At 67.4% G+C, this 55,861-nt stretch carries 50 protein-coding genes and 1 pseudogene (1 of these 51 cut by a window edge); 18 read left to right on the top strand and 33 right to left on the bottom strand.

Annotation, left to right across the window (positions count from 1 at the left end; all coding sequences use genetic code 11):
- Positions 1-659: 659 nt before the first annotated feature.
- Positions 660-986, top strand: coding sequence for a DUF1484 family protein (locus I6H87_RS24165; protein ID WP_011616992.1), 327 nt, complete (start codon positions 660-662; stop codon positions 984-986).
- Between the two features lie 211 nt (positions 987-1,197).
- Here I6H87_RS24165 and I6H87_RS24160 read toward each other — a convergent pair whose 3' ends face one another.
- The 3 genes from I6H87_RS24160 to I6H87_RS24150 form a co-directional block, all read right to left on the bottom strand.
- Positions 1,198-3,378 (bottom strand): phosphocholine-specific phospholipase C, encoded by a 2,181-nt coding sequence (locus I6H87_RS24160; RefSeq protein WP_011616991.1) that lies wholly within the window; start codon positions 3,376-3,378, stop codon positions 1,198-1,200.
- Between the two features lie 49 nt (positions 3,379-3,427).
- A complete protein-coding gene (locus tag I6H87_RS24155) occupies positions 3,428-3,613 on the bottom strand; it encodes a hypothetical protein (protein ID WP_010812410.1) in 186 nt (61 codons plus the stop codon).
- Between the two features lie 228 nt (positions 3,614-3,841).
- Positions 3,842-4,801, bottom strand: a complete 960-nt coding sequence (locus tag I6H87_RS24150; protein WP_231881499.1) for a MurR/RpiR family transcriptional regulator — start codon at positions 4,799-4,801, stop codon at positions 3,842-3,844.
- A 289-nt stretch (positions 4,802-5,090) separates the two neighbouring features.
- Here I6H87_RS24150 and I6H87_RS24145 point away from each other — a divergent pair, with 289 nt between their 5' ends.
- Positions 5,091-5,573 (top strand): hypothetical protein, encoded by a 483-nt coding sequence (locus tag I6H87_RS24145; RefSeq protein WP_010812408.1) that lies wholly within the window; start codon positions 5,091-5,093, stop codon positions 5,571-5,573.
- Positions 5,574-5,591: 18 nt separating this feature from the next.
- Here I6H87_RS24145 and I6H87_RS24140 read toward each other — a convergent pair whose 3' ends face one another.
- The 5 genes from I6H87_RS24140 to imuA form a co-directional block, all read right to left on the bottom strand.
- Positions 5,592-6,245, bottom strand: coding sequence for a YajG family lipoprotein (locus I6H87_RS24140; protein ID WP_010812407.1), 654 nt, complete (start codon positions 6,243-6,245; stop codon positions 5,592-5,594).
- Between the two features lie 11 nt (positions 6,246-6,256).
- Positions 6,257-7,210 carry a 5'/3'-nucleotidase SurE gene (locus I6H87_RS24135; protein WP_011616989.1) on the bottom strand — a complete coding sequence of 318 codons (954 nt, stop codon included), beginning with the start codon at positions 7,208-7,210 and terminating at the stop codon, positions 6,257-6,259.
- Between the two features lie 285 nt (positions 7,211-7,495).
- Entirely contained in the window at positions 7,496-10,906 is a 3,411-nt protein-coding gene (locus I6H87_RS24130; RefSeq protein ID WP_010812405.1) for an error-prone DNA polymerase, read from the bottom strand.
- Entirely contained in the window at positions 10,903-12,474 is a 1,572-nt protein-coding gene (locus tag I6H87_RS24125; protein ID WP_041688058.1) for a Y-family DNA polymerase, read from the bottom strand. Before I6H87_RS24125 ends, I6H87_RS24130 begins: the two co-directional genes overlap by 4 nt.
- Positions 12,407-13,285 (bottom strand): translesion DNA synthesis-associated protein ImuA, encoded by an 879-nt coding sequence (gene imuA, locus I6H87_RS24120; protein ID WP_011616987.1) that lies wholly within the window; start codon positions 13,283-13,285, stop codon positions 12,407-12,409. The genes I6H87_RS24125 and imuA overlap by 68 nt, the downstream gene beginning before the upstream one ends.
- A 343-nt stretch (positions 13,286-13,628) precedes the next feature.
- Between imuA and I6H87_RS24115 the strand changes: the two genes are divergently transcribed.
- Both I6H87_RS24115 and I6H87_RS24110 read left to right on the top strand, forming a co-directional pair.
- Complete coding sequence (locus I6H87_RS24115) at positions 13,629-13,889, top strand: helix-turn-helix domain-containing protein (protein ID WP_010809785.1); 261 nt, start codon at positions 13,629-13,631, stop codon at positions 13,887-13,889.
- Positions 13,886-15,205: a type II toxin-antitoxin system HipA family toxin gene (locus tag I6H87_RS24110; RefSeq protein WP_010809784.1), complete on the top strand. Its 1,320-nt coding sequence runs from the start codon at positions 13,886-13,888 to the stop codon at positions 15,203-15,205. The genes I6H87_RS24115 and I6H87_RS24110 overlap by 4 nt, the downstream gene beginning before the upstream one ends.
- A gap of 18 nt (positions 15,206-15,223) precedes the next feature.
- Here the strand turns inward: I6H87_RS24110 and I6H87_RS24105 are convergent, their stop codons facing one another.
- Positions 15,224-16,132, bottom strand: coding sequence for a substrate-binding periplasmic protein (locus I6H87_RS24105; protein WP_011616985.1), 909 nt, complete (start codon positions 16,130-16,132; stop codon positions 15,224-15,226).
- Between the two features lie 82 nt (positions 16,133-16,214).
- Positions 16,215-16,694, bottom strand: coding sequence for a cytochrome c-550 PedF (gene pedF, locus I6H87_RS24100; protein WP_010809782.1), 480 nt, complete (start codon positions 16,692-16,694; stop codon positions 16,215-16,217).
- A gap of 276 nt (positions 16,695-16,970) precedes the next feature.
- Here pedF and I6H87_RS24095 point away from each other — a divergent pair, with 276 nt between their 5' ends.
- Positions 16,971-18,959, top strand: coding sequence for a sigma-54-dependent Fis family transcriptional regulator (locus I6H87_RS24095; protein ID WP_011616983.1), 1,989 nt, complete (start codon positions 16,971-16,973; stop codon positions 18,957-18,959).
- A gap of 30 nt (positions 18,960-18,989) precedes the next feature.
- Here I6H87_RS24095 and I6H87_RS24090 read toward each other — a convergent pair whose 3' ends face one another.
- On the bottom strand, positions 18,990-19,952 hold the full coding sequence (locus tag I6H87_RS24090) for an MBL fold metallo-hydrolase (RefSeq protein ID WP_011616982.1): 963 nt from the start codon (positions 19,950-19,952) through the stop codon (positions 18,990-18,992).
- Entirely contained in the window at positions 19,952-20,911 is a 960-nt protein-coding gene (locus I6H87_RS24085; protein ID WP_010809779.1) for an alpha/beta fold hydrolase, read from the bottom strand. The genes I6H87_RS24090 and I6H87_RS24085 overlap by 1 nt, the downstream gene beginning before the upstream one ends.
- Positions 20,912-21,003: 92 nt before the next feature.
- On the opposite strand from I6H87_RS24085, the gene pqqA reads away from it, so the two are divergent.
- The 5 genes from pqqA (at position 21,004) to pqqE (ending at position 24,234) form a co-directional block, all read left to right on the top strand.
- On the top strand, positions 21,004-21,078 hold the full coding sequence (gene pqqA, locus I6H87_RS24080) for a pyrroloquinoline quinone precursor peptide PqqA (RefSeq protein WP_010809778.1): 75 nt from the start codon (positions 21,004-21,006) through the stop codon (positions 21,076-21,078).
- A 139-nt stretch (positions 21,079-21,217) separates the two neighbouring features.
- The gene (pqqB, locus tag I6H87_RS24075; RefSeq protein WP_011616980.1) at positions 21,218-22,135 is read left to right on the top strand and encodes a pyrroloquinoline quinone biosynthesis protein PqqB; all 918 of its coding nucleotides are present in this window, start codon (positions 21,218-21,220) and stop codon (positions 22,133-22,135) included.
- Positions 22,132-22,842, top strand: a complete 711-nt coding sequence (gene pqqC / locus I6H87_RS24070; RefSeq protein WP_011616979.1) for a pyrroloquinoline-quinone synthase PqqC — start codon at positions 22,132-22,134, stop codon at positions 22,840-22,842. The genes pqqB and pqqC overlap by 4 nt, the downstream gene beginning before the upstream one ends.
- The gene (pqqD, locus tag I6H87_RS24065) at positions 22,839-23,111 is read left to right on the top strand and encodes a pyrroloquinoline quinone biosynthesis peptide chaperone PqqD (RefSeq protein ID WP_010809775.1); all 273 of its coding nucleotides are present in this window, start codon (positions 22,839-22,841) and stop codon (positions 23,109-23,111) included. The genes pqqC and pqqD overlap by 4 nt, the downstream gene beginning before the upstream one ends.
- Positions 23,083-24,234 carry a pyrroloquinoline quinone biosynthesis protein PqqE gene (pqqE, locus tag I6H87_RS24060; protein WP_010809774.1) on the top strand — a complete coding sequence of 384 codons (1,152 nt, stop codon included), beginning with the start codon at positions 23,083-23,085 and terminating at the stop codon, positions 24,232-24,234. The genes pqqD and pqqE overlap by 29 nt, the downstream gene beginning before the upstream one ends.
- Before the next feature lie 80 nt (positions 24,235-24,314).
- Here pqqE and I6H87_RS24055 read toward each other — a convergent pair whose 3' ends face one another.
- From I6H87_RS24055 to I6H87_RS24015, 9 genes are all read right to left on the bottom strand, one after another.
- Positions 24,315-24,638, bottom strand: a complete 324-nt coding sequence (locus tag I6H87_RS24055; RefSeq protein ID WP_010809773.1) for a c-type cytochrome — start codon at positions 24,636-24,638, stop codon at positions 24,315-24,317.
- Positions 24,639-24,734: 96 nt separating this feature from the next.
- Positions 24,735-26,477 carry a PQQ-dependent methanol/ethanol family dehydrogenase gene (locus I6H87_RS24050; protein ID WP_010809772.1) on the bottom strand — a complete coding sequence of 581 codons (1,743 nt, stop codon included), beginning with the start codon at positions 26,475-26,477 and terminating at the stop codon, positions 24,735-24,737.
- A gap of 201 nt (positions 26,478-26,678) precedes the next feature.
- Entirely contained in the window at positions 26,679-27,650 is a 972-nt protein-coding gene (locus I6H87_RS24045) for a quinoprotein relay system zinc metallohydrolase 1 (RefSeq protein WP_011616977.1), read from the bottom strand.
- Positions 27,647-28,426, bottom strand: coding sequence for a quinoprotein dehydrogenase-associated SoxYZ-like carrier (locus I6H87_RS24040; protein WP_011616976.1), 780 nt, complete (start codon positions 28,424-28,426; stop codon positions 27,647-27,649). The genes I6H87_RS24045 and I6H87_RS24040 overlap by 4 nt, the downstream gene beginning before the upstream one ends.
- Positions 28,427-28,443: 17 nt before the next feature.
- Positions 28,444-29,256 (bottom strand): ABC transporter permease, encoded by an 813-nt coding sequence (locus tag I6H87_RS24035; protein ID WP_010809769.1) that lies wholly within the window; start codon positions 29,254-29,256, stop codon positions 28,444-28,446.
- A 7-nt stretch (positions 29,257-29,263) separates the two neighbouring features.
- Entirely contained in the window at positions 29,264-30,469 is a 1,206-nt protein-coding gene (locus tag I6H87_RS24030) for a type 1 periplasmic-binding domain-containing protein (RefSeq protein ID WP_011616974.1), read from the bottom strand.
- Positions 30,462-31,490 (bottom strand): PQQ-dependent catabolism-associated beta-propeller protein, encoded by a 1,029-nt coding sequence (locus I6H87_RS24025; RefSeq protein WP_011616973.1) that lies wholly within the window; start codon positions 31,488-31,490, stop codon positions 30,462-30,464. The genes I6H87_RS24030 and I6H87_RS24025 overlap by 8 nt, the downstream gene beginning before the upstream one ends.
- A complete protein-coding gene (locus I6H87_RS24020) occupies positions 31,487-32,263 on the bottom strand; it encodes an ABC transporter ATP-binding protein (RefSeq protein ID WP_011616972.1) in 777 nt (258 codons plus the stop codon). The genes I6H87_RS24025 and I6H87_RS24020 overlap by 4 nt, the downstream gene beginning before the upstream one ends.
- The gene (locus I6H87_RS24015; RefSeq protein ID WP_010809765.1) at positions 32,263-33,258 is read right to left on the bottom strand and encodes a tripartite tricarboxylate transporter substrate binding protein; all 996 of its coding nucleotides are present in this window, start codon (positions 33,256-33,258) and stop codon (positions 32,263-32,265) included. Before I6H87_RS24015 ends, I6H87_RS24020 begins: the two co-directional genes overlap by 1 nt.
- Positions 33,259-33,634: 376 nt before the next feature.
- On the opposite strand from I6H87_RS24015, the gene I6H87_RS24010 reads away from it, so the two are divergent.
- The 3 genes from I6H87_RS24010 (at position 33,635) to I6H87_RS24000 (ending at position 38,294) form a co-directional block, all read left to right on the top strand.
- The gene (locus I6H87_RS24010) at positions 33,635-36,076 is read left to right on the top strand and encodes a TonB-dependent receptor (RefSeq protein WP_011616970.1); all 2,442 of its coding nucleotides are present in this window, start codon (positions 33,635-33,637) and stop codon (positions 36,074-36,076) included.
- A gap of 226 nt (positions 36,077-36,302) precedes the next feature.
- Positions 36,303-37,847: a methyl-accepting chemotaxis protein gene (locus I6H87_RS24005; RefSeq protein WP_011616969.1), complete on the top strand. Its 1,545-nt coding sequence runs from the start codon at positions 36,303-36,305 to the stop codon at positions 37,845-37,847.
- A 114-nt stretch (positions 37,848-37,961) separates the two neighbouring features.
- Positions 37,962-38,294, top strand: coding sequence for a hypothetical protein (locus tag I6H87_RS24000; protein WP_011616968.1), 333 nt, complete (start codon positions 37,962-37,964; stop codon positions 38,292-38,294).
- 37 nt (positions 38,295-38,331) lie between these two features.
- Here I6H87_RS24000 and I6H87_RS23995 read toward each other — a convergent pair whose 3' ends face one another.
- Together I6H87_RS23995 and I6H87_RS23990 are read right to left on the bottom strand one after the other, a co-directional pair.
- Positions 38,332-39,207: a GntR family transcriptional regulator gene (locus I6H87_RS23995; protein WP_231881498.1), complete on the bottom strand. Its 876-nt coding sequence runs from the start codon at positions 39,205-39,207 to the stop codon at positions 38,332-38,334.
- Between the two features lie 77 nt (positions 39,208-39,284).
- Entirely contained in the window at positions 39,285-40,310 is a 1,026-nt protein-coding gene (locus I6H87_RS23990) for an AraC family transcriptional regulator (RefSeq protein WP_011616967.1), read from the bottom strand.
- Between the two features lie 128 nt (positions 40,311-40,438).
- Between I6H87_RS23990 and I6H87_RS23985 the strand changes: the two genes are divergently transcribed.
- Positions 40,439-41,350: a TauD/TfdA dioxygenase family protein gene (locus I6H87_RS23985; protein ID WP_010809760.1), complete on the top strand. Its 912-nt coding sequence runs from the start codon at positions 40,439-40,441 to the stop codon at positions 41,348-41,350.
- Positions 41,351-41,428: 78 nt separating this feature from the next.
- Here the strand turns inward: I6H87_RS23985 and I6H87_RS23980 are convergent, their stop codons facing one another.
- From I6H87_RS23980 to cyoA, 9 genes are all read right to left on the bottom strand, one after another.
- Positions 41,429-42,424, bottom strand: a complete 996-nt coding sequence (locus I6H87_RS23980) for a Bug family tripartite tricarboxylate transporter substrate binding protein (RefSeq protein WP_011616966.1) — start codon at positions 42,422-42,424, stop codon at positions 41,429-41,431.
- 259 nt (positions 42,425-42,683) lie between these two features.
- Entirely contained in the window at positions 42,684-43,745 is a 1,062-nt protein-coding gene (locus tag I6H87_RS23975) for a beta-keto acid cleavage family enzyme (RefSeq protein ID WP_011616965.1), read from the bottom strand.
- A 69-nt stretch (positions 43,746-43,814) separates the two neighbouring features.
- Complete coding sequence (locus tag I6H87_RS23970; protein ID WP_011616964.1) at positions 43,815-44,795, bottom strand: quinone oxidoreductase family protein; 981 nt, start codon at positions 44,793-44,795, stop codon at positions 43,815-43,817.
- Positions 44,796-45,085: 290 nt separating this feature from the next.
- Positions 45,086-46,078 carry a Bug family tripartite tricarboxylate transporter substrate binding protein gene (locus I6H87_RS23965; RefSeq protein ID WP_010809756.1) on the bottom strand — a complete coding sequence of 331 codons (993 nt, stop codon included), beginning with the start codon at positions 46,076-46,078 and terminating at the stop codon, positions 45,086-45,088.
- Between the two features lie 174 nt (positions 46,079-46,252).
- The gene (locus tag I6H87_RS23960) at positions 46,253-47,239 is read right to left on the bottom strand and encodes a hypothetical protein (protein WP_011616963.1); all 987 of its coding nucleotides are present in this window, start codon (positions 47,237-47,239) and stop codon (positions 46,253-46,255) included.
- Positions 47,240-47,298: 59 nt separating this feature from the next.
- On the bottom strand, positions 47,299-47,724 hold the full coding sequence (gene cyoD / locus I6H87_RS23955) for a cytochrome o ubiquinol oxidase subunit IV (protein ID WP_010809754.1): 426 nt from the start codon (positions 47,722-47,724) through the stop codon (positions 47,299-47,301).
- The gene (cyoC, locus tag I6H87_RS23950) at positions 47,721-48,377 is read right to left on the bottom strand and encodes a cytochrome o ubiquinol oxidase subunit III (RefSeq protein ID WP_010809753.1); all 657 of its coding nucleotides are present in this window, start codon (positions 48,375-48,377) and stop codon (positions 47,721-47,723) included. The genes cyoD and cyoC overlap by 4 nt, the downstream gene beginning before the upstream one ends.
- Complete coding sequence (cyoB, locus tag I6H87_RS23945; RefSeq protein ID WP_011616962.1) at positions 48,370-50,373, bottom strand: cytochrome o ubiquinol oxidase subunit I; 2,004 nt, start codon at positions 50,371-50,373, stop codon at positions 48,370-48,372. The genes cyoC and cyoB overlap by 8 nt, the downstream gene beginning before the upstream one ends.
- Positions 50,374-50,454: 81 nt before the next feature.
- Positions 50,455-51,504, bottom strand: coding sequence for a ubiquinol oxidase subunit II (gene cyoA / locus I6H87_RS23940; RefSeq protein ID WP_011616961.1), 1,050 nt, complete (start codon positions 51,502-51,504; stop codon positions 50,455-50,457).
- Between the two features lie 177 nt (positions 51,505-51,681).
- Between cyoA and I6H87_RS23935 the strand changes: the two genes are divergently transcribed.
- The 4 genes and pseudogenes from I6H87_RS23935 to I6H87_RS34495 all read left to right on the top strand — a co-directional run.
- Positions 51,682-53,001: an MFS transporter gene (locus I6H87_RS23935; protein ID WP_011616960.1), complete on the top strand. Its 1,320-nt coding sequence runs from the start codon at positions 51,682-51,684 to the stop codon at positions 52,999-53,001.
- A gap of 183 nt (positions 53,002-53,184) precedes the next feature.
- Positions 53,185-54,093: a DMT family transporter gene (locus I6H87_RS23930; protein WP_010809749.1), complete on the top strand. Its 909-nt coding sequence runs from the start codon at positions 53,185-53,187 to the stop codon at positions 54,091-54,093.
- Positions 54,094-54,444: 351 nt separating this feature from the next.
- Positions 54,445-55,005 (top strand): cysteine peptidase family C39 domain-containing protein, encoded by a 561-nt coding sequence (locus I6H87_RS23925; protein WP_011616959.1) that lies wholly within the window; start codon positions 54,445-54,447, stop codon positions 55,003-55,005.
- Between the two features lie 6 nt (positions 55,006-55,011).
- Positions 55,012-55,107: pseudogene (locus tag I6H87_RS34495) on the top strand (IS5/IS1182 family transposase); the annotation flags it as partial.
- Positions 55,108-55,345: 238 nt separating this feature from the next.
- On the opposite strand, the gene I6H87_RS23920 reads toward I6H87_RS34495, so the two are convergent.
- Positions 55,346-55,861 carry the 3' portion of a hypothetical protein gene (locus I6H87_RS23920; RefSeq protein WP_037024008.1) on the bottom strand. Its footprint extends 732 nt past the window's final position, so 516 of the gene's 1,248 nt are visible here — the last part of the coding sequence; the start codon falls outside the window, past its right edge; its stop codon occupies positions 55,346-55,348.

The following is a 55,861-nucleotide window of genomic DNA, read 5'->3' as shown; positions in this document are numbered from 1 at the left end:
CGGGCTTCGCGGCCAGCAGCAAGCGCAGCGGGATGGGCAGCGACAACACCCACTGCCGCCCCGGCACGTGTGGGATGACGTGATCGACAAGGTATGCTGCGGTCTATGACATCCGACGAGCACCGCCTGAGGTGCAAAACCGTCGGCGCTTGCAGTTGGAGGCCAGCAGCTTTTCTTGCCCGCATTCGCCGCAGCGCATGCATCAGGAGCCCGTGCGCCAGGCTCGAGGAAGGCGTCGAACTCGTCCTTGATGACCCGGGAAGTTCAATGCGGCCTCGGTGTGGGTGATGAGGCTGGTCGCCTAGCCCGGGAAACATCTCGCATCAACGTCCCTTGTTTGAGCAGAACAGTCGCTCGAGCGGCAGCGCCACCGCGATGGGAAGGACGGCTTATGGCCGACAAGCGACCTCCGCCAGAACACGGGTTCGGTAACGTTCCGGACAAACTTGCAGTCGCCCTCTGACCTGCATACCTGGCCAGTATGTCAAAATTCGTTTCCAATCGGCCAGCTTCGTTGACCGGTCATGTGCGAGCGTTTGATTCCTCGCGGCGGGCCAGCCCTCCTTGCTCCAGGGGAGTCATACTGACTAACCCGGCCCTGTGCTCGCCCCCCGGTTAGCAGCAGACTGCGAGCCTCCATCACTCACTTGGAGGTAATCATGCAAAGCAACACCCCGGCTCCCCAAGAGCCCACCCTCGCCCAAAAGCAAGCCCAACTAGCCGAGAACCTGGCCAAAATCGACCGCGCCCAGGCTCGTCACCACGCAAAGCCGCCCCCCCCGCCCAGCAAGGCCGTCCCCCTGGAGGACCACATCCTTGAAGTCACCGACGACATCCTGCGTGTCAGCGTCGGTCTTCAGTCCTTCCTGACCTTGCTGGACCTGCAGAGCGACACCATCCCCCAGGGCATCGGCCTCCACGCCCTGCTCTTGCCGCTCAAGCAGCAACTGGACGAGAGCGCCAACCGCCTGCAGGCGCTGGTCTGACGAGGGAGCGCTGCTGTCCCGCGCACGGATGAGCAGCGCTGAAAAGCAAACGGCGCGAGCCAGTTGGTCTCGCGCCGTTTGCATCTTCCCGATGGTCGAGCGGTGCAAGCCGCAGATCCGCATCGAGATCGGGAGCTTCGAGGCGATGTGCCATCACCGCACAAAGCTGCGGTCCGGCACGCATTCCGGCCGGACCGCGGCGACCAGACACTCAGCCCAGCCCGGTTGCCATCGCCGGGTCCGTCACGCCATGCTGGCCGGTCTCCAGGCGACCGGCGAAGCGGCGTTCGAATCCGCTTTCGGCTTCCGTGACCGTGAAGTCGTACCAGTTGCCGCTCTCCTGCAGCGGCCAGTGGTGCTCCACCTCGGCGCCGGCCGTGATATGGAGTTGCCACGGACCGTCGTTACGATAAGCATTGGGCGTCACCACCAGCGTCAGCGGCTTGCCGCCACCGTTGACTGCGCCCTTGCCGTCGTTGCGCGCCGACAGGTAGACGCTGCCCTTGCCCAGGTCGTAGCAGACGCGGACCTCAGGGGCATCGGCCATGGCGTCCGCGGGCAACTGGCCCTTGAACATGCGCACGAAGCCGTTAGGCCCGTAGACCGCCAGGTCATAGCGTCCGTTGTCCGTGGCGCGCGCATCCCATTCATCGTCCAGCATCTTGCCGGGCTCGACCGTGTAGCGGCGCGGAATCTGGTCCAGATGGAGCCGGTCGTAGACATGGAAGACCGCGCCCTGCTCCCCCGTATTGCTGAAGATCAGCTTCAGCTTGCCGATGGTGGGCTCGGCCAGCGCACTCGCATGGAGGACATAGGGCAGCGCGCGCGAATACTTGGTGCCAGTCTCCTGGAACAGCGACGCCGACACGGCCGGTGCCGCCGCCTTGGGTTTCGCCAGCTGTTCCGCGATCACCTGCTTGTAGTTGCTGGTATCCGGCAGCGTCGGAAACACCTGGTCATTCGGCGTCCTGAAATCGAAGACCGAAGTCAGGTCGCCGGCCACCGCGCGGTGCCACGGGCTGATCGCGGGCACCGTGATGCCGAAGCGCTGTTCCAGGAAGCGCCCCATCGAGGTGTGGTCGAACACCTGCGAGTTGATCCAGCCGCCGCGCGTCCACGGCGAGATCACATACATCGGCACGCGCGGGCCGAGCCCGTACGGGCGCAGGCGGATGGTCTCGCCGCTGGTGGTGGTGCCGTCGAGCGCCGTATTGCCGGCGGTGTCGAAGTATTCGCCGGTGACGTCGACGGTCGACTTGCCGTGCAGGACGCCATTGGCGTCGTAGGACGGCACCGCGGCCGGCGGCATATGGTCGAAGAAGCCGTCATTCTCATCGAAGGTGATGAAGAACACGGTCTTGCTCCAGACCTCCGGGTTGGCGGTCAGCGCCGTCAGCACCGTGTTGATGAAGTCCGCGCCTTCGGTTGCGCTCGACGGGCCGCCCGGATGTTCGGACTGCGCCGGCGTCGGCAGGATCCAGCTCACGGCCGGCAGCGTGTCGTCCCGCACATGCGCGGCCAGCTGCTCGATGGTCCAGCTGCTCATGCCGTTGTCATAGAGCGGATTGCCCGGCTGCGCTTCACGGAAGCTCTTGAAGGCGAGCCCGCCATGCAGCAGGCCGCCCCAGTTGGCGTTGGGGTTCTGGTAGATGCGCCAGCTCACGCCCTTTGCCTGCAGCAGTTCCGGCAGCGTGGCCCACTGGAAGGCGGAACCCTTGTAGGTGTAGCCCGGCGTGGGCAGCTTGCCGCTCACGCTGCAGCGCAGGTTATTGACCTCCGCATCGTCAAGCGTGCAGTTGCGCCCCGCCTCGCGCAGCGCGGGGTTGTAGTTGGAGCCCGACATGAAAGTGATGCGGTTCGGGTCGGTGCCGCCGGCGTGGCTGCAGTGGTAGGCGTCGCAAAGCGTGAAGGCCTCGGCCAGCGCGTACTGGAACGGAATGTCTTCACGACGGTAGTAGCCCATCGAATGGTCGTTCTTGTACTTGGCCCAGAAGCCGAAACGGCCCTGGTTCCACGCATTCTGCGCATCCATGAAGCTGTGCGGCGTGCCGGAGACGCGCAGCGCGTTGACGGTCGCGCTGTCGAGGTGGAACGGCGTGATCTCGCGCGCGCCGTTCGATTCGAACCACACCGGCTTGCCTGACGGCACCGGCACCGGGAAGCGGTCGCCGAAGCCACGCACGCCGCGCATGGCGCCGAAGTAATGGTCCAGGGCGCGGTTTTCCTGCATCAGGATCACCACGTGCTGCACGTCCTGGATCGTGCCGGTATTGACCGCAGCGGGAACGGCGAGTGCGCGCGCGATGCTGGGCGGCAGCATCGACAGAACCGAAGCAGCGGCAGCGCTTCTGACGGCGCCGGAGAGGAAGGTGCGTCGATCGATTTTGGTCATGATCGGGGGAATGGTAGGAGCGGACGATAGAGGAAGGGTCGCGGGTGTGTCAGGGTGCGCAGTGCATGCCCTGCTTCGACGCTGCCGCGTCGCCGGCTGGTGCCGCCTGCATGGTTGCCTTGACGGCCTGGGGAGCGAGGGTGCTGCCATCTTCGCCACCACCGCATGCGGTGAGCGCCAGGGACAAAAGCGCCGCGAGCAGCGCGGCGCGGCCAGACCACAACGGGTTGTTCATGAGGACTCCTTATGTTCGAGGGCCAGGGGGAAGGGACTGACGCGACTCGAAGCGTAGGGGCCCGATGTGACATCCAAATGAATATTGCTCAATACAATTGTTTTTATATTTGAATTATCCTCATTTTCTGGCCGTGGCACGGCACCCGCCCCCGTCACTGACGGGAGCAAGGCTGGACGACAACTGCAGCAGGAATATGTCAGGATGCCGGCGCGGGCCGGCCGAGGCTCAATATCGCTTGAGCGACAGGACGTCGAACGTACGCCGCAGCGTTTCAACGGAGGTGTCGTAGTCCGTCAGCGCGAGGCAGGCGATCAGCACATCGATGATCGCCAGTTGCGCCAGGCGGCTGGTCATCGCCTCGGTCCGGAAGCGGGTCTCGCGCGCCATCGTGAACAGCACGACGTCGGCGAAGGCCTGGATCGGCGACTTGCCGAAATTGGTGATGCAGATGGTGCTGGCACCGCTCTCCCGGGCCAGCCGCGTGGCCGTCACGGTTTCATGCGTGCTGCCCGAATGCGAGATGGTCAGCGTGGCAACCCTGGGGCCCGCGAGCGATGCGCTGATGGCCTGGATATGCGAATCCACCACCGCCTTCACGTTGAGCCCGATGCGCAGCATGCGGTACTGCGCATCCTCGGCGATCGGCGCCGCGCTGCCAATGCCATAGATCTCGATGCGTTCGGCCGCCCTGAGCAATGCGACCGCGCGCTCGATCGCGGCCACGTCGAGCACGGCGCTGGTGTCATGCAGCGTCTGGACGTTGCTCTGGAAGATCTTGCGCATGACCGCCGGGCAGGTGTCGCCGGGCTCGAGGTCTTCGTGGATGATCTGGACCCCCTGCACCAGTTCCTGCGCCAGCAGGATCTTCAGTTGCTGGAAGCCCGTCGCGCCCAGGCTCTTGCAGAAGCCGACCACGCTGCCCTCGCTCGCATTGGTGCGCTCGGCCACTTCGCTGACCGACATATGGATCACGGTCTGCGGATACCGGGTCACGAAATCGGCAATGCGCTGCCCGGCCGGCCCCAGCGAGTCCCGCATGCTGTGGATGCGCGCGAGCATCGCCGACGTGGTGGGCGACGGCGGCGCTGGCTCGGCGGTCTGCGCGGGCTCCGTTCTGGCCGATGACGCCTGCGACGACGATTTCCGGGCCGGCGCCGCGCCCGCGCCGCGGCGACCCTTTACCATGGGCCCCGCCCGCCCACGGACTGACGGTACGGCGCGAAGCCAGGGTGGCAAGACGGAATCGGCATCAATCGACCTGCAAAGTGGATAGTGAATTCAGTGTTCCGGATGAAACCGGCAAGGCACGGCACGATGATAACCGCTTGCGTTGACGGTCCGTTTTTCCGTTGCCCTGCTCGCCCTGCGGCCGCTCAAGTCCCGGCCACAAACTGCCGATATCCGCAAGGAACCGGCGCATTCCGTAGTGCACGTTGCCAAGGGCCGGCAGACCAGGAGAAGTACGACCGTGACGATGATCGAGCCGACTGCCGCGAACGCAGCGGCAGCCGTTTCCATTGACAACCCGGCAGTCACGCCGGCCGTAGCCGCCAGCGAGACCGCCGGCGACACCGCCGGTATCCGGGCGCGGCCCGCATCCAGCACCGAGATCCATATCTCGGCACCGGGGCAGGCCCTGGCCGGTGGCGGACAGGCGCCCGCGGTGCGCGACAACAGCGACGTCGACAACAGCGGCCTGCCCGACCAGGCCAAGGATGCGATCAAGCGCCTGCGCGAACTGCGCGCGCAACTGGAGCGCAAGCTGCAAGAGCTGGAGGCAGTGAAGAATGCGGCCACCGGGACCCCGGACCAGAAGCGCATCCGCATCGCGGCCCTGCAACAGGAAATCGCTGGCCTGGGCGCAGCCATCAACAGCACCACCGCGACCCTGAACCAGGCTATCCGCAAGCTCTCCGCCGAGCAGAAACTGGTGGCGGGCAGCCTGGCGATGAACTAGCGCGCCAGGCAGCGACGGTCAGTCTCGATACGCCCACAAGTCGACCACGCGGCCGCCATCGTCCGCAATGAGGCGGAAGGCGGCAGGCTGGTAGTCGGTGTCGATGGCCAGGACGCCGGTGGCGCTGGCGGGCACCATGCCGCAGGCCGACGCGGCAAGCTTCAGGCTCAGCGTATTCGGCATGGCGTGCGCGGCGACCGTCCCGGAGAGCTGGCACCCCGAAGCGCCGGGCGCGATCTTGCCGTCCGCCGTGACCGTGAAGCTTGCGCTGGCGCCCGAGGGCAGCACGACCGTGTACGAGCCTGCCACGCTGCCGGGTTCCACGCTCGCCGCCGGCACGGGATCCTGGCGCAGCAGCCTGACGCTGGCAGCAGCGTCCGCGCCCGGGGCGGCTACCCAGCTGCCACCCTTGTCGCGGCGGTAGATGATGGTGGCCTTGTCTTCGGCACCGGCTAGCGCCAGGTAGCGGCTGCCGTCCGCGCCAGCGTAGTACTTGCCGACCGTGGGGCTGTCGGCGTCGCCAACGCTGACGACGTACGCGCCGGGCTCCAGATCCGTGACCGACAAGCTCGCGGTGGCGGGCGGCGTGGTGTTGTCAGGCGCGTCGTTGCCGCCGCAACCGGCCAGCGCCAGCGCGGCCATCAGGGGGAACAGGGGAATGAGGCGTTTCATCGGGACATGCCTCACTGGCCGAACAGTTCACCCAGGCGCAGGCGCAGCCATTGCTGGCCCGCGGGACGCTGGTCGAAGCCGATCTGCATGGCGGTGACAGCCACCTTGGTCTTGTAGACGACGGACTCATCCTCGCCTTGTGCGGCGGTCGGCGTGCCGCTGCCGGCGCCGATGCCCAGCCCATACGGCGCCGTGCCGTTGAACTTCAGCGCATACGCATCGAAGGTGCCGTGCCGCGAGAACGCGAAGGGCGTGGCGGCCGACGGCGCGTTCGGGAAGTTGACGTTCAGCGCCAGCCCTGCGGGCAGCAGCGGACCGCCGTTGGCCTTGGCACGCAGCGTGTTGACCAGCTTGATGGACAACTGCGCCACCACGCCGGACACCGGGCTTGCCAGGCCCGCATTGTCGACCGAGTCCGTACCCGCGCTCAGGGCGATGGACGGGATACCGCGCGATGCGGCGAACTGCGCATTGCTGACGGTGCCCGAGCTGTTGACGATACGGCCGACGTTCTGCCCTTCGTTGGGCCCGGACAGCACCAGGTCGGGGGCCTTGCCCCAGCGCGCCGGAGCCAGCACGTCCAGCCCGTACATGGTCGCCATCACCGGCGTGCCATGGGCGTAGTTGTAATCGCCGTTGGTGTAGCCCGGCTTCGTGAAGGGGCCCACCGCCGGCTCGCCGGTGGCCGCCGCACCGTTGTGGCAGCCGCCTTCGGCCTCGATCTGGGTCTTGTCGTTGTCGGGCACGATGACCGTGGTGCTGTACATCACGATGCCGGCGCCGCGGCCACTCTGGCCGGTGCAGGGCACGCTGACGATGACGTTGTGGCCTGCGCCCTTGAGGGCGTCGTACAGCGCCTTCAGGTTGCTGGTCAGGCCATCGTCGTTGGTCAGCAGGATGTTCAGGGCGAAGGCAGGGCTCGCCGTGGCGGCCAGCAAGGCCGCGGCGATCAGTCGGGTTTTCATGGCGGTGGTGTCGAGGCGGTTCAGGAGTGCGGGCAAAGCGCGCCCACGGTGCAGACAAGGCAATTCCGGGCAGCCCGATCAGGCTGGCTGGCGCACGCGCCGGCAGCGCCAGGTGTGGGGGCGCGGGCCGGGCGCAGCGCCCTGTGGTGTCCGGTAGTGGACGGACGCTACGTTACCCGCGCTTCGTTACAGTTGCGTGAACAACAAAGCGGTGCCTGGCGATGAATCAGGCGTGCAAGTAAACCGCTCCAGGCACAGGCATGACCTGGCTTCTGGCCGTGCGTCTCAATGAAAATCCCGGCTCCCCACCATCAACCGCCCCAGCATCGGGCTTAAATCCACCAGCTCCTTGGCCACCAGGTGGCGCACGTCGCCCTGGCGCTGCCAGGTGCCGACCACGCCCAGCAGCGTGGCGCTCAGCACCTCCTTGCGCTGGCGCTCGACCAGGTCGGGCCACAGGATCAGGTTGACGGAGCCGGTCTCGTCCTCGATGGTGGCGAAGATGGTGCCGCTGGCGGTGGATGGGCGCTGGCGCACGGTGACGATGCCGCAGGCGCGCACGCGGCGGCCGTTGGCGCAGCGCGCGAGCTGGCTGGCGGTGGCAAAGCGCATCGCCGTCAGCTTGCGCCGCAGCAACGCCAGCGGGTGCGACTTGAGCGACAGGCCCAGGCTGGCATAGTCCGCCGTCACGTCTTCGCCGAGCCGGGGCTCGGGCAGCGCCAGCGCGGCTTCGGCGGGCGGCGCTTCGTACAGCAGGTCGCGGTGCGCGGCATGCGCGGCGGCGGCGCGCGCCTGCCAGCGGGCCTGGCGGCGGTTGCCGGCCAGCGGCGCCAGTGCGTCGGCGGCGGCCAGCACGTCGATGTCGTGCCGGTCCAGGCTGGCGCGCAGTGCCAGGTCTTCGACGCTGTCGAACGGACGCTGGGCGCGCGCGGCCTCGATGCGCAGCGCGGCCGCTTCGCGCATGCCCTTGACGCGGCCCAGGCCCAGGCGCACGCGCGGATGCTGCGGCCTGGTGCGGGCCTGCGCGTCGGCGACATCGGCCTCCACCGGCTCCAGCGTGCTGTCCCAGCGGCTGATGGTCACATCCACCGGCAGCACCTGCACGCCATTGCGGCTGGCGTCCTGCACCAGTTGCGACGGTGAATAGAACCCCATCGGCTGGCTGTTCAGCAGCGCGCACAGGAAGGCGGCCGGATGATGGCACTTGAGCCAGGCGCTGATATAGACCAGCTTGGCAAAGCTGGCCGCGTGGCTCTCGGGGAAGCCATACTCGCCAAACCCCTCGATCTGCTTGCAGATCGCCAGCGCGAAGGATTCCGGGTAGCCGTTGCCGGTCAGCGCGCGCACCAGCGCATCCTGGTGCTGGCGCAGGTCGCCGCGCCGCCGCCACGCCGCCATCGACCGGCGCAGCTGGTCGGCCTGTCCCGGTGAAAAGCCGGCCGCGTCGATGGCCAACTGCATCACCTGCTCCTGGAAGATGGGCACACCCAGCGTGCGGCCCAATACCTTTTCGATGACCGGGTTGAAGTAAGTGGGCGGCTTGCCGGTGCGGCGGAAGGCCTCGCGCCGCTTCAGGTAGGGATGCACCATGCCGCCCTGGATCGGGCCGGGCCGCACGATGGCGACCTCCACCACCAGGTCGTAGTACTGGCGCGGCTGCAGCCGCGGCAGCATCGATTGCTGCGCGCGCGATTCGATCTGGAATACGCCGATGGTCTCGGCCTTGCAGATCATGTTGTAGGTGTCCGGGTCTTCCTTGGGGATGTCTTCCATCCGCGTCGGCAATGCGGCGCGCGCCGGGTCCGGGTTGGGGATCATCTCCAGCGCGCGCCGGATCGCCGACAGCATGCCCAGCGCCAGCACATCGACCTTGAGCAGGCCCAGCGACTCCAGGTCGTCCTTGTCCCACTGGATCACGCTGCGGTCGGCCATGGCCGCGTTCTCGATCGGCACCAGCCGCGACAGCTTGTGCTGCGCGATCACGAAACCGCCCACATGCTGCGACAGGTGGCGCGGAAAGCCGCGCAGCTGCGCGGTCAGGCTGGCCCACTGCTGCACCGCCGGCGATTCGGGATCGAGCCCGTAGCGGGCGATCTTCTCGACAAAGCCGCGGCCGCCGTCCCACCAGGCCTGGCCCTTGACCACCTGCTCCACCACGCTGGCGTCGATGCCCAGCGCGCGGCCCACGTCGCGCAATGCGCTGCGCGAGCGGTAGGTGATCAGCGACGCCGCCAGCGCTGCGCGGTGGCGGCCGTATTTCCTGTAGATGTACTGGATCACCTCTTCGCGCCGCTGGTGCTCGAAGTCCACGTCGATATCGGGCGGCTCATCGCGCTCGCGCGACAGGAAGCGGCCGAACAGCAGGTTGGCCTGCTCGGGACTGACCTCGGTCACATACAGGCAGAAGCACACCAGTGAATTGGCGGCCGAGCCGCGGCCCTGGCACAGGATGCCCTCCCCGCGCGCAAAGCGCACGATGTCGTGCACGGTCAGGAAGAAGGGTTCGTAGTGCTTTTCTTCGATCAACTGCAGTTCTTCTTCGAGCTGTTTCTCCCACTCCGGCTTCAGGCCGTTGGGGAAGCGTTCACGCTTGCCGCGCGTGACCTCCTTGCGCAGGTAGGAGATCGGCGTCTCGCCGGCCGGCACCAGTTCCTCGGGATATTCATAGCGCAGCATCCCCAGCGAGAAATCGCACGACTCTGCGATCTTCAGCGTCTGCGCCAGCGCCTCGCGCGGGTACAGGCGCGACAGCACCTGGCGCATGCGCAGGTGCTGCTCGGCATTGGGCGCCAGCGCCATGCCGCATTCGGCCAGCGGCTGGCCCAGCCGGATCGCGGCCAGCACATCGGACAGCGGCTTGCGCGAGCGCACGTGCATGGTGACCGCGCCGGCCGCCGCCAGCGGCACGCCGGTCTGTGCCGATACCGCTTCCAGGCGCGCGCGATGCAGTGCATCGGCATGGCCCTGCAACTGCTCCAGCGCGATCCAGGCGCGCTCGCCGAAGACCGCGCGGCACCACTCGGCCTGCTCTCGCAGCAGTTCAGGATCGGCGCAATAGTCGGGCAGCAGCAGCGCCACGCAGCCGGGCACGCCGCGCAGGTGCGCTTCATCAGCAGCGGGCGCGGCCAGGTCTTCGGGATGCAGCCGGTAGCTGCCCTTCTGCGCGCGCCGCCGGCCCAGCGTGATCAGCTCGCTCAGGTTGCCGAAGCCCTCGCGGTGCTGCGCGATCAGCACCAGCCGCAGCGGCGGGCGCGCCGAGCCATCGGCCGGGGTCAGGCTGAAGCGGCTGCCGATCAGCAGCGAGAAGGCATCGGCGGCGCGGGCCAGCGCCTGCAGCCGCTGGTGGCGGCTGGCGTGGGCATGGGGATCGTCAGCGCCGGCGTCAGGCTCTTCGTCATGGTCCAGCAGCGGCTCATCCACGCCCTCTTCGCCGCGTGCCGCGCTGCGCGCCACTGCATCGTGCAGGCGCTTGCGCAGCGTCTCGATGGCATCGTGCGCGCGCGCGGTGCCGGCCACCGAGCATTCATCGGTCAGCGCCAGCCCGCTGTAGCCCAGGCCGAAGGCGCGCTCGATCAGCTCGCCCGGGTGCGAGGCGCCGGTCAGGAAGGTGAAGTTGGAGATGCAGTGCAGCTCCACGTAATCCGGCAGCGCCGGCAGCAAACCCGGCAGCGAGGCAGGCAAGAACAGCGCGCTCATGCGAACAACCCGTGCAGGAACCAGCGGTACTCGCCGCCATCGTCCTGCGCCGCATGGCCCGGACGTTCGCGGAAGATCCAGCAGCGCAGGCCGTCGGCGCGCTCGGCGATAAAGTAGTCGCGCGTGGCCAGCGCGCCGTCCCACCAGCCGGCCTCGATGCGCTCAGGGCGGCTCAGCAGCGCCAGCGGGCCGCCGTGGCAGGGCCGGTGGCGCTGCACCGGCAGCGGCAGCGGTTGCGGCAGCAGCCACAGCGGGCGCTCCGGCTGCGGATCCGGCAGGCTGGCGGCCTTGTTGCCGCCGGGCTCGTCGACCGGGCACCAGCGGTTGGCGCGCTCGGGCCGGTGGTCGGCCAGCGGCCGCGGCTGCAGCACGTTGTCACGGCCCAGCCGCGCCATCAGCGTATCGAGCAGGCGGCCCAGGTCTTCCGGCGTGCCGCCGGGCTCGGGGAACAGCGCATCGCTGTGCGGCACGCATGCGGCCATCGCCTCAACGCGCAGCGCCAGGCCGGTCACCGGGGCGTGGAAATTGAGCTTGTCGAGCTTCTCGCGCAGCAGCCGCGACAGGTGCGCGGGGTCGCGGCTGGGCTGGGCCAGGCCCACCGGCACCTCGGTGCCGTCGGTGTCAACGCCGCGCCGGTAGCGCTCATGCTCCAGCACCAGCACGCAGCGCGTGACGCCGGCCTGCTGCACCGCCAGCCAGCCCGCCAGCGCCAGCAGCAGGCGCTGCGCGCCGGCCAGCACGCCCTCGGCGGATTCGATGCGGCCCGGCAGGTCCATGCGCTGCGCAAACGCGGGCGGCGCCACAAACCAGGCAAAGCGCGCCGGCGTGTCGCCATAAGCCTGGTCCAGCCGCGCCAGCAGCGCCGGGCCCAGCCGGCGCGTCAGGCCCGCGCGCGGCAGGCGCCGCACCTCGCCCAGCGTGCGGCAGCCGATGCCGTCCAGCCAGGCCGGATCGGCCAGCGCATGCAGCGCCTCCACCGGCAGGCGGTCCAGCAGCCGGTGCAGGCGTGCCATGCCCACCGCGCGGCGCCCGGGCCGCACCACGCCGCGCCGCGTGCGCCGCAGCGGCTGGCGCGCCAGCCACGCGGCGCCGTGCGCGGTCGGGCCTGAGCCCACCTGGGCAAAGGTGCCAAGCTGGCGCACGCAGGCACGCACCGCGCGGCACAGCGCGCGGTGGCCGCCAAACAGGCGCAGGCTGGCGGTGACGTCCAGCATCACCGTGGCCGACTCCGGTTCCTCGTCGACGGTCACGCCCGGCGTGAAATGCAGCAGCGCCAGCGCCACCGCCTCCATCAACGAAGCTTCCGCGGCCAGGTCGCGCTCCAGCTGCACGATGTCGGCCGACAGCGCCTGCACGCCGCCGCGGCGCATGCCGTAGCGCACGCCGAGCTGCATCGCCGGGCCGTTGGCCAGCACCACCTGCTCGCGCGCCATCACCGCCACCGGCAGCGCATGGTGCAGCGTGGCGGTGGCGGCAGGCGGGCTCACGGCGGGCGCCAGCTCAGGCCAGCTGGGCTGCAGGGCGTCCAGGGGCAGGCGCGGCAGGTGCACCGCGATCCAGTACGGCATCGGAAGAAGATGGAGAAGACGATTCAGACAAGGCAGGTGCTCCTGCCGGGACAGGCCAGGCGGCTGCGCGCGTGGCCGCTGCCATCCCGTCCAGGCGCAGCAGCAGCGGCGTGTCCCGCACCGGCCCGCGCCGCTTGTGGAAGGTGATCGACAGCACATTGCCGGGCAGCGGCGCCAGCAGCAGCCGCAGCACCGCCGGCGACGACTCGCGCAGCGCCGTGGCCGGGCGCAGCGCCCATGCCACCGCGTCGCCGGCCTGCGCCAGCACCTGCAGGCGGCGCAGCGCCTCGGGGCGGGCCGCGGGCAGCCAGACCAGCACGCCGCCAAAGGCCTGGCTGCGCAGCACCTGCTCGGCCGCCCACAGCATGTCGGCCTGCTGCGCGGCCTTGCCGGCGCCGGCCGGGGGACGCATCCAGTAGAGCTGGCGCGCCGGCAGGCCGGCCGCGGCCAGCCCCATCGCATTGGGCAGGTAAGGCGGCGCCACCAGCGCAATACGGCGCCCGGCCCCGGCCAGCGCGCCCAGCGCCGGCAGCAGCAGGCGCAGCTCGCCCGCTCCACCCTGCGCCGTCAGCAGCTCCGTCAGCCCGCCCGCCGGCCAGCCGCCGCCGGGCAGCTCGGCCGACAGCGCGTCATATCCGGTCGGGCATACCGCCGCACCGCCGGCACGGCCCAGCTGGCCGGCCCGCCACAGCCCGGGATAACGCTGCTCGAGCGCCGACAGCGCCTGCTGGCGCGAGACCGGGGGCGCCGGCGCAGGGAAAAGAAGGCCCTCCGCCGCCATGGGCGGGGCTGCGTGCGATTGCGCAGTCATGTGGAGTTGGCGTCGCTCGCCGGGGATGGCGAGGAACTAGTAGATTTACGATAACTGTATATTTATACAGTATCGGGTGCCAGCGCAAGGGGTAGCGGCAAGGGGTGGCCTGGGGGACACCGGGGAAGTGAGACGGGCGGGCGGCGGCCCGTCTTCATTTGCTCCACCCGGTTTCATTCCGGACGGCGGTCCGCAATAGAAAATAATTCGATAGCATTACTTTATTGAATAGAGGCTACTATCGAATGATACGCGCCTGGCTATCGGCGCGCCGATGTATCATACTAAGGCATGCATATATCAATGAAATAATGCTATGTCATTAGTTTCTCAGTGCCGCGACATGCGTGAAGCCAGAGGCAAGACCCTGACCGAGATCGGGCGGGTGCTGGGCATGGCAAGCCAGAACCTGTCGGCGATCCTGCTGGGGAAGAAGGACAGCCGCGCATCCACCCTCGAAGCCCTGGCGGCCGCCCTGGACGCAGAATGGGTCCTGGTGCCCAACGAGCGGGCACAGGAAGTCAGGCAAGTCCTGGAAGGCAAAGGCAGCGGGCCCGACCGCAGCGCCCGCAGCGCAGTCGACATCTTCCTGGACCAGGAATGAGCTACGAACTGCATCCGCGCTTTCTTGAGGTCCGGCTGTACGACCAGTTATGCGGCTACCTGTGCGAGGCCAGCGGCAATGTCCGGTTCGTGCCATCCGAAGCCTTCCGGGGCGACACGCGCCGCCCCACGCTGAGCCTGTCGATCAGCGTCCCGACCGAGGCCGGCCGCAAGGCCACCGCCGAGGTGCTGGACAACCCCTTCCATCCTGCCGTCTACAGCACGGGCCATGAACTGCCGCCCTACTTTGCCGGCCTGCTGCCCGAGGGCGAACTGCGCAAGCGGCTCGAGGCAACGCGGAGCAATCCCGATGACAAGGATGATTTCGGCATCCTGGCATCGGCCGGCAATGATCTCCCGGGGGCCGTCGTCATCGTGCCGGCGGACATCGGCGCGTTGCCGGAGTATGCGCGGACGTATGGCGTGACCGGCGGCGCGGACAACCTGGAAATTGCCGTGGTGGAGGGCGCCACCCAGGGCGCGGCCTCGGTGTCCGGCGTGCAGAACAAGCTGGCCCTGTCGACGGTGCTGCAGGACAAGCGCTACACTCTGCCAGCCAAGGGCAGGCTGTCCGACATCATCGCCAAGCTTCCTGCCAGGAACGATGATTCGCAGGTGTTCAACGAATCGATCTCGATGCAGCTCGCGGCTGCCGCCGGCGTCCATGTCGCGCCGACAAGAGTACTGCCCGTCTCGACCATCGAGGTCGAGGGACTGGTTGAATCGCTGGGCGAAAACCTGCACTACCTTGCGGTGGACAGGTTTGACCGCACCCCGGCCGGGCGTGTGCACGCCGAAGACGGCTGCCAGATGCTGGGCAGGATGCCAGCGAAGAAGTACGCCGGCATCGAGAGCTACATTCAGCTCGTTGCCGCCCTGTATCGCCTGAGCCCGAGCGGGGTCGAGCATGCGCGGCAGTTCTTCCTGCGCCAGGCGGTCAACACGCTGATCGGCAACAGCGATGCGCACCTGAAGAACTTCTCGGTGACCTATCACAACGGGGTCCTGCCAGAACTGTCACCGGCGTACGACATCGTCTGCGTGGCCGCGCTTCCCGGCTTTGCGACCTATGGCCAGAACGTTGCCATCGACAGGCGGCAGCGTGAAGAAACCCTGGCAACGTACGAGACCATCGCGGAGAAGGCCGGCGTCCCGCGGCGCATTGCGACCGCCGCCGTCAAGGAAGCCGTCGCGCTGGCGCATGCCAACTGGCCGCGCATGCTGGACGACCTGGACGCGCCGCAGGCGATCCGCAATATCGTTGCCGAGCGCCTGCAGACGCTGCCGCTTGCACGGGCCGCCAGGCCGGCCAGGTGAGGCGCCCGCCAGCCACCCTCACGGCGCCTGCATCGACACCCCGTAGCCGGCAAAGATGCGCGCCAGTTCGCCATTGCTGCGCAGCGCGCTCAACGCCTTTTCCAGCGCTTCGGCCAGTTCCCGCTCGCCTGCCTTGACCGCCATGCCGACGGCCCACCCGCGCTGCGGCAGCAGCGGCGCGCTGGGTTCCGTCGCGGCAAAGCGCGCCCCGGATTGCCCCGCGGCCTTGAGCGCGCTCTCGTATTGGGCGCGCGTCACCATCGCCGCCGCGATCTCGCCGGAGAACAGCGCGCGCAATGCCGCGTCGGCTTCGGGGTAGATCCTGACCTTGTCGCGCAAGGCGCCGCCCGCGCCGGACAGCAGCGCATTGGCCCCGGCCGAACCGGCTGCGGCGCCGGTCGGCTGCCCGGCCAGGTCTTCCAGGCCGCGCACCGCCGGCACGCGCTCGCGGTCCTGCACCAGCACGAAGGTCTCGCGGTAGTACGGCGCGAAGATCAGCGCCTTGTCGTTCTCGCGCATGAAGGCGCGGTCGACCGGCACGTGCAGCATTACGTCGGCCGGTCCGTAACCAAGGTAATGGCCGCGCCAGACCATGGCACGCAAGTCGTCAGCCATGCTTTCATCGGCATCGAACGGCATCAGCGCCACCGACAGGCCCAGCTCCTTGCCCAGTGCCCTGGCCAGGGCCACGTCGATGCCCGCGGCCTGACTGCCCGCGATCGCGGAGAACGGCGGCAAGCCTTTGTAGACCGCCACCTTGAGGGTGCCGGTCTGGCGGATCCTGGCCAGGTCGGCCTGGGCCGGTTGCGCGCAGAAGAGCGCGGCGGCAGCCAGCATGGCGCCGCACAGCCAGCGCACGGCGCCGGCCGGCGCCGCCGGCATGGGGGACACGGAATGCCTGGGGCCGCGGACAGGGCTGGCGGGCATGGGATGGCTCCTGGAAGATGCGTTGACCCGGCACTGCGGGCCGGGGCTGGACAACGTGAAGGACTGCCGGCGCAACCGCCTCTTACTCGTGGCGCGACTCCAGGTAGGTCTTGATGGCCCACACCGCCTCCTGGCTCAGCACGCCGTCGAACGGCGGCATGTAGACGCGGCCGTCGCGCGTGCGGCCCTTGCGCACGGTGGTGGTGTAGAACTGCGAGATCTCGCTCATGCATGCCTGCTTCTTCTTTGCATCCGCCAGCGAGACGCAGTCGCCGTCCAGCTTGCGCAGGTCCGGCGCGATGCCCCCTGACACCGCTTCCAGGCCATGGCAGCGCGCGCAGTTCTGGTTATAGGCCGAGCTGCCGATCCGCAGAGCCTCCTTGTGCGCATCACCGCTACGGTAGGGATTGTCCGGGCGCCATTCGTCGCCCAGTTGTGGTAACGCTTTGGTATCGACGGCCTGGGGCGTGACGTCGCCATGGGCCAGCACGGAGCCGGCCGGGAGGGCGGTCAGGGACGCGCAAAGCGCGAGCAAGGCAAGCAGGCGGCGCTGCGTTTTCATGGATGTCTCCTACAGTGGACGGGTCTTGGTTGTTTGCCCTGTTTCCGCAAGAGCCATACCAGCCAGCCGGACCAGGCCCGGAGGCGCCTGAAAGCAGGCTTCGCCGCGCCGCCATCGTTGTCTGAAACGCAGCATCGCGGCACGGGTGTCCCGGATTGCCACACCCTGGCAAGTGTTTTGCTTCATGACGCAACACTGTCGACCATGCGCCCGGCGAAGGCGCCGACAGCGACCCGCGCAAAGACCGCGGGCGGACTTTCCACAGGAGACAGAGAAATGACCTTCCAGCCGGAACCGGCCCGCCCCGCGGCGGGCGCCCCGGGTGACACAGGGCAGCCCGAGCGCGACCAACTGATTGCCCAGGCCCACCAGCGTTCCGAGTCCTATGGCCTGCGTCCCTATGAATCGCCCGACTTCTGCCCGGTGCTGCAGAGCGAGCTGAAAACGCGGATCGAGCGTAGCCAGTCGCTGTTCGCCTATGCGCTGCCGGTGATGGAAACGCTCTACGACCAGATCGTGAATACGCAGAGCATGGTCATCCTGACCGACGCCGATGGCCTGATCCTGCACTCGATGGGCGATGACGACTTTCTGGCCCGGGCCAACCAGGTCGCGCTGCGCCCGGGCGCGGAGTGGTCGGAAGCGCGCCGCGGCACCAACGCCATCGGCACGGCCCTGGCCGAGAACCGGGCCACGCTGGTACACGGCGCCGACCACTTCCTGGAGGCCAACCAGTTCCTGACCTGCTCGTGCATGACCATCCTCGACCCTTACGGCAAGACCGTGGGGGCGCTGGATGTGACCGGCGACCAGCGCGGTTTCCACAAGCACACCATGGCGCTGGTGCGGATGTCGGCGCAGATGATCGAGAACCAGCTGTTCGGCAACGCCTTCCGTGACATGGTGTGCATCCGCTTCCATTCGCGCGCGGAGTTCCTGGGCACGCTGGTCGAGGGCATCGTCTCCTTCACGCCCGGCGGGCGCTTCCTGTCAGCCAACCGCAGCGGGCAGTTCCAGCTTGGCCTGTCCAATGGCGCCCTGCATGCGCACACCTTCTCCTCGCTGTTCGGGCTGTCGATGTCGCAGCTGTTCGACGCGGTGCGCGCGGCTCATGCGGGCATCGTCCAGCTGCACCTGCCGAGCGGCGTCAAGGTCAGCGCCCGGGTCGAATGGAAGTCACCCGCCGCATCGCTGCCGGGCAACACCGATGCCGGCCAAGCAGTCCAGCCTGGCACGGCCGCCGCACCGCGCAGCCTGGCCGCAGGCCCCGCCCGCTCACCCGGGCTGGACGACCTGGACACGGGCGACGCGCAGATCCGCGCGGTCATCGGCAAGCTGCGCAAGGTCATCGGCAAGGATATTCCGGTGATGGTGCTGGGCGAGACCGGTACCGGCAAGGAACTGATGGCGCGCGCCATCCACGCCGACAGCCCGCGCCATGCCGGGCCCTTCATTGCCGTGAACTGCGCCTCCATCCCGGAAACCCTGATCGAGTCCGAGCTGTTCGGCTATGAAGAAGGCGCCTTCACCGGCGCCCGCAAGAAGGGCGGCATCGGCAAGATGCTGCTGGCCAACGGCGGCACGCTGTTCCTGGACGAGATCGGGGACATGCCGCTGCATCTGCAAGGACGGCTGCTGCGCGCGCTGCAGGAACGCGCGGTGTCGCCGCTGGGCAGCAGCAAGGTCATCCATGTCGACGTCTCGGTGGTATGCGCCACCAACCGCAACCTGCGTGACCTGGTCGCCAACGGCCAGTTCCGCGAAGACCTCTACTACCGCCTCAACGGGCTGGTGGTGCGGCTGCCGGCCCTGCGCGAGCGCGGCGACCTCGACGCGGTGGCCGCCAGGCTGCTGCGCCAGGACCAGGCGGGCGTGCAACCCGGCGAGCCGCCCCGCATCCGCGAGTCGGTGATGGAGATGTTCCGCCGCTACCACTGGCCGGGCAATATCCGCCAGCTGTGCAACCTGCTGCGCACCGCGCGGCTGATGGCCGAAGGCGAAGCTGAGATCACCGAGGACCACCTGCCCGACGACTTCCTCGATGACCTGCGCGAGCGCCAGGGGCATGCGGCGGTGCCCGCGGCCCATATGTTGCCGGGCGCGCAGCCCACGCGGCTGGCCGATGTCGAGGCCATGGCCATTGTCGCCACGGTCAAGGCGCACAACGGGAACATCTCTGCGGCGGCCAAGGCGCTGGGGATCTCGCGCAATACGGTCTACCGGAAAATGGAAGAGGCCCGCGGGCTGCCCCACCAGGCCGGCTGATTCGGGCCACGCACCAGGGCAGCCCCGCGCTCAGGCCAGCGGCTCGCCCTGCATCCACAGGTCTTCCAGCTCGCGCCAGGCGCGCTGCACGTTCAGCGGGTGGCGCGACTGGAAATGGCGCCAGTGCCGGAACGGCACCGCCGCCACGGCGTCATTGGCGCGCGAGGCATCGCTGCCCGCGGCCAGCGCGGCGCCGATTCCGTGCGCCAGCGCATCCAGGTAAGCCAGCGTCGGCGCCAGCGTCTGGGCGGGCGTGCCCGCCGCGGTGCCCACCACCGTGCGCGCCGGCAGCTCCTGCAGCCGCCGCAGCGCACGGCGCCACCCCTGCAGCGAGGCCTCGTGCATCTCCGGCACGCGCTCGCGGTAAGCCAGGCCACCCGCACACAGCAGCTGCAGCCGCGGCGCGTACAGCACCGTATCCGAGGCACTGTGCGCATTCGCATAAACCTGCACCTGCCAGGCGGTAGCGCCGGTGTGCAGCCAGCCATCGGGCTGCAGCGCGGGCTCCGGCAAGACTATCGCGGCGCCGCGCATGGTACCGCTGCCGAGCAGCGTCGCCATGCGGGCCAGGCAGGCCGCGCAGCGTTGCCGCATCAGCGCAGCCGTGGCGGCGGAGGCCAGGAACACGGGCCGGGGCCGCAGCCGTGCGAACGCGGCATTGGCCAGCACGTTCTCCGGGTGGGCATGCGTGTTGACCACCCAACGCACGGGCTGCGGCGTCAGCGCCCGGATGGCGCCGAGCAGCGCACCGCCCCACGCCGCCTGCGGCCCGGGGTCCACCACCAGCACGCCCGCACCGCTCAGGTGGACCAGGGTCGGCACCACTTCGGCGGCGTTGGCGCGCGCCACTTCGGCATTGCCGGCGCGGGCCACGTACACGCCTGGCTGCAGCCGCTCCAGCGTGACCCGCGTGCCGGCAGCGGCCGCCGGGCGCCAGCCGTTCATGGCCAGCGCAAGCGTGGCGCCAAGAAAGCCGCGCCGCGTCGTGGGCATCACCGCTGCCAGCCCGCGGCGCGGATCGCGGCCACCAGGGCGTCGCGCATGGCCCCTGCCGCCAGGTGTCCGCCGTCCACCCAGGCCAGCCTTGCGCCCGGCATGGCGGCCTGCAGGCGCAGCGCGTTGGCGGGACGGCAGACCTTGTCGGCGCGGCCATGCAGCAGCGTCACCGGCAGGCCATGCGCGCCGATGACCCGCGCCGCGCTGAGCAGGGCCGGCTTGCCCAGTCCGGCCCGGTTGCGCAGGTAGTGCGCCTGGATCCGGTATTTGTTCACCGCGGCCATGCGCTCAGGCCGCCGCTGCCGGCGCGAATGCGACGCAGGGGAAAGACCCAACCACGCCTGTTCGCTCGCCTGCCACGCCGCGGCAGTGTCCCGTTTTTGAACAGGCGTACCACTTTGCAACAGCCGTGACACAGTGAGCAGCCGCGCGCGCGCATCGGGCAAGCGCTCGCCCCATGCCTTGACGCAATGCAGCATGCGGCGGCCCCCATGGCGCGGTGAAAACAGCGCGAGCACATCGTCGCGGCCGGTCAGGAAGGAGCCGCGCAGGACCAGCGCCGCCACGGCGTGCGGGCATTGCGCCGCGTACGCCAGGGCAAGTGCTGCACCCCATGATCCGCCCACCACGCCCCAGCGCTCGATGCCCAGCGCGCGGCGCAGCTGCTCCAGGTCGGCCAGCAGCGCGCCCACGGTATTGCGGCGCAGGCAGCCGGCCGGCCTGGAGCGGCCGGCGCCGCGCTGGTCCGGCATCACCACGCGGTGCCGCCGCGGGTCGAACCACTGCGCCATGGCGGCAGAGCAGCCGCTGCCCGGCCCGCCATGCAGCACCAGCCACGGCTCGCCGTCCGCGGCGCCGGCCAGCCGCACATGCACGCGCTGGGCATCGGGCGTACGCAGGTGGAAGGTGGTGGCCGCGTCGGAAAAGCCGGCAGAAATCGTTGATGCGTCGGGCATGGATGTTGCCTTGAAGGGATGCGGCAGTCGGGCGGCAGCCAGGCGCCGCTGCACAACGATATTCACTAACCATGCCACCCAAGGAGAGAGACATGCGCTGGACCACCCCCGCCTACACCGAGCTGCGGCTTGGCTTTGAAATCACGATGTACATCGCCAACCGCTGAGGGTGCCGCGGTGCCGCGGCGCCTGCGACCGGCGCTGCGCCGACAGGCAAGCCGCGGACCGCAAGCACAACCAACGCAGGCAGACGCCAGGCCTGGCGCCTGCCCCGTGAAGCATGACCCAACACCAAGCGCTCACGCCATGACAAGCATCCGGGTACTGGGGTCGGCCGCCGGCGGCGGCTTTCCGCAGTGGAACTGCAACTGCCACAACTGCGACGGCGTGCGCCGCGGCACGGTGCGCGCCACGCCGCGCACGCAATCCTCGATCGCGCTGACGGGCGACGGGCCTGATGCCATCCTGGTCAATGCCTCGCCCGATATCCTGCAGCAGCTGCGCCAGGCACCCGCGCTGCAGCCCGCGCGCGCGCCGCGCGACACCGCCATCGCCGCGGTCGTGCTGATGGATGCGCAGATCGACCACGTCACCGGCCTGCTGATGCTGCGCGAACACCGCGAGGCGCTGCCGCTCTATGCCACCGCCGCCGTGCTGGACGACCTGGGCGCCGCCTTCCCGCTGACGCGCATCCTGTCGCACTACTGCGGACTGCGGACGCATGCCCTGCCCTGCGACGGCACCGCGTTTTCAGTCCCGCCGCTGGACGGCCTGACACTGACGGCGATACCGCTGGAGAGCAAGGCCCCGCCCTACTCGCCCAACCGCCACGCGCCGCGCGCGGGCGACAACATCGGCCTGCGCATCGAAGACCGCCGCAGCGGCCGCAGCGCCTTCTATGCGCCCGGCCTGGGCCGCATCGACGACCACGTCTTTGCCGAGCTGCACAGCGCCGACATCGTGCTGGTCGACGGCACCTTCTGGCGCGACGACGAGATGCAGGCGCCTGGCTTCTCGGGCAAGAGCGCCGCCGACATGGGCCACCTGGCCCTGTCGGGACCCGGCGGCATGATCGAGGTCCTGGAGCGGCTGCCCGCCAGCCGCAAGATTCTTATCCATATCAACAATACCAACCCGGTGCTGGTGGAAGACTCGCCCGAGCGCGCAGAGCTGGCGCGGCATGGCATCGAGGTGGCGTACGACGGCATGGAAATCGCCCTATGACAACTGCCATCCTCCCCATCCCCCCCATCGCCTGGACCGAGGCCGAGTTCGAGGCCCGCCTGCGCGCCATGGAAAGCGGCTACCACATCCACCATCCCTTCAACCAGCGCATGGCGGCAGGCCAGTGTTCGCCCGCGCAGATCCGCGCATGGGTGGCCAACCGCTTCTACTATCAGGACAACATCCCGCTGAAGGACGCCGCCATCCTGTCCAATTGCCCCGAGCGCGACACCCGCCGCGAGTGGGTGGTGCGCATCCTTGACCACGACGGCACCGACACCCAGCCCGGCGGCATCGAGGCCTGGCTGCGCCTGGGCCAGGCGGTGGGCCTGGAGCGCGAAGCACTGCTGAGCCACCGGCACGTGCTGCCCGGGGTGCGCTTTGCCGTCGATGCCTACGTCAACTTTGCGCGCCGCGCACCGTGGCAGGAAGCCGTGTGCTCGTCGCTGACGGAGATGTTCGCGCCCGCAATCCACAAGGAACGCCTGGCCGGCTGGCCCACGCATTACCCGTGGATCGAGGCCGCCGGGCTGGACTACTTCCGCTCTCGCATTCCGCTCGCGCAGCGCGACGTGGACCATGGCCTGCGCGTGACGCTGGGCCATTTCCGCAGCGCGGCGCAACAGCAGCGCGCCCTCGACATCCTGCAGTTCAAGCTCGACGTGCTCTGGTCGATGCTCGACGCCATCCAGCAAGCCAACCCATGACAGCCAGCACGCAAGACCTCGCCAGACCGACCCTGCACCGGACCTTTCGCCTGCAATGGGAAGCCTCCCAGCAAAGCTGGGTGCTGCTGTACCCGGAAGGCATGGTCACCCTCAACGACAGCGCCGCCGCGATCCTGCAGCGCTGCGACGGCAGCCACACGCTGGACATGCTGATCGACGACCTGCAGGCCGCGTTTGGCGTGCAGGGAATCGCCCCGGAGGTACATGCCTTTGTCAAACATGCGATCGAACGCGGCTGGCTGGTCTGAGGCCGCGCCCGGCCCGCCGCTGTGGCTGCTGGCCGAGCTGACCTACCGCTGCCCGCTGCATTGCGCCTTCTGCTCCAACCCGGTGGACTATGCCCGGCATACGGCCGAGCTGAGCACCGTGCAATGGTGCGACGTGTTCAGCCAGGCGCGGGCGCTGGGCGCGGTGCAGCTCGGGCTGTCCGGCGGCGAACCACTGCTGCGCAAGGACCTTGAAGTACTGGTCAGGCATGCGCATGGCCTGGGCTTCTACACCAACCTCATCACCTCGGGCGTGGGCCTGACCGACGCCCGCCTTGCCGCCCTGCGCGACGCCGGCCTGGACCATATCCAGCTGTCGTTCCAGGACTCCACCCGCGAGCTCAACGACTTCCTGTCCAGCACCCGCACCTTCGACCTGAAGCAGCGCGTGGCGCGCATGATCAAGGCGCACGGCTATCCGATGGTGATGAACTGCGTGCTGCACCGGCATAACCTGCCGCATGTCGGCACCATCATCGAGATGGCCCTGCAGATGGGCGCCGAATACCTGGAACTGGCCAACACGCAGTACTACGGCTGGGCCTGGGAGAACCGGCTGGCGCTGCTGCCCACCCATGAGCAGCTGCGCGAGGCCGAGGCCGTGGTCCGGCAGTACCGCGCGCGCATCGGCAGGCAATGCCAGATCCTGTTCGTCGTGCCTGATTACTTCGAGGCGCGGCCCAAGAAGTGCATGAACGGCTGGGGCACCACCTTCCTTGGCGTGGCGCCGGACGGCACCGCGCTGCCCTGCCACGCGGCGCGCATGCTGCCGGGCCTGGCGCTGCCCAATGTCGCCACGCAGGGGCTGCGCGAGATCTGGACCGAAAGCGATGCCTTCCGCCGTTTCCGCGGCACGCAGTGGATGCAGGAACCCTGCCGTTCCTGCGACCAGCGCGAGCAGGACTACGGCGGCTGCCGCTGCCAGGCGTTCCTGGTCACCGGCGACGCCACCGCCACGGACCCGGTGTGCGAGCGCTCCGGCGCGCACGACAAGGTCAGCGAGATCGTGCTGCAGGGCCGGCTGGCCGTGGCGCAGGCACGCGAGCAAGCGATGGTATTTCGCAGCGATGGCAACTCGCTGCGGCTGAGCAGCGGCCAGCGCTAAGAAAGGAAAAACCCCGGCATGGCAGGCGCCAGCCGGGGTTCCTTGCCGGCATGCCGGCATCGTCAAGACAGTCGCCGGCCTCAGCTGGCACTCAACACCCACTCCGCCAGTTTCTTCGCATCGTCCTCAGCAAGGCTGCCATGCGGCGGCATCGGAATCCGCCCCCACGCGCCCTTGCCGCCTTCGCGGATCTTCTTTGCCAGCCGCTCCGCCGCCTGGCTGTCGCCCTTGTACTTGGCAGCCACCTCGGCAAACCCCGGGCCCACCAGCTTTGACTGCATGCCATGGCAGGAAAAGCAGCCGCTCTTGTCGGCCAGGGCCTGCATGTCGGCGGCCGTGCCGGCCAGCGCCGCGCCCGGCAGCAGCGCCGAAGCCACCGCCAGCGCCATCCATTCCTTCTTCATACCTGAGTCCCGTTTCATCCTGTTGCACCCGCGCCCGGCGCCCGCATCGCACCCATGATGCGATGCGGGCGCCTGGCAGTGTCATCTCCCGCCAGCTCAGCTCTTGTGCAGCTTGAACACCCACACCGAGCCGCCCTGCTCCAGGAAGTTCACGCGCTTGGCCACCTCGCCGCCCCACAGCGGCACCGCGCCGCCCCAGCCGGACACCACCGCCACGTACTGCTCGCCGTTCTCTTCCCAGGTGACCGGGGGCGCCACCACGCCGCTGCCGGTCTGGAACTGCCACAGCTCCTTGCCGGTCCTGGCGTCGGCCGCCTTCAGGTAGCCTTCCGGCGTGCCCCAGAACACCAGCCCGCCGGCGGTGGTCATCACCCCGCCCCACAGCGGCGCGCTGTTCTTGACCTCCCACATGATCTTGCCGCTCTTGGGGTTGATGGCCCGCAGCGTGCCGATATAGTCCTCGTTCAGCGGACGGATGGTGAAACCCGCGCCCAGGAAGGCAGCGCCCTTCTTGTAGCTGATGGGCTCGTTCCAGATATCCATGCCCCACTCGTTGGCGGGCACGTAGAACAGGCCGGTCTGCGGGCTGTAGGCCATCGGCTGCTGGTTCTTGCCGCCAAGGAAGCCCGGCGCGGCAAACACGGACTTGCCCTTCTTCTCGTCGCTGCCGGCGGCGGGGTCGCCGGGGCGGCCTTCGGCGATGTAGTTGGGGCGGCCGCTCTTCAGGTCGATGCCGGTGGCCCAGGTGATCTTCCTGACGAAGGGGAAGGCGTTGACCAGCTTGCCGCTGGCCGCGTCGTTGACGTAGAAGAAGCCATTGCGGTCGGCCTTGCCGCCCATGCGCTTGCCGTCCAGGTCGAAGGTCACGAACTCATTGACGCCATCGAAATCCCAGCCGTCGTTCGGGGTGTTCTGGTAGTGCCAGGCGATCTTGCCGGTGGCGGGATCCAGCGCCACCGTCGAGGCCGAGTAGAGGTTGTCGCCCTTGCGGATATGGCTGTTCCACGGCCCCGGATTGCCGGTGCCGAAGTACACCAGCCCGGTGGCCGGATCGTAGGTGCCGCCCAGCCAGGTGGCGGCGCCGCCGGTCTTCCAGGTCTCGCCCGGCCAGCTTGCGTTGGCGGTGCCGGTCACGCCGTTCTCGGTCTTGTTGCCGTCCTTGTCGTACTTGTAGCCCATATGGCCTTCGACCACCGGCCGCGACCACACCAGCTGCCCGGTCTTGGCATCGCGTGCGTCGACCCGGCCCACCACGCCGAACTCGCCGCCCGAGATGCCGGTCAGCACCATGCCCTTGACGATCATGGGCGCCGCCGTGTACGAATAGCCGGCGGCGTAGTCCTCCAGCTTCTCCTTCCACACCACCTTGCCGGTCTTCTGGTCCAGCGCCACCAGCTGCGCATCGAGCGTGCCGAAGATCACCAGGTTGTCGTAGAGTGCCGCACCGCGGTTCACCACGTCGCAGCACGGCATGATGCCTTCGGGCAGCCGGTGCTCATACTTCCAGAGCTTGCGCCCGGTCTTCAGGTCCAGCGCATAGATGCGCGAATACGAGGCCGTCACGAACATCTTGCCGTCATGGATCAGCGGCTGCGATTCCTGCCCGCGCTGCTTCTCGCCGCCAAACGAGAACGACCACGCCGGCACCAGCTGCCCGACGTTCTTCGTATTGATGCGCGACAGCGTGGAATAGCGCTGGCCTTGCGGGCCCATGCCCCACGACAACACATCGCCGGGGCTCTTTGCGTCGTTCTCGATCATGGCATCGGTCACAGCCGCCTGCGCGGCCAGACTGGCCGCGGCAGCCGCAACCGCCATCACTACTCGTAACGTCCTCATTGCCATCTCCTCTCTTGTTTTGGGTTTCCCAGGTGCGCCACTGCGCCACCCACCAGACACGCCTTTGGCAATTCCCATGCCAGTCGCATCCCCGCACCAGCACGCCGGTTGCGGCCCGGTTGCGTGATGACGGCCGTGCCAGCGCGCAACACTGCGTTGCAGTTGCTCCAGAACTGAACAGCCCGCCTCGGCTGGCCAGCGTCAGTGGCCAAGCGCGGCTTCCTCACGCGCAGGGTAGAGATGGCCGACGTTGCGCAGGTACTCCGCGGGCATCGCGGCCCAGTGCGCGTAGGGCTGCGGCACCGGCATCGCCATGACCTCGGCCAGGTCCCGCCCCTGCGCCGCGGCCTCGCGCAGGCGCGTGTCCAGCCATTGCAGGTAGCCGCGCGTCTGCGCGATGGCCTCAGCGCCGCCGCCGGCCGCAGGCACTGGCCCGTGGCTGGGGACCAGCACGCGCGCCCCGCTGTCGGCCAGCAGCGCCTGCAGCCGGCCCAGGCTGGCCAGCCAGCGGCCGATATCCGCGTGCGGCGTGGTCGGAATGCGTTGCCGGAACACCAGCCCGCCGGCAAAGACCACGCCCGCGCTGTGGTCCAGCACCACCAGGTCGTCGCCGGTATGGCCGTCCAGGCGCACCATCTCCAGCGTATGGCGCCCGATCGTGAGCCGGCCCGGCGCCAGCGCGTGCGCAGCCGGCACGGGCTCGGTGCCGCGCATCCAGTCGCCGCACAGGCGGTAGAGGTTGTCGGCATAAGCGGCGCCCTCGCGCCGCGCCCCGTCGATGGTGCCGGCCAGGGCGCTGCCGCCCACATCGGCATAGGCCTGGTTGCCGAAGAAATAGTCGGGATGCAGGTTCAGGTTCAGCACCAGCCGCACCGGGGCGGCCGTGACCGATGCAATCGCCTTGCGCTGCTGCTCGCCATACAGCCGCGACGGGCCGGTGTTGATAACCACTATGCCGTCGCCGGTGTCGATGAACGCCGTATTGATGATGTTGCAGCCGTTGCCGGGCGCGAAGTCGGCATTGGCGCCTTCCAGCAGCCACACGCCCGCGGCGATCTCGCGCGGGGCCAGGCGATAGTCAGGAGGCTGCAGCGCAGCCTGCTGGGCGAATGCCGGCGGCACGGGCTGGCCCGCCAGGCATAGCAGCAACCACAGTAGCAATCGCCGCTTCATGGTGACACCCGCGCCGCGATGCGGTTGCCGTTGTTGTCGTGGCCGGCCACCGTCATGCCCGGCGGCACGGCATCGCGCAGGTCGAAGGAGAAGATCGGATTCTCGGCAACCGGCTCATGCAGCGTCAGGCGCAGCAGCGGCTGCCGGGCCGCGTCGGCAAGAACCAGGGTCTCGATGTGGAACGCCGGGATGCCCGCTGCCAGTCCGGTATCCATCGGATGCATCACGCGCAGCCGCACGCGTGCCGCGGCCCCGCCGAAGCCCGGGAACACGCGCGCGTCCACGCGATTGAGCGTGCGGCTCCAGCTGCCGTCGCGGCGGGTGGCGCCGGGCACCGTACAGCCCCCGCCGCCGGCATTGACCAGCACGCTGCCGACATGCCAGGTGCCATCGCGCGTGCGCGCCGCCACCCGCACCGGCGAAGCCTGTTCCAGCTTGAAGCGGAACGACAGCGACGGGCGCACCCGCAGCGGTTCGAACGCCAGCACCTCGCGGATCGGGTTGCGGTCGACCGCCACCACGATGCGATCCACTTCGCCCAGCGCCGAGGCATCGAAGGCGATCGGCACGCGCATGGGGTCTTCCGCAAACGCCGGCCCGGTCACCCTGACGCGGCTGTCGAACACCACCGGGCCAGACTGCAGCAGCTCCTTGTGGATCCAGGCCCATTGCGGCGACTGCAGCGGATCGCTGTGCGCGATGACGGCGCCCGCTGCCCCGGCAGCCGCTACCGCCGCACTGGCCAGGCCCAGTGCGGCCGCCATCAGCAGGAGCATGCCCCACGTCCGCCGCCTCATGCCTGCTGCCCCCGGCGCGCCATGCCGCGCTGCGGGTCGTAGCCCTGCAGCGCCAGCGCGAAGAACACCACCGCGCTGCCCGCCACCACCGCCAGGCTCAGCGGCGCCACCTGCCCGTACAGCGCAAAGCGGATCGCCTCGACCGCGTGGGTGAACGGATTGAAGCGGGCCAGCTGGTACACCAGCTCCGCGCCCGACTCCTGCAGCTTCCACAGTGGATACAGCGCCGAGCTGATGAAGAACATCGGGAAGATCACGAAGTTCATGGTGCCGGCAAAGTTCTCGAGCTGGCGCACATGAACCGACAGCAGCAGGCCCAGCGCACCCAGCATCAGCGCGGCCAGCGCCATGGCGCCCGTCGCCGCCAGCAGGTGCAGGGACTCGAAGCGGATGCCGAAGGCCATCGCCACCAGCAGGAACGCGGCCATCTGCAGCAGCGACAGCACCGTACCCGCCGCCAGCTTGCAAGCCAGCAGCCAGCCCCGCGGCAGCGGCGCGGTCAGCAGCAGCCGCATCACGCCCATCTCGCGGTCGTACACCATGGCCAGCGACGACTGCATGCCGTTGAACAGCGCGATCATGCCCAGCAGTCCGGGCGCCACGTAGACCTTGTATTCGATGTAGGTGTCGTAGGGCGGCGCAATGGCGACGCCCAGCGCGTTCTGGAAGCCCGCGGCAAACACCAGCAGCCACAGCAGCGGGCGCACCAGCGACGACAGCAGGCGCCCGGGCTGGCGCAGGTACTTGCGCAGCTCGCGCCCGCAAACCGCGCGCAGCGCGCGCCAGCGATGGATCAGGATGGAGGCCATGGGTGCGCTACGCGGATGGGGCCCGGCACGCCGTGTCGGCTTCATCGGCGCCCAGGGTGTCGAGGTTGTTCTTCGGATGCAACACGCCTTCCACCGGGGCCATGCCGGCCACGCCGTCGGGGTGGGCCAGCAACACCGGCTGGCGCAGCTGGCGGTCCCAGCGGCGGAACGACAGCGGCGGCCCCTTGAAGCCGTCCACCACCACCTGCCCGGCGGCAAGCGCCTGCGCCTGTCCGGCAAACCCGGCCCCGGGCAGGCGCGCCACGCTCTCGGCAATGGCCTTGACCGCCACCCAGGCAGCCCAGTCGTAGCCGGTCATCGGACGGCCCGCCGCGCGCATGAAGCGCCGGTTGAGCTGCGGCCCGCCATTGCGCTCCCAGGCCCAGTGCCACGCCTGCGCGCCCAGCCCGCCGGCGCCCACCACCGGGCGCGGCAGCAGCGTGGCGTAGGGCACGCCGCGGGCGAACTCGCCGTCGGCATCGGCCACCACCACCACGTCATAGTCCACGCCGCCGGTCAGCAGGCCGAGGTTGGCCTGGTCGCGCTCACGCGGGTCGTTGGACAGCCGGAAGGCGCGCTGCGCCGACCAGGCAATGCCAAAGCGCCGCGCCGACGCCACCAGCGCGTCGCGCTGCGCCGCATCGGCCGCGGACGGGCCGCTCAGCAGCAGGGCGCGGCGCCATTTGCGCAGTGCCAGGTACTGCATCAGCGCATCCGCGCGCATGCGCAGGCTGGGCAGCGTGTGCAGCAGCACCGGCGCGCAGCCGGCGCCGCGCAACGCGTCGTCGTCGGCCGACACGTTGAACAACAAGGCCTCGCCCGGCTTGACCGCGCCCGTGGCCGCCCTGACCGATGCCGGCGGCAGGTCCAGCAGGATATAGCGCGTGCCCTGCCGCGCCAGCGCCGCGACCAGCGGGGCCACCTCGGCTTCAGTGCGGGCTTCCTGTGCTTCCAGCCTGAGCGACTGGCCCGCGGCCCCGAGCGCCACGCGCGCTTCGGCGGCCGCCACCTGGGCGCCGTCGAGCGCACGGCCCTGCGGCTGGCCGGGATAGCGCTGCGCCAGGCGCCGGGGCGCATAGCGCGCGTCGTCGGCCTGCGACACGACCGCCACGCGCACCTCGGCAGCGTGCACCGCGGCAGGCAGCCACCCCAGCGCCACGGCGCCCAGCCCGGCACGCCACCACTGCCACCACGCACGCGAGCGCTCAGTCATCGATCGCCACCGAATGCGGCACCCGGCCCGCCTTGAGCGTGGCCACCGCCTTGCGGCTGGCGGTGGCCACCACGCTGACATCGTCGGACAGGCCGTTGGCGACATACAGCCGCGCGTTGTCGCGGCTCAGCGCCAGCCCCCATGCGCGGCGGCCGACCAGCACATAGTCCTGCACCCGGCGCGACGCCACCTCGACCACCGCGACATGGTTGGCGCGGCCGAGCCCGATATAGGCGCGCGTGCCGTCGCCGCTGGCCGCCATGCCCACCGGGGTCACGTCCTCGGCGCGAAAGCCCCGCGGCGCGAAGGCGATGGTCTGGGCCACCTCGAAGGTATCGGTACGGATCACGCTGACGCTGGCCGAGAGCTCGTTGGATACCCACAGCTCCTTGCCGTCGCGCACCAGCAGCAGCCGCCGCGGCCGGTTGCCGACCTGGATATTGCGGATCACCTTGCGCGAGGCCACGTCGATGACATGGACCAGGTTGGCCACCTCCGAGGTCACGTACACATGCCTGCCGTCGGCGCTGACCTTGACGCCCTCCGGCTCCTCGCCCACCCTGACCGCGAACACGCGCTTGCCCGACGCCGTGTCGTAGGCCGACAGCAGCCCGTCCTCTTCATTCGAGACATAGAGCGTGCGGCCGTCCTGGCTGAGATCGAACAACTCCGGATCATCCCCCACCGGCAGCGATGCCACGGTCTTGCGGCTGGCCACGTCGACCACATCCACCCGGTTGTCGTCGCTGCAGGCCACGTACAGGCGCGTCCGGTCGGGCGACAGTTGCAGGTGGCGCGGGCGCTTGCACTGCCGCCATACCGCGACCAGCTGCCGGCTGCGGGCATCGAAGACGGCGAGGGCATCGTCCTTCTCGCTCGAGACAAAGACCTGGTTGCCAGCCTGGCCGGCGGGTCGCGCGGCCCCGCCCTGCGCGCCTTCGGCCAGGCCGGCGGCAACCAGCAGCGTCGTGACCAGCAGCAAGGCGCCGGCAAACCAGCGGGGAGATGGCATCTTGTTCATGCGGGTACGCGCCTCGCGGCCGGGTCAGTGACAGGGGCCCGCGGCGTCATGGCCAGGAAAGCGCCCTCCAGGGTGTCGCACGCAGCGGCGCCGCGCAGTGCGGCCGGGGTGCCGTCGAAACGCACCATGCCGCGGTCCAGCACGATCACGCGGTCGGCGTGCTCCACCTCCTGCACCAGGTGGGTGGCCCACAGCACGCCGGCCTGCGCCCGCGCCGTCAGGCGCCGCGCATCGGCCACCAGTTGCGCGCGCGAGGCCGGGTCCAGCCCCACCGTCGGCTCGTCCAGCAGCAGCATGGCCGGTTCATGCAGCAGCGCGCGCGCCAGTTCCACCTTGCGCCGGTTGCCGCCCGAAAGCTCGCGCACCGGTGCGCGCGCACGCGCCGCCAGCCCGAAGTCATCGAGCAGCCGGGCGATGCGCAGCGCCGCCACGCCGCGCGGCAGCCCGTGCAGGTCCGCGTGAAAGCGCAGGTTGGCCAGCACCGGCAGGTCCAGGTCGATGGCCGGCTGCTGGAACACGATGCCCAGCCGCGCCAGCGCGCGCACCGGATCGCGCCGCATGTCGCTGCCCATGACCGTGACCTGCCCGGTATCGGCCACGAACAGGCCGCTGAGGATCTGGAACAGCGTCGTCTTGCCCGCCCCGTTGGGGCCGAGCAGTGCCACGAACTCGCCGCGCCGCACGCTGAGCGAGACCCCATCCAGGGCCACGCGGCTGCCAAAGGCCTTGCGCACGGCATCGCAGCACAGCGCCGGCGGCGCTTGCATGGCCATCACAGCTGCCCCCTGGGCCGCGCGGTGCCCACGCGCTCGGCAAAGCTCCGCTCGGTCTCCCACGCATGGCGCAGGAAGTCATCGTATTGCGCGGTATTCAGGTAGGTCAGCTCCTGGTCGTACCTGGCCAGTTCCGCAAGGTGGCGCGGCTGCTGCATCGCGGCACGGAATGCGTCATGCAGGCGGCGGACGATTGCCGGATCGGTGCCGCGCGGCACGCCGATGCCGTAGGGCGAGTTATGAACCGCATCGGCAAAGCCCAGCTCGCTTACCGTCGGCACCTCGGGCCAGCGCGGTGAGCGCTGCGCGCTGAACACGGCCAGCAAGCGCAGCTTGCCGGTCTCGACGAAAGGCGCGAAGCCGGTGGAATTGACCCCCGCCATCAGCGAACCGTTGGCCACCGCCAGCATCTGGTCAGCGGTGCCGTGATACGGCACGTGGATATAGCGCACGCCGCTGCGCCCGAGCACGTCCTCCATCGCCAGATGGGCGGTGGTGCCGATGCCGGTGGAGCCCACGGTCAGCTCGCCCGGATGCGCGCGGCCCCAGGCGACCAGGTCGCGCAGCGAGCGTAACGGGCTGTCTGCGGGCACCACGATGCCGAAGGTATAGCCCGAGATCATCAGCACCGGCTGGATGTCGCGCAGCGGCTGCCAGGCGGTCTTCTGCTGATGCGGGAAGCGATATACCGTCAGCGGCAGCTGGCCGATGGTGTAGCCGTCCGGCCGCGCCGCGGCAAGCAAGCCTCCCACCAGCGTGCCGCCGGCGCCCGGCCGGTTCTCCACCACGACCGGCTGCCCCAGCTCGCGCCCGGCCAGCTCCGCCAGGATGCGCATGGAGATATCGGTGGCGCCGCCCGCTGGCCATGGCACCACCAGCGTGATCGGCCGCGACGGATACCCGTGCGCGCCCTCGGCCAGCGCTGCGCCCGCATGGACCAGGCCGAGGCACGGCAACAGCAGGCAGGCAAGGCAGCGACCAAGGCGGCGGAACATGGCTAAGCACCAGGCAGAGTGTTGATGCAGGTGAACAGAGCAAGGCCGATACCATGTGCAGCGCAGCATCAGGCCGCGCTCCATGCCAGCCGTTGCCTGGCCGCGCCGGACGCACTGCCGGACGCTGCAGCCAGGCCGTGCCTTGTGCGGTGCGCTGCGAACGACTGTCCCATGGTTGAGCACCGGCCCGCTGCTTGTGTCCGCAGCTGTCCTGTTTTGTGACAGGCATCGGCGCAAGGCGGGTTCGGCCAGCGCGTTCCCGGGCCGCTCACCGCGCAAGTGCCGGACTCCCGATGCACGGTACGAAACCTGCTCAGCTCCGGGCAGGCGCTACCCAATGCAGGTATCGCGCCGCTTATCCGGAGGAGACGGAACCATGCCAGCCAACCCGCGCCCCGCACCGCCAGGGCAGGCGCCGCGCGACACCGTGGCTTGCCGCCGCAGGACCAGCCGCGGCGCCGCCACCGCGATTGCCATGGCGGTCGCCCTGATGACCCAGCGGCCCGCTGTTGCGCAGCACGACACCGCTGTCCCAAACCAGGACAGCGCCATGCTGCCGGAAGTCCTGGTGGTGGCCGCCGCGCCGCTGCCAGGCATCGGCGTCGACAGCGACCTGGTGCCCTACACCGTGCAGACCGTGCGCGGCGACGACCTGGATCGGTCGCGCGCCGGCAACCTGGCCGAGTACCTGTCCCGCAACCTGGCCGGCGTCAACGTCAACGACATCCAGGGCAGCCCGTTCCAGACCGACATCACCTACCGCGGCTTCCGTGCCTCATCCATTCCGGGCGTGCCGCAGGGACTGTCGGTCTACCTGGACGGCATCCGCGTCAACGAGCCCTTCGGCGACGTGGTCAGCTGGGACATGATCCCGGAAGCCGCGCTGGCGAGCGTGTCGCTGGTGTCCAGCGCCAACCCGGCCTACGGCCTCAATACCCTGGGCGGGGCGCTGGCCATGACCACTCGTTCCGGGCTGGACTCGCCCGGCTTCGAGGCCGACCTGTCCTACGGCAGCGGCGCCCGCAAGCGCGCCGACCTGTCCGGCGGCGTGCGCAGCGACAGCGGCTGGCACGCATTCGCGGCCGGCACCCTGTTTCAGGAGCATGGCTGGCGTGACCAGTCGGGCGGCCGGCTTGGCAACGTCTTCGCCAAGGCTGGCTATGCGGGCGACACTGACAGCTTGGACGTCTCCGTGCTGCACGGCCGCAGCACGCTGACCGGCAACGGGCTGGTGCCCAGCTTCCACGCCAGCGCCAATGGCACGCTGCCAGACCTCTACCAGGCCAACCGCCACGCCGTGTACACCTACCCCGACCAGACCCGCAACCAGGTGACCCAGGTCGTCGTCAACGGCCGCCACTGGTTCGACGACAAGACCAGCGCCGCCGCGCTGGCCTACGTGCGCACCAGCCGCCGCGACACCACCAACGGCGATGTCAACCCCGCCTACGAGGCCTATGCCGAAGACTGCGAGGACGGCTTTGCGCCCGACGGCAGCCCGCTCGGCGCCGACTGCGGCATGACCCGGGCCGAAGGCGCCGCGCTGCATCCCGCCGTGATCAACACCACCCATATGTGGCAGCAGACCGTCGGCATGGCGCTGAGCATGGCCAGGGAGACCGACCGCCACCTGCTCAACGCCGGCCTGACCCTGGACCGCAGCCGCCTGACCTATTCGCAGTACGCGCAGCCTGGCACCTTCACCGACGACCGCGGCGCCGTGGCCGACCCGGACGCCCCCAATGCCCTGTTCTCCGGCGTCGGCGGCAGCTCGCGCATGCTCGGCCTGTACCTGTCCGACACCTGGTCGCTGACCCCCAGCACCTTCCTGACCGCCTCGGCCAGGTGGAACCACGTCGAGGTAAGCAATACCCTGCGCAACAGCGACGGCAGCGGACAGCCGCGCGAAAGCTTTACCTACCGCCGCCTCAACCCCGCGCTGGGACTCTCGCAGAAGCTGGGCGGCGGCGTCACCGTGTTCGGGGGCTACGCGCAGAACAACCGCGTACCGACCGTGCTCGAACTCGGCTGCGCCGACCCGACGCGGCCCTGCCGCCTGCCGGCCGGCCTGCAGGCCGATCCCTACCTGAAGCAGGTGGTCTCACACTCCTATGAAGCAGGCGTGCGCTGGCACCGCGGCAAGGACACCGAAGTCACCGCGTCGCTCTACCGCGTCGACAATCACGACGACATCCTCTTCCTGCGCGCGCCGAACACCCAGCTCGGCTACTTCGCCAACTTCGACCGCACCCGCAACCAGGGTCTGGACCTCACCGCCCGCCAGCGCGTGGGCGATGTCACGCTGCGGCTTGCGTACAGCTATCTGCAGGCCACCTACCAGGCCGCCGGCCAGCTTGCCGCCGGCGAACGCACCATCGACATCCGGCCCGGCATGCGCATGGCGGGCCTGCCCCGCCATACGCTCAAGCTGGGCCTCGACTGGCAGGCACTGGCCGGCCTGACGCTTGGCGCCGACCTGGTGGCGGTGTCAGGCACCGTCTCCAGCGGCAACGAAGACGGCCTGCGCAGCGACCCGCAGCCGGGCGCGCCGCCGAAGACCGCCGACTGGCATGTGCCCGGCTACGCCACCCTGAACCTGCGCGCGGCGTACAAGGTGAACAAGCGGTTTGAGATCTATGCACGCTTGGCCAATGTCTTTGACCGGCGCTACGAGACCTACGGACAGATCGCGAACGATGTGTTCCCCGGCGGTAGCCTGGTGCGCCCGCACGTGGCACCGGGGGATGCCGCCAGCGCGCTGTTCGTGGCACCGGGCGCGCCGCGCAGCTTCTGGCTGGGGGCGGTGTTCCGGATGTAGCAAGCCAGGCACGCCAGATCCACACCCACGCCCTGCGCCACGGTGTCGCCCTCACTCGTTTGAGTGTATTCAACCCCTCCCCTACGGAAGAGGGGATCAGCGCCAGGGAACTGCGGCCGACATGGCGGGGAGAAGGGGGCGCGGTCCGGCAGCCGTGGCGCGCCGGAATCCATGCAAAGCAAACAAGGCATGCGCCCCCTGCCCATCGAGAATGAGGAGGAATGCCGTGCGCGACAACCAGCCCGTCACCCAGCGCGAGTTTGATTTCCCGGACAACGCCACGCTGATGTCGACCACCGACACGCAGAGCTACATCACCTACGCCAACGCCGCGTTTGTCGAGGTCAGCGGATTCACGCGGGAAGAAATCCAGGGGCAGCCGCACAACCTGGTGCGCCATCCCGACATGCCCGCCGAAGCCTTTGCCGACATGTGGGCCACCCTCAAGGGCGGAGAGCCATGGACCGCGCTGGTCAAGAACCGCCGCAAGAACGGCGACCATTACTGGGTCCGCGCCAATGCCACGCCCGTGGTGCGCAACGGCCGGCCCGCCGGCTACATGTCGGTGCGCACCAAGGCAACACGCGAGGAGATAGCGGCAGCGGAAAAGCTGTATCGCGATTTCCGCGAGGGCCAGGCCGGCAGCCGGAAATTCCACAAGGGACTGATCGTGCGCACGGGCCTGATGGCCTTTACCTCGCTGTTCCAGACCATGCCGGTACGCTGGCGCGTGCGGCTGGCGCTGGCCGCCCTGCTCCCCGTCAGTATCATCGGCGCCTGGGGCATGGGCCTTTCCGGCATGGCACTACCAGGCTTTGCAGGGGTCATGGCGCTTGCCACGTTGCTGGCATCCTGGTGGCTGCAACGGCAGATCACCACCCCGCTGGAACAGGTCCTGCAGCAGGCGCTGCGCGTGGCGTCCGGCGAAAGCCAGAAGGCCGTGCACATGAACCGGGTCGACGAGATCGGCATGACGCTGCGCACGATCAGCCAGCTCGGCCTGATGTTCCGCTGGCTGATCGACGACGTCAGCGGCCAGGTCGTCAATGTCCAGACCGCCAGCAATGAAATCGCGCGCGGCAATATCGACCTGAGCGCGCGCACCGAACAGGCGGCGTCCAGCGTGCAGGAAACCTCCGCGTCGATGGCGCAGATGACCTCCACGGTGCAGAGCAACGCGGAGACCGCGGCGCAAGCCAACAAGCTGTCCGGCTCCGCCAGCGTCGCCGCGGAGCGCGGCGGGCAGGCGGTGTCGGAGGTCGTCAACACCATGAACGAGATCACCGAGAGCTCCAGGCGCATCGCCGATATCATCGGCGTGATCGATGGCATTGCCTTCCAGACCAATATCCTGGCGCTCAATGCGGCGGTGGAAGCCGCCCGCGCCGGCGAACAGGGCCGCGGCTTTGCCGTGGTGGCCGGCGAGGTGCGCAGCCTGGCGCAGCGCAGCGCCAATGCCGCCAAGGAAATCAAGGGACTGATCGATGTCAGCGTCCACAACGTCGCGTCCGGCGCCAAGCTGGTCGACGAAGCCGGCAAGGCCATGGACGACATCGTCTCGCAGGTCAAACGCGTATCCGACCTGATCGCCGAGATCAGCGCCGCCACCACCGAGCAAAGCAGCGGAATATCCCAGGTAGGGGGCGCGGTCAGCGACCTTGACAACATCACCCAGCAGAACGCCGCGCTGGTCGAGCAAAGCGCAGCTGCGGCCGAAAGCCTGAAGCAGCAGGCAACACGGCTGGTGGAGGCGGTCAGCGTGTTCCGCTAAGCGCGGCGAAGCGGGCCGGCATGCAGTGAACCTGTCGGCCCGCTATCGGGGCGCGCTACTATTCGCCTGACACGGCGCCTTTGCGTCGAGCGTCAGCCCTGCCCCCAACCCGTCATGACCCGCATTGTCCGCATCGCCCTCCACACCCTGGCATCCGCAAGCCTCATGTTCCTGAGCACCGCGCATGCCACCGACATCGACTGCGATCCGTCCGCCACCGCCGCCAACGCTACGCAGGCGCAGCGCCTGATCTGCGAATCCGCGCTGTTTTCCATGGGCTACCAGCGCATCTATGCCGACCAGCAGCGCCTGCTCAAGGCGCGGGCAATCACCGACGCCGACATTGCAGCATTCCGCAAGAAGCGGGACCGCTGCGATTCGGCATCGTGCCTGGACACGGTCTTCCGGGAGTGGAATGCATTCGCCAGCCGGGCGCGGGTCCCCTGACCGGAGAGCCTAAGCGGGCAGTCCCGCCCGCGCGGACTCAGAAAGCGCCGGCTGGCACAGCGTCGTTGCCGGCAGGGCCGGCCTTGCCTTTCCGGACGCCGGATGCCAGGGCACGGATGGCGGCTTCGCGGGAGTTTCCGATGCGCTTGTGCGCGGTCTCCAGGACCGCATCGATGTCCCGCCTGGTCACGGCGCGCTGCAGGGCACGCCAGGTCTTGAAGGAATTCTCCAGCGACCCGGGACGGGATGCGAGCCCCAGCCGCACATAGCGCAGGACCCGCAGCGAGATGGAATTCAGCAGCTCCCCGACCAGCCGGTTGCTCGACAGGTCTGCCATGGCCATGTTCGCCAGGAAGGTCACGCTGATATAGGCGTCCACCGATTCCTCGACAGCCTTGCCGAGCCGCGGCATGAATTGCTCGAATAACGCATCAAGCGCGTCCGCGCGTTCTTCCATCAACTGCCTGAGCAGAATCGCAAACAGTGCGTCCCGCACCACGTAGATATCCCGCAGGTCCTGGGCATTGGGCTCGGTGACAATGGCGCCGCGCCGCGCGCGGAACTCGACCAGCCGCTCCCGCTCCAGGATGCGCAAGGCCTCGCGCACAGGAGCGCGGCTGACCTCCAGGACCTCGCTGATGTCTTTCTCAAGCAGGCGTTGGCCTGCGTGGATCACGTCGATCGTAATCAGTCCCGCCAGCCGCACCGCAATCTGGTCGGCGACGGATGCCGACCAGTCGCGTCCATGCATAAGCGCCTGCTCGACCGCCAGCGTGACCGGATTCTGCGGTGTTTGCGGCGCAAGCAGCGACTGCAGTTCTGGCGTGTTGGTAGTCTTGAGTCTGCCCATGAGGGGTAAGTCCTTCCGATTATTGGGGAACCGGTCGGGTGTTGCCCTCGATCGGCGCTGCACCGCTCGCAGCGCCCAAGATCTTACCTTACGTGGCGTATCGGGCGGATGGCCGAGGGTGGCATCACGGTCGGTGCAGGCTAAGCAGTGGTCTTTCGGCGCACTGTGCCGCGCGTGGACCGGCTCTCCTTGGGGCTGCAACCAAATTGCGCGTGATACCAGCGCGAGAATCCGCTCGGCGCGGAAAACCCGAGCAGGGTCGCCACCTCGGTCAACGAACGATCGCTCTCGATGACATGACGCGCGGCAAGCTCCGTGCGGATGTCGTTGACGATCGACGAGAAGCTTTGTCCCTCTTCCGCCAGCCGGCGCTGGACCGTACGGCACACCACGCCCAGATGGTCCGCCACTTGCTCGATGCTGCAACGTCCGCTGGGCAACAGCAGCAGGACAATGCGCCGCACGTCTTCTAGCATGGTCGCGTGCTGCGACATGACAGACGCGTCGATCAGCTGCTGCGCGTAGCGCGCCATGGCCGGATCGGCAGACGGGTTGCGTGCATCGAGATCGGCCTTCGCGCAGATGATGCAGTTGAAGTCATAGTCGAACTCGACGCAAGGGCCAAAAAACCGTTGGTGCGTACCAAGGTCGCGCGGCGCCGGGTGCTCGAAGCATACGCGCCGCGGCTCCCAGTCGGGCTTGAGAAGCTGGCGTATCAGCCGCACCATTACCCCCAGCGCCAGTTCAACCCTTTGGCGCGTGGGCTGATGTGCGCTGCCAGCGATGACCGCCTCGCGAATAATGACCAGTTCGCCGCACTCCTCTACCGCCAGCGACAGCGCACCGTTGAGCAACGCCTGATAGCGCATCAGCATGCGAAGCGAGTCGCGCAGCGTCGCCTGGTCGCGGATCAGCAATCCTACGGCCCCAAGATTGGACAACAGGCGCGACTCGGCCATGCACAGTCCGAAACTCTCGTTGCCTGACATGGTTGCCGACGCCTGCAGCAGTCGTCCGACACGCTCAACCGGAATCATGAGGTCCGGCTCGCGCAGCACGCCCGGACTCAAACCCGCGTCAAGGAGCATCCGCACCGGGTCCAGTCCGGCGGCTCGGGCGACCTCGCTGTAGTTGGTGAGGGCCGCAGCGCGGACAAGTGACGACATTAGCGAGCAGAGTGGAACATTGACATGGAATGATAAATCCCGGTCATGTAGTGTCAAGCGGGAGAAACCCGCTGGATCCAGACTCGCAGGAATCGATCGGCCTGTTCGAAAAATCGGAGACAACCTTCATGATCCAACGCCTCAAAGCGGCACCCGCAGTGGTCCGCGCAACCTCTCTGGGCAATTCGATCCAGGTCGAGCCAGTCACCTGCACGATCGGTGCTGAGCTCAGCAACGTCAACCTCGGCGCGGCTGCCGAAGACGAGCAGCTGATGGCTGAAATCCGCGCCCTGCTCCTCAGACATCGCGTGCTGTTCTTCCGCGACCAGGACATCACGCGCGCGCAGCACGTAGCTTTTGCGCGCCGCTTCGGCGAGCTGGAGGACCATCCGGTGGTGGGCAGCCATCCCGATTACCCGGGGCTGGTCCAGATCTACAAAACCCCGGACAGTCCTCCCGACCGCAACGAGAATTCCTGGCATACCGATGCCACCTGGCGCGAGAAGCCACCGCTAGGCTGCGTGCTGCGCTGTATCGAGTGCCCACCCGTGGGCGGCGACACCATGTGGGTCAACATGGTCGAGGCCTACAACCAGTTGCCCGAGGATATCAAGACGAAGATCGCCACATTGCGCGCGCGCCACGGCATCGAGGCGAGCTTCGGTGCCGCCATGCCGATCGAAAAGCGTCTTGCGCTGAAGGCCCAGTACCCGGACGCCGAGCACCCGGTGGTGCGCACCCATCCCGAAACCGGAGAGAAAGTGCTGTTCGTCAATGGAAGCTTTACCACGCACTTCACCAACTACAACGTGCCGGCCAATGTGCGCTTCGGCATCGACAAGGCGCCGGGTGCCGCAAATCTGCTTAGCTACCTGGTCAGCCAGGCCACCATCCCCGAGTACCAGGTGCGTTTTCGCTGGAAGAAAAACAGTGTTGCGTTCTGGGACAACCGTTCGACCCAGCACTACGCAGTGATGGATTACCCCCCGTGCCACCGGAAGATGGAGCGCACCGCAATTATCGGTGACGCGCCTTACTGAAAGATCGACACGACCGGTCGGGCATGCCGCAACGGTAGTCACCACCCAGCCCAGTTGCGCGGCCGGGTGACTGCCGTATTATTCCGGCTGGTAGTTGATGGACTTCAGCAGCGCGGCCTGTTGCTGGTATGCCTGCTTCAGGTCCGCCATCATCTCTTCCGAGGTGGCGGCATTCCCCTGCTCCATGCCCATATCCTTGACGCGGTTCTGCACTGCGGGCTGCTTGAAATACGCCAGCGTCGCCTCGCGGATTTTTTGCTGGACCGCCGGAGCGACATCCGGGCGCGACCACACGGCGAACCAGCCCGCTTGCGCCAGCTGCGGGTAACCGAGCTCCTTGAACGTCGGCACATCCGCCAATCCGGCAATCCGGGTCGGATAGGCCACGGCAATCGCTCTGATCTTCCCCGCCTTGATCAGCGGCATTGAGGTAGTCACCCCATCGAACATCAGCGGCACATGGCCGCCCATCAGGTCGTTCAATGCCGGAGGAGAGCCCTTGTAGCCAACATGCCGCATTGGCACGTGGGTGAGTTGCCCGAGCAGTATGCCCGAGGTGTGGCCCCTCAATCCCGCAGCGTAGGAAGCGAAAACCAGGCCGTCCTTCTGCGATTTGCCGTAGTCCACCAACTGCTTGAGGTTAGAGACCGGCACATCCTTGTTGGCAACCAGCACCAACCCCGTGCGGCTGACCTGGGCCAGGGGCTTCAGGTCGGCAAAGGGCTTGTAATAGACCTTGTAGGCCAACGGCGCTTCGCTGACGACACCGCCCTGGATGACCAGAAGGGTATGGCCATCCTTGCCGGTGGCCTGCAAATCGCTGATCGCCAGCGCGCCGGCGGCACCAGGCTTGTTTTCCACGATCACCGGCTTGCTCCACGCCTTCTGCAGGCCTTCCGCCAGCAGCCGCGCCAGGGCGTCGGCGCTGCCGCCGGCAGGCCCCGCCACCACCAGGCGGATCGGCTTGCTTGGCCAATCCTCCTGGGCGTGAGCCACGGGCACCCCACCGACGACACCGACTCCGATCGCCAGGGCGTATCCGCGCCACCATAGGTTATTGGTTCGCTTCCTCATGTCTGTACCTCTTGATTGCCGTCTTTTCTCAATTCTCGGATCGCCACGCGTCAACCGGCTTGACCGATCACGCCAAGTTGTTGTCGATTCGCGCAAACAGAGGGAAAACCCTGCTCGCGGTATCGGCCACACGGCAATTGAGGTCTGGGGGGTCCACGGCAGCAAGGCGAAAGAGCGGGACCCACACCGTCGCGGGTCCCGCCTTCGCCATCACATGTTGGGTCCGGGATGCCGGGCCGTCAGTTCCTCCAAGGGCTCTTTACATGCATTCGGCCTTGCGCAGGAAGCCCTGGTGGCCACCGTTACGATTGGGTGCGAAGCCATTCTTCTGAAGCGTCTCTTCCACCGTGTCGTAGAAGACCCCAAGCTGCAAGATCTCGCGGGTCTGCTGCGCCGTCGCGATGGGGCGACCAAATTCGCCGGCGATACGCACCAGTTGCTTGATCTGCTCGACGGTGCTCATCTTTCCCGTGCGGGTCTGGTTCCAGAGCACGTCCTCGATGCCACACCGCACATGCAGGCCCAAGGCCATGCCGATCATGTTGATGGGAAGCACATTCAACACCGAACTCTCCACCGTTACCACGGCTCCGTCCGGCACAGCGCGCAGGATGTTTGCCAGGTTGTAGATGTTCGCCTGATCCATGCCGCCGCTGATAGCCACCCAGTTCATCACCAGCGGGCCCTTGTAGACGCCGCGGCGAATCATCCGCTCAATCGTTTCAAAGCTGTTGATGTTGTAGCACTGAAACTCACTCTGAATCCCGGCGGCTGTCAGACGCCGAACGTGCTCCTCGAACCAGCTGGGATTCGAGGGCACGACCATGTCCTTGTAGGTATCGTAGAGGTGCGCGAACCCTCGCGACAGTCCTTTGAAATCATCCACACCGGCATGCTCCGTCACATTCATCTGCGAGGTGTTGACGGTCACCGTCACCTGGTCGGGCTTAGGATCGAGTTCGGCCAGCATATGCCGCGTGTCATCGCTAAGCCATTTGGCGCCTTGGCCCTCTTCAGGCGCGAAGCTGATGGAGCCGCCCACCTGGATGACCATTTCAGGACAGGCCTTGCGCACGCCGGCGATCAGCTCATTGAACTTGGACAGGCGCTTGCTGCCCTTGCCGTCCTCTTCGCGCACGTGCAGATGCAGCACTCTCGCACCGGCTTCATAGCAATCCACCGCCTTCTGGATCTGGTCCGCTATGGTGACCGGGATATCTTCCGGGAAGTCTGACGGGATCCAGCCCGGCGCATAGGGAGCGGCGGTGATGATCAGAGGCTGCTGGTTCTCGGGATACAGGTGGCCGTCAAGGAAGTTCATGTTGGTGGATCTCCGGGTTGAGATGTGAATCTTGAGAAGGTCGATGGATGAGACAGCTGCTTCGTGCCGTCAAATCACGAAAATGGACGAGCCGGTGGTCTTCCGCGACTCCAGGTCCCGGTGTGCCTGCACGGCATCCTCCAGGGCATAGCGCTGATTGATCCCGATGCGGATGCGGCCAGCCGCCACGTGGCCGAACAGCTCGCCGACCAGTTCCGCCTTCTCGGCAGGATCGGCGATATAGTCGGCCAGGCCCGGGCGTGTCAGGAACGCCGAGCCCTTGCGGGCCAGAATTGCCGGATCGAACCCGGTTACCGGGCCGGAGGCGAAACCCACGCACACCAGCAGGCCGCGGCGCCTGAGGGAGTCCAGCGAGGACATGAAGGTGTCCTTGCCCACGCTGTCGAAGACCACGTTCACGCCCACGCCGTCGGTCAGTTCCCGCACGCGCCTGGCCACGTCCTCATGGCTGTAGTTGATGGTGTGGTCACAGCCGTGGGCGCGCGCCACTTCGGCCTTGGCATCGGTCGAAACCGTGCCGATCACCGTCAGCCCCAACAATTTGGCCCACTGCGCAACGATCAGGCCAACACCACCTGCCGCGGCATGCAGCAGGATGGAGTCGCCCGCCTTGAAGGGGTAGATCCGGCGCATCAGGTAGGCCGCCGACAAACCGCGCATGGTCATGGCCGCCGCGACTTCGCAACTGATTGCCTGCGGCAGCCTGATCAGCGGACCGGCAGAGATCAGCCGCTCCGTGCTGTAGGCGCCCAGCGTGTTGGTAAATCCGGTGTAGGTCACACGGTCGCCGACCGCCAGATGGGTGACGCCGGCACCGACAGCCTCAATCACGCCAGCGGCCTCGTTGCCGATGCCGCTGGGCAGCGGCACCTTGTACGTGCCGCTGCGGAAGTAGGTATCGGCGAAGTTCAGGCCTGCCGCCACGTGGCGGACGCGGACCTCCCCCGCTCCGGGCTCACCAACGCTGCCGTCCTCAAGACAAAGGACGTCGGGTCCGCCGGTTTCATAGAACTTAACGATTTTCGCCATGCCGTCTCCTGTTCTCTATCGAATATGACCGTTCACCTGCGGATCGGCGGTTGAGCTCGCCGAAGGACAAACCGGTTTGGGGATGCAGTGGATGGGTTGATGTCTGGGTGTGTTTCGCGACGATCGAATCATCTGGCAGGGGGCAACGTTCCGCTTTACCTGGCACGCCTTGAACTTTCCTTCTTATGACAAGGATTCGCTGGTGCAGGCGCACTGGATCGTTGACGGCCGGCTGCCATCATGGCGGGCAGTGGGCCGCTGGGCAGGCCGCAATGACGGGGCGCCAGCCCCTATTCGTCGACCCTGATCCCTGCGTCGCTAGCGATCTTCGACCAGACTTGCAGATCGCTGCGGACGATCTCGCCCAGCTGCGCGGAGGTCTTTACCGGCGGCGGCTCGAAGTTCAGTTTCTTCATCAGCGCCGCGATCTCCGGCAATGCCTGCACCTTGTTGGCCTCATCGGACAGCCGCTTCACGATCGCCGGACTGGTTCCGGCCGGGGCGAACATGCCGAACCATCCCACCGTGTTGAACTTGTAGCCCTGTTCACTCATGGTCTTGACGTCGGCAAGCTGTGGCGAGCGCACGTTGCCGACGATGGCAATGCCACGCACCTTCCCGGAACGCAGGAACGGAACCGCGACGCTGGGATCGGTCCAGCCGATCTTCAGCACCCCTGAGGAAAGCTCGGTGAGCAGTTGACTTGTTGTCCGATATGCGACGTGCTCGGTCTTCATGCCGGTCTGCTTCTTCAGCCATTCCATGGTCAAGTGCGCGGACGAGCCGGTGGCCCAGCTGCCATAGCTGTACTTGTCCGGATTCGCCTTCACCAGCTCGATGAGTCCTGGCAAGTCGTGCACCGGCAGGTCCGGGCTCACCAGCAGCAACACCCCACCCGCGGCTGTCTGCGCGATCGGCATGAGGCCCTTTCTTGCCTCCTGGGATATGGACTTCATGACGGCAGGCGCAACCACCATGTTGGATGCCGTTGTGTAGAGAATCGTGTAGCCGTCCGGCGCCGCCTTGAGAACGGCATTGGTTCCGATCACCCCGCTGCCGCCCGGCCGGTTCTCCACGACCACGGCCTGCTTCAGCGATTCGGAAAGGCGCTGCGCCATGGCCCGCGCCAGCGCGTCGGTTCCCGAGCCGGGAGACGACGGAACGATCATTTGAATCGGGCGTGCGGGCCAGGCTTCCTGTGCCTGCAGCGGCCCTGGCGCGCACAGGGCAATGATTGCCTCTGCGCACAATGTGATGGCGAGCAGCTTCTTCAGTGATGACATTGTCGTCCCCAGTTCTCTCGACTATTCCCCAGCCTGAAAAGTGCTGCCAGCCCCACCATTGGGCGGCCAGCGATTGCTACCGGCTCAGGCTATCGTGCGCAAATCATAGCAGTCGCAATTTTTATTGTCGACATGAATATATTTGGCTGGGTCGCGAGGTTGCCGGGGATCGATTCAGCCCGGCTTCTTGCCCGTTGGCGCCGTGCCCTCCGTCGCGGGCGCCTCGAAGGCATCGAACAAAAAATCGGGGGCGCTGGTGTTGTGGCGCGACCGGACGGTACGGCCGAATCGCACCGCGGTTGCCTGCATTGAAGTAACTGCCATCACCGGCTTCCTGATGGCCTCACCAGCCGGCCCGGTCGTCCAGGTGACCTCGCTCGCGTCTGCGTTGTCGTCGGCAACATACATGGAGCGCAGCATCGCGAACGCGCGCTTGGCGTCATAGGCCGGCAGGAACCGGACATCGAGCGCAGTACGCATGTCGCTGATTTCAGTGATCGCGACCGTTGCCTGGCCTCCGCCAGTGAAATGCAGCGTGAAAGCCAAGGGCTGCGGCTCGATTTCTATCCGAGCGATGTTGACCACCGGGCGCCCCTCCTGCTCTATCGGCCCCAGCAGGAACGAAGAGCCATAGGCATTGACACCCAGGTGGCGGGCCGGCAACGGTTTCGCCCGCCAGTAGCCATCGGCGGGATAGAGCACCAGGACCTCGGTACGGGTCCGCCCGGATTTCCGGAACACCTGGATCAGGTGAAAACCGGCATCGGCCCTGCCCGCTACCGTGACCGGCACCCGATGTGGCCGCCAGAAGCTTGCGAACGTGATCCCGACAATGGCAATGTCCCTGCCGTCGTAAAGGGTGACCGTGCGCGGCACAAAGACATGGCGGGGATCAGTCGGGTGAGGCGTCTTGCCGAAGTTGCACCCGGAGAAATCCGGCGCGGAGCTGTCAATGCGGATGGCGTTGACGTAGGGCGGATGCAATGCCTGGATGCGGAACCTGCCAACCGCGGCGGCGGACAGCGCGAACGAGACATTGTCTTCTTCCGCGCATGGGCCTGGCGTGCTGAAGTTCTCGACCTCCACGGCCAGCCGCTGCGCGCAAGCCGGCACGGAAAGCAGCGCCAGGCACAGGGTCGCGACAAGGCGCGTTGCGCGCATGCCAGGCTCCGTGAACGGGAATGAGGCGGGATCCGATTCCCGCCTGCGTGGACCTGTTCCTACTTGGTCCTGGGCGGCACGATCGCAGTGCCGGCGTCGGTGGTGCGCTCATGCTGCATGGTCGGCATCATGTTGCTGTTCAGGTGGAACATCACCCAGAGCGAACCCGTCAGCGTGATCACCACCAGCACCAGCGTGAACATCAGCGACAGCATGTTCCAGCCGCCCTCCGACCGCGCGTTCATGTGCAGGAAGTAGATCATGTGCACCACGATCTGCACGGCCCCGATCAGCAGGATAACGATGGCGGTGGTGGACGACTTGTCGAACACCTTTCCCATCACCAGCCAGAACGGGATCGCGGTCAGGAAGACAGACAGCACGAAGCCCGTCAGGTAGCCGCCCAGCGTGGCATGCGGCCCCACGTCCTCGTCATGCCCGTGGCTGTGTCCGTGGCTGTCCAGCGTTTCGTCGTGCGCGCTCATGGCAACGCTCCCATCAGGTAGACGAAGGTAAAGACGCCGATCCAGACGACGTCAAGAAAGTGCCAGAACATCGACAGGCACATCAGCCTGCGCTTGTTGGCCGTGATCAGCCCGTGCTGCGCCACCTGGGTCATCAGCACGACCAGCCAGATGATGCCGCACGTGACATGCAGCCCGTGGGTTCCGACCAGTGCGAAGAACGAGGTCAGGAACGCGCTGCGCTGCGGCCCTGCGCCCTCATTGATCAGGTGCGCGAACTCATAAAGCTCGACCGCCAGGAACCCCGCGCCGAAGACCCCCGTGATGGCCAGCCAGATCTGGGTTCCGGCGATGCGGTTCTGCTGCATCTGCAGCATGGCAAAGCCGTAGGTAATCGAAGACAACAGCAGGAACGAGGTGTTCAGTGCCACCAGCGGCAGCTCGAACAGCTCTGCCCCGCTCGGTCCCCCCGCATACTCCCGGCCCAGCACGCCATACGCGGCGAACAGGCAAGCGAATATCAGGCAGTCGCTCATCAGGTAAAGCCAGAACCCCAGCAGCGTCCCGTTCTGCGGGTGATGGTCTTCGGGCAGGTAGAACTGGTAGCCTCCCGGCGGGGCCGCGTCCGCGGTGCCGGTGCCGCTCACATGGTTGGGAAAGGTCGTGTCAGCCATGGCCAGCCATCCGTTGTGTGCGCGCCGCTTCGGTCTGGACCACCAGGTCGGCCGGGAGGTAATAGTCGCGCTGGTAGTTGAACGTATGGATGATCGCGCCGATGATCGTCGCCGCGAACGATGCTGCAGCCAGCCACCAGATGTGCCAGATCAACGCGAAACCGCAGAGCGTGGAGAACCCCGCGAGCACGATGCCGGCCGCGGTGTTCTTCGGCATATGGATCGGAATAAAGCCCTGCTGCGGCCGCGCGTAGCCATTCTGCTTCATGTGCCACCAGGCGTCGGTGTCGTGCACTACCGGCGTAAAGGCAAAGTTGTACTGCGGCGGCGGGGATGAAGTCGACCATTCGAGCGTGCGGCCGTTCCACGGATCGCCAGTCAGGTCCCGAAGCTCCTCGCGGTGGATGAAGCTGACCACCAGCTGGACCAGGAAGCAGGCAATGCCGATGGCGATCAGCAAGGCGCCGAACGCAGCCAGCTGGAACCAGACCTGGTGCGTCGCGTCCTCGAAATGGCTCATGCGCCGGGTCACGCCATGCAGCCCCAGCCAGTACAGCGGCATGAACGCAAAGTAGAAGCCGACCAGCCAGAACCAGAACGATGCCTTGCCCCAGGACGAGACCAGGCGATAGCCGAATGCCTTCGGGAACCAGTAAGTAATGCCTGCCATCAGGCCGAACAGCACGCCGCCGATGATCACGTTGTGGAAATGCGCGATCAGGAACAGGCTGTTGTGCAAGGAGAAGTCAGCCGGCGGCACCGCCAGCAGCACGCCGGTCATGCCGCCGATCACGAACGTGACCATGAAGCCGATGGTCCAGAGCATGGGGGGCTCGAAGCGGATCTTGCCGTGGTACATCGTGAACAGCCAGTTGAAGATCTTGGCACCGGTCGGGATCGATATGATCATGGTGGTGATGCCGAAGAACGAATTGACGCTGGCGCCCGATCCCATCGTGAAGAAATGGTGCAACCAGACCAGGTACGACAGCACGGTGATCACTACCGTGGCGTAGACCATCGACGCGTACCCGAACAGGCGCTTGCGGCAGAACGTGGCGACCACTTCCGAGAACACCCCGAACACCGGAAGCACAAGGATGTACACCTCCGGATGGCCCCATATCCAGATCAGGTTCACGTACATCATGGCGCTGCCGCCCAGCTCGGTGGTGAAGAAGTTGGTGCCGACGTAGCGGTCGAGCGCAAGCAGCGCCAGCGCCGCGGTCAGCACCGGGAACGCGGCAATGATCAGCACGTTGGTGCACAGCGCGGTCCAGGTGAAGATCGGCATGCGCATCAGCGTCATGCCGGGCGCCCGCATCTTGACGATGGTCACCAGCAGGTTGATGCCGGATAGCAAGGTCCCTACCCCGGCCACCTGCAGCGCCCATATGTAATAGTCGACGCCGACGTCAGGGCTGTGGATGATGCCGGACAAGGGCGGATAGGCCAGCCAGCCGGTGCGCGCGAACTCGCCCACGAACAGCGACATCATGACCAGGATGGCACCGCCCGTGGTCATCCAGAAGCTGAAGTTGTTCAGGAACGGGAAGGCCACGTCGCGCGCGCCGATCTGCAGCGGCATGACGAAGTTCATCAACCCCGTGACCAGCGGCATGGCGACGAAGAAGATCATGATCACGCCGTGCGCGGTAAAGATCTGGTCGTAGTGGTGCGGCGGCAGGTAGCCAAGGTTGTCGCCGAACGCGATGGCCTGCTGGATGCGCATCATGATCGCGTCGGCAAAACCCCGCAGCAGCATCACGATGCCCAGGATCACATACATGATGCCGATCTTCTTGTGGTCGATGCTGGTGAACCATTCCCGCCACAGGTAGCCCCAGAGGCGATAGTAGGTGAGCGCCGCGACGATTGCGCCCCCACCGATCACCACCACGATGAAGGTGCCGAGCAGGATGGGATCGTGCAGCGGGAGGGCCTCCCACGAAAGCCGGCCGAAGATCAAATTGGCGAGTTCCGAGCGCTCGGGCATGTTTGTCACCTGGGGCCTGAATTAACCAACCATGGCCGATGGGGCTGGCCAGTACCGCAAGGGAAGATCCGGATCCGCACCTTACTGCAGCAGCACCCGGCCGTCATTGCGCGCGGACTCCGACGCGAACACGGGCGCTGTGGCCGCGGTGTTGCGCGCCGTGCAGATGCCGGCGAACGGGTCGAATTTGCCGCGGCTGCGGTCAAGCGCCATGGTGTCTGCCATGCACCGCCCGCCGCCCACGCAACGGTTCAGGATCAGGTCGTAGAGGCCTGGCGCCACGCTGGCATAGCGTTGCACCGCGTCGCGCTCGCTGGGCTGCGCGAGCTTGAGGTACGTATCCGTGGACAGGCCCTGGCCCGACGACTTGACCTGCTGGATCCAGCTCTCGAAGTCCTGGTTGGACAGCCCATGGAACTTGAAACGCATGTGGGAGAAGCCCGCGCCGCTGTAGTTGGCCGAGAAGCCTTCATACACGCCGGACTTGTTGATCACGGCATGCAGCTTGGTTTCCATGCCGGGCATGGCGTAGACCATGCCCGCCAGCGACGGGACGAAGAATGCGTTCATCACCGAGGTGGCGGTGATGCGGAAAGCGATGGGCCGGTCGACCGGCGCCGCCAGCTCGTTGACGGTGGCGATGCCCTGCTCGGGATACAGGAACAGCCACTTCCAGTCCATCGCCACCACCTCCACCGTCAGCGGCTTCACGTCTGCCGGGACCGGCCGGCCTGCGTCGATCCGCGTCAGCGGCCGGTACGGATCGAGCTGGTGGGTGCTGACCCAGGTCACGGCGCCCAGCGCGATGATGATCAGCAGCGGCGCGGCCCAGATCGCCAGCTCGAGCACAGTGGAATGGTCCCAGTCGGGGTTGTAGGGCGCATCGGTCGCACTTTCCCGATAGCGCCACGCAAACAGCAGCGTGAGGATGATCACCGGAACGATGATCAGCAACATCAGGCAGGTGGCAATGATGATCAGGTCGCGCTGGCGCAGGGCCATGTCGCCGGATGGCGCAAGCAGCACTGCGTTACAACCGGCCAGGCACGCCAGCATGACTGCGGCGGCACATCGCAGCAGTAGTCTTCCCTGCACACGTCTTGGCGGCACTACAGAGTCGAAGCGGCCCATAGTCTCGGAAGTGGCGTCTGAGGAATATCGGCAAACTGCCGGCGAACTCACCTTTCGTTTTTCTATGGCAGTTTAGGCGCTATTCTTGTCAGTGCGAGACTTAAGAGCCAATTTCATCGGAATGGGGTCGGCTCCATGTGCAGTATCGACGCACTCCTGCCAGAAGGAGACTTGACGATGGCCAGCCTCACCCACCAGCATCGCGCATCGCCGACTGCACCTCCGGCGCCCGGCCACCACCAGGTGGCACCCGCCGAGATCGCCACCGGGGTGGTGATCGGACGGGCCTCGGAGTACTTTGACTTCTTCGTGTACGGCATCGCCTCCGTGCTTGTCTTCCCGGCGGTCTACTTCCCGTTTGCGAGCGAGCTGGCGGGGTTGCTCTTCAGTTTCACGATCTTCTCGTTTGCGTTTATCGGACGCCCGTTCGGCACCGCGCTGTTCATGCGCATCCAGCGGCGCTGGGGCCGCGGCATCAAGCTGACGGCGTCGCTGTTCCTGCTCGGCACGGCCACGGTGGGGATTGCGTTCCTGCCGTCGTACGCCTCGATCGGGGCCGCGTCGATCTACCTGCTGGCGCTGTTCCGCTTCCTTCAGGGCATTGCGTTCGGCGGGTCGTGGGACGGGCTGCCGTCGCTGCTGGCGCTCAACACGCCGGAGGACAAGCGCGGCTGGTATGCGATGGTGGGCCAGCTCGGCGCACCCACCGGGTTTATCGTCGCCAGTTCGCTGTACCTGTTCCTGCATGCCAGCCTGACCCCGCCTGAATTCATCGAGTGGGGCTGGCGCTATCCGTTCTACGTGGCCTTCGCCATCAACGTCGTGGCACTGTTTGCACGGCTGCGCCTGGTGGTGACCCATGAGTACACGCAACTGCTCGAAGAAGACGAGCTGGAGCCGATCAGCACCTTGCAGATGGTGAACGCGCAAGGCTTCAACATCTTCCTGGGGGCCTTTGCTGCGCTGGCCAGCTATGCGCTGTTCCACCTTGTCACGGTGTTCCCGCTGTCCTGGGTGATCCTGCACCGCTCGCAGAGCATCTCCGACGTGCTGGCCGTGCAGATCGTGGGCGGCTTCATCGCGTTCATCGGCACGCTGCTTTCCGGCTGGATCGCGGACCGCGTCGGCCGGCGCACCACGCTGTCGGCAATGGCCGTGCTGATCGGCATCTTCAGCCTGGCAACGCCGTGGCTGCTCGGTGGCGGCGCGACCGGCCAGGACATCTTCATCCTGGTCGGCTTCGGCTTGCTGGGCCTGTCGTACGGACAGGCTGCGGGCGTGGTGACGTCGAACTTCGAACGCCGCTTCCGCTACACCGGAGCCGCGCTGACCACGGACTTCGGCTGGCTGTTCGGCGCCGCCTTTGCGCCGCTGGTGGCGCTGGGCCTGTCTTCGCTGTTCGGCCTCGCGGCGGTCAGCCTCTACCTGCTGTCTGGCGTGATCGGCACGCTGGCCGCCTTGCGCATCAGCCGGGCGCTCGGGACGCCTGACATGTGACTGCGGTCATGGCCTGCGCAAGGCCATGACGATTCCCCTGCGACGGGCGGGCTGATTCGCCGCCCGATTTCCTCTTGCGCTTCCTTGCTTGCTGGCCCCTGCCCGGCTGCCTGACCCTTGGCGCCTGGCGCCCCGGCGCCGCATATGGCGGATAATGCGCTATTTGCAAGCACTTCCCTCCCCATGCCCGCAAGCAGCAACACCACTGGACGCATCGACTGGACAACGCTGTTCCTGCTTACCTTCCCGCCACTGAGCTGGGCCGGCAATGCCATCGTCGGCCGCCTGGCCGCCGGCACGGTGCCACCCATCACCTTGAACTCTGTGCGCTGGGTGCTGGCAGGGCTGCTGCTGGCACCCTTTGCCTGGCGCGGCGTGATCGAGCACCGCGCGGCACTGCGCCGGCACGCCGGCGTGATCACCGCCCTGGGCGTGCTTTCGATCGCCAGCTATAACGCCCTGCAGTACCTGGCGCTGACCACCTCGACCCCGATCAACGTGACGCTGATCGGCGCATCCACGCCGCTGTTTCTGATCGTGATCGGCGCGATCTGTTTTCGCGAACGGGTGAAGCCATGGCATGTCACCGGGGCACTGCTGTGCATGGTCGGCGTGACCTTCGTCCTGGTACGCGGCGAACTGGGCCGGCTCGCCCAGCTGGACCTGGTTGCCGGCGACCTGTTCATGCTGGCCGCCACCATCGCCTGGAGCGGCTATACCTGGCTGCTGCGCAAACAGCGGCCCGCCGTGCCCCTGCCCGTGCTGCTGTTCGCGCAGATCGTCACCGGCGTACTGGCAAGCGCTCCCGTGACGGCATGGGAGCTGATGACGCTGGACCAGCCGCTGCAATGGAGCGGCAAGGTCGCGGCCATCCTGCTCTATGTAGCAACCATTCCCTCGCTGCTCGCCTACTTTGCCTGGGACCGCGCCATCGCCCGCGCGGGCGCTCAGTTGCCGGTGTTCTTTATCACCCTGACGCCGGTATTCGCGGCGCTGCTGTCCACGCTGCTGCTGGGCGACTGGCCCCGCTGGTACCACGCGGTGGGGCTGGCCGCGATCGCGGCGGGAATCTGGCTGGCGCAGCGGCGTTGAGGGGGCCGGCCGGTCCACACCAGGGACCAGGCATGCCCCGGGCGTTTCAATCCTGAATCAGTCTCGCTGCGGCTGCACTAACCTGTTTGCACGATGGGCTCGCGCAACCTGGTGCACTACCCTCGCAGTAGAGCTCACACCACTGAAACCGGGGGGGGAATCATGGGTGAACGGAATCCGCGCGGGCAACACGCGTCGGCTGACCTTGCACGATGCGAGGCGCCAGCAAAAGACATCGAAGCTGAATCAGCGCCATCGCGGCGCACACAGCAACCCAGGATAAGGCCCACGGTGCATCCCGGCACTTCCGACCTGCATTTCATTGCTGGCCGCCGGGAGCCTCCTGCCGCAATGAGCCGGCTCACGGCTGCGGACGATCCGTTGCTGGGCTGCCTGCTGTTGCTGAACCGGGCCCTGCAACGGACGGTGCCTTCAGCGGTCCTGCTGGAAGGGCTGCCGCTGGACGGGCAGGCCCTGACGTTGCCGCTGCTCTGCACTGCGGCGGCGCGCGCCGGCTTGTCGACCCGGCTGGCGGAGCACGACCTCGACGATATCCCGGATACCTCGATACCGGCCATGCTGTTGCTGGACAAGAACAGGCCGTGCGTACTGCTGCAGCGCTGCGAGCACGGACGGTTTCTCGTCGCCCTGCCAGGCTGGGGCGGTGGGGTGCAGGAAGTCAGCCGCGAGGAACTGCTGACCCAGTACAGCGGGCACGCCGTCTTCGCGCAGCCAACGCTGCAAGCGGCCGTGTCAGCCGATACGGAGCCGGCACAGCCGTGCCCGTGGCCCGGCGACGCGATGCGGCCATCATGGCGGCGCCGTTGGGAGCGGCTGCTTGCCTCGACGCTCAGGGCACTATGCCTGCGGGGCAGGCTGCCGGCTGCGGATGTGGTCCGCGCTGGTGGCTAGTCATTGTCCGGCCAGACAGGCGCGGCTCCGATGACGCATCAGGGCGTCGGCGATGCCGACGTGTTGCCCGAACTGCTCTGCCAGGTCCCCACCGACAGGTCACGTTGAGCGGAAACCGCATCTCGTAGCGGTGGCCGACATCCTCGGTCAACCCGGCCGGGGTCATCGGCGCTCCGCACTGTCCCGGTATGCAATAGGTCAAGCCGAACGCGCTGCACGCAGTCGTTCACCATGCCAGGCGCCTTGGGGAAATGAAAAGGAGGCAGGGCAATTTGCCCTGCCTCCGCTCAGGCGCCGGTCTGCCCTCCCCGGCACAGACGCGCGCCCCCGTCCAACCGGCTTAGATGACGCAGGCAAGCTTGACGGTGAGGCCTCCCCAATCGGTGGCCTGGTTGGTGTCGACCTGTACCTGCAGCTTGTCGTTGCGGTTGACGGTTCCGGACGGCACCTCCTGGCTGCAGCTCTGCTGGCCATTGCTGATCTTGCAGCTCAGGTCCCTGACCGGCGTGATGGTCGCTGAAGCGCCGGCCCCTGTCACCGTGTGGACCGAAATGTCCAGCGTTCCCTGCACCTTGCCGAGTGTGGTGGCAGTGAGCGTGACACGGCTGCAATCGTAGGGGATCACGACGCCGAAGTCCGAAGGCAAGGGAACCGCCCCGCCGGCGCCGGTCATGGCATAGTTGCCGCGGCTGAGCGTGGCTGGCACGTTGAAGTTGCCGTTGTAGACGGTGCCTGTCCCCATGCTCACGCCCGAAGTTGGCCACTTGCCGCCCGCCTTGGGACCGTACAGCGTCGAGGTCGTGGTGTCGAAATAGAAGTCGCCATCGACGCCGATGTCGTCGGTCGGCGCACCGCT

Source organism: Cupriavidus necator, assembly GCF_016127575.1.
Taxonomy (GTDB): Bacteria; Pseudomonadota; Gammaproteobacteria; order Burkholderiales; family Burkholderiaceae; genus Cupriavidus; species Cupriavidus necator_D.
This window is presented reverse-complemented; position numbering and strand designations above follow the sequence as displayed.

Excerpts from the sequence above, each read along its gene's own strand:
- I6H87_RS24130 (WP_010812405.1), bottom strand. The coding sequence starts at position 10,906 with ATGAGCGCGCTGTTCTTGCCTGCCTCGCTGCCGGGTTTGCTGCCGGCG.
- cyoC (WP_010809753.1), bottom strand. The coding sequence starts at position 48,377 with ATGGCTGACACGACCTTTCCCAACCATGTGAGCGGCACCGGCACCGCG.
- I6H87_RS24040 (WP_011616976.1), bottom strand. The coding sequence starts at position 28,426 with ATGCTCCTGCTGATGGCGGCCGCACTGGGCCTGGCCAGTGCGGCGGTA.
- I6H87_RS24030 (WP_011616974.1), bottom strand. The coding sequence starts at position 30,469 with ATGACTGAGCGCTCGCGTGCGTGGTGGCAGTGGTGGCGTGCCGGGCTG.
- I6H87_RS24140 (WP_010812407.1), bottom strand. The coding sequence starts at position 6,245 with ATGAAACGCCTCATTCCCCTGTTCCCCCTGATGGCCGCGCTGGCGCTG.
- I6H87_RS23985 (WP_010809760.1), top strand. The coding sequence starts at position 40,439 with ATGATCCAACGCCTCAAAGCGGCACCCGCAGTGGTCCGCGCAACCTCT.
- I6H87_RS24145 (WP_010812408.1), top strand. The coding sequence starts at position 5,091 with ATGATCGAGCCGACTGCCGCGAACGCAGCGGCAGCCGTTTCCATTGAC.
- I6H87_RS24055 (WP_010809773.1), bottom strand. The coding sequence starts at position 24,638 with ATGAAGAAGGAATGGATGGCGCTGGCGGTGGCTTCGGCGCTGCTGCCG.
- I6H87_RS24085 (WP_010809779.1), bottom strand. The coding sequence starts at position 20,911 with ATGCCCGACGCATCAACGATTTCTGCCGGCTTTTCCGACGCGGCCACC.
- cyoD (WP_010809754.1), bottom strand. The coding sequence starts at position 47,724 with ATGAGCGCGCACGACGAAACGCTGGACAGCCACGGACACAGCCACGGG.
- pqqE (WP_010809774.1), top strand. The coding sequence starts at position 23,083 with ATGCGATCGAACGCGGCTGGCTGGTCTGAGGCCGCGCCCGGCCCGCCG.
- pqqC (WP_011616979.1), top strand. The coding sequence starts at position 22,132 with ATGACAACTGCCATCCTCCCCATCCCCCCCATCGCCTGGACCGAGGCC.
- I6H87_RS24160 (WP_011616991.1), bottom strand. The coding sequence starts at position 3,378 with ATGACCAAAATCGATCGACGCACCTTCCTCTCCGGCGCCGTCAGAAGC.
- I6H87_RS24025 (WP_011616973.1), bottom strand. The coding sequence starts at position 31,490 with ATGAACAAGATGCCATCTCCCCGCTGGTTTGCCGGCGCCTTGCTGCTG.
- I6H87_RS24010 (WP_011616970.1), top strand. The coding sequence starts at position 33,635 with ATGCCAGCCAACCCGCGCCCCGCACCGCCAGGGCAGGCGCCGCGCGAC.
- I6H87_RS24105 (WP_011616985.1), bottom strand. The coding sequence starts at position 16,132 with ATGCCCGCCAGCCCTGTCCGCGGCCCCAGGCATTCCGTGTCCCCCATG.
- I6H87_RS24115 (WP_010809785.1), top strand. The coding sequence starts at position 13,629 with ATGCGTGAAGCCAGAGGCAAGACCCTGACCGAGATCGGGCGGGTGCTG.
- I6H87_RS24015 (WP_010809765.1), bottom strand. The coding sequence starts at position 33,258 with ATGTTCCGCCGCCTTGGTCGCTGCCTTGCCTGCCTGCTGTTGCCGTGC.
- I6H87_RS23990 (WP_011616967.1), bottom strand. The coding sequence starts at position 40,310 with ATGTCGTCACTTGTCCGCGCTGCGGCCCTCACCAACTACAGCGAGGTC.
- I6H87_RS24090 (WP_011616982.1), bottom strand. The coding sequence starts at position 19,952 with ATGCCCACGACGCGGCGCGGCTTTCTTGGCGCCACGCTTGCGCTGGCC.
- I6H87_RS23960 (WP_011616963.1), bottom strand. The coding sequence starts at position 47,239 with ATGCGCGCAACGCGCCTTGTCGCGACCCTGTGCCTGGCGCTGCTTTCC.
- I6H87_RS24150 (WP_231881499.1), bottom strand. The coding sequence starts at position 4,801 with ATGGTAAAGGGTCGCCGCGGCGCGGGCGCGGCGCCGGCCCGGAAATCG.
- I6H87_RS24050 (WP_010809772.1), bottom strand. The coding sequence starts at position 26,477 with ATGAGGACGTTACGAGTAGTGATGGCGGTTGCGGCTGCCGCGGCCAGT.
- I6H87_RS24165 (WP_011616992.1), top strand. The coding sequence starts at position 660 with ATGCAAAGCAACACCCCGGCTCCCCAAGAGCCCACCCTCGCCCAAAAG.
- I6H87_RS23930 (WP_010809749.1), top strand. The coding sequence starts at position 53,185 with ATGCCCGCAAGCAGCAACACCACTGGACGCATCGACTGGACAACGCTG.
- cyoB (WP_011616962.1), bottom strand. The coding sequence starts at position 50,373 with ATGCCCGAGCGCTCGGAACTCGCCAATTTGATCTTCGGCCGGCTTTCG.
- I6H87_RS24000 (WP_011616968.1), top strand. The coding sequence starts at position 37,962 with ATGACCCGCATTGTCCGCATCGCCCTCCACACCCTGGCATCCGCAAGC.
- I6H87_RS24110 (WP_010809784.1), top strand. The coding sequence starts at position 13,886 with ATGAGCTACGAACTGCATCCGCGCTTTCTTGAGGTCCGGCTGTACGAC.
- I6H87_RS23965 (WP_010809756.1), bottom strand. The coding sequence starts at position 46,078 with ATGTCATCACTGAAGAAGCTGCTCGCCATCACATTGTGCGCAGAGGCA.
- I6H87_RS23925 (WP_011616959.1), top strand. The coding sequence starts at position 54,445 with ATGAGCCGGCTCACGGCTGCGGACGATCCGTTGCTGGGCTGCCTGCTG.
- I6H87_RS23970 (WP_011616964.1), bottom strand. The coding sequence starts at position 44,795 with ATGGCGAAAATCGTTAAGTTCTATGAAACCGGCGGACCCGACGTCCTT.
- pqqD (WP_010809775.1), top strand. The coding sequence starts at position 22,839 with ATGACAGCCAGCACGCAAGACCTCGCCAGACCGACCCTGCACCGGACC.
- imuA (WP_011616987.1), bottom strand. The coding sequence starts at position 13,285 with ATGACTGCGCAATCGCACGCAGCCCCGCCCATGGCGGCGGAGGGCCTT.
- I6H87_RS24135 (WP_011616989.1), bottom strand. The coding sequence starts at position 7,210 with ATGAAAACCCGACTGATCGCCGCGGCCTTGCTGGCCGCCACGGCGAGC.
- cyoA (WP_011616961.1), bottom strand. The coding sequence starts at position 51,504 with ATGGGCCGCTTCGACTCTGTAGTGCCGCCAAGACGTGTGCAGGGAAGA.
- I6H87_RS23980 (WP_011616966.1), bottom strand. The coding sequence starts at position 42,424 with ATGAGGAAGCGAACCAATAACCTATGGTGGCGCGGATACGCCCTGGCG.
- I6H87_RS24155 (WP_010812410.1), bottom strand. The coding sequence starts at position 3,613 with ATGAACAACCCGTTGTGGTCTGGCCGCGCCGCGCTGCTCGCGGCGCTT.
- I6H87_RS24095 (WP_011616983.1), top strand. The coding sequence starts at position 16,971 with ATGACCTTCCAGCCGGAACCGGCCCGCCCCGCGGCGGGCGCCCCGGGT.
- I6H87_RS24045 (WP_011616977.1), bottom strand. The coding sequence starts at position 27,650 with ATGAAGCGGCGATTGCTACTGTGGTTGCTGCTATGCCTGGCGGGCCAG.
- pedF (WP_010809782.1), bottom strand. The coding sequence starts at position 16,694 with ATGAAAACGCAGCGCCGCCTGCTTGCCTTGCTCGCGCTTTGCGCGTCC.
- I6H87_RS24125 (WP_041688058.1), bottom strand. The coding sequence starts at position 12,474 with ATGCCGTACTGGATCGCGGTGCACCTGCCGCGCCTGCCCCTGGACGCC.
- I6H87_RS23935 (WP_011616960.1), top strand. The coding sequence starts at position 51,682 with ATGGCCAGCCTCACCCACCAGCATCGCGCATCGCCGACTGCACCTCCG.
- I6H87_RS24020 (WP_011616972.1), bottom strand. The coding sequence starts at position 32,263 with ATGGCCATGCAAGCGCCGCCGGCGCTGTGCTGCGATGCCGTGCGCAAG.
- I6H87_RS24035 (WP_010809769.1), bottom strand. The coding sequence starts at position 29,256 with ATGGCCTCCATCCTGATCCATCGCTGGCGCGCGCTGCGCGCGGTTTGC.
- I6H87_RS23975 (WP_011616965.1), bottom strand. The coding sequence starts at position 43,745 with ATGAACTTCCTTGACGGCCACCTGTATCCCGAGAACCAGCAGCCTCTG.
- pqqB (WP_011616980.1), top strand. The coding sequence starts at position 21,218 with ATGACAAGCATCCGGGTACTGGGGTCGGCCGCCGGCGGCGGCTTTCCG.